Origin of the sequence: Novosphingobium album (ex Hu et al. 2023), from assembly GCF_022832385.1 — a bacterium.
GTDB classification, from domain to species: domain Bacteria; phylum Pseudomonadota; class Alphaproteobacteria; order Sphingomonadales; family Sphingomonadaceae; genus Novosphingobium; species Novosphingobium album.
Genome location: NZ_JALHLE010000027.1, coordinates 57,672 through 104,295, shown reverse-complemented (window position 1 = coordinate 104,295; position 46,624 = coordinate 57,672). Strand labels below are relative to the sequence as shown.

The window sequence follows — 46,624 nt, the reverse complement described above, 5'->3', positions numbered from 1 at the left end:
GAAGCTCGTCAACTTCCGTCTGTTCCCCCGGCAGCGGACGCACCGCAAGGAGCGCGGTCATTGGTGGTGCACTCTCTGTTCCATTATCAGTCCGCATCCTGACAGGACTTCCGCAACGACGGGTATGTGCTGCAACACAAAAACCATTTGCAGCTGAGGGTTACACCAGGAATGACGAAGGGTGCTATGCGCCAGACTCAGCTGTTTAGAATTGAGACAGCCCGGCCGCGTAATCTTTACGAATGATTGCCCATCGTTTTGCTGACACCGTCGACGAGCAGGTCGCAGTCGAGCATTTTCCGGGTCCGACTGCGGCCTTCAGGCAGGTTGGGCATCCGGTCCGGCGCAAGGAGTGTCTCGGTGGAAACGGGTCGGAACACAATTGCATCACGATTCCCAAATCGGATATGCTGCTTGTGGTTGCGACGCCATGGCTCGAGGGTTTTCGGGCAGGTTTTCGATGGCGCAGGCCGGTCGGGAACAGTGTCGCGCCATTCTGGCGCGCTATGGTGTCACAGGCCACAATGCACTAGCAGGTGAATCAGGAACCCGGCAGGAGACAATTCAGGAATGCGTAACGAACTCTTGCGGCCGCTGGCAGCGCTCTTGCTGCTGACCGGATGCGGCGGCGGATCGGGCACGACAAGTACTCCCACGCCCACATCGACTGCCACGGCTACGCCAACTCCCACGCCGACGCCAACTCCCACACCTACTCCGACGCCCACTCCAACCCAGACATTTCCCTATACGCCGATCGCCGCGCTGACCGCCTCGGTTGGATCGAGCTTGCCGCTCGGCAAGTGTATCAACATGGGCAATCAGCTGGAGGCCCCGAACGAAGGCGACTGGGGCCGCAAGATTCTGGATTCCGATTTCCCGTTCATCAAGTCGGGCGGGTTCGACACCGTTCGCATCCCGATCCGCTTTTCCGGACATGCCGGCAGCACATCGCCCTATACGATCGATTCCACGTTCATGACGCGGGTTCAGCATGTTGTGTCGACTGCCAACAATGCCGGATTGAACGTCATCATCGACATGCATGCATATAGCGAAATGAGCACCGATCCTGCGGGCCAGCTCGATCGTTTTGTCGCGATGTGGCAGCAGATCGGCGCAGCCTTTGCTTCCTACCCGTCAAATGTCTGGTTCGAATTGCTGAACGAACCGACCGGATCGCTGACCAACAGCAACCTGCTTGATGTCTATGAACCGGCCCTGGCGGCCATTCGCACCACCAACCCGTCGCGACTGGTGATCATGGGAGGCGGAACGACGTCCAACATCAGTTCTCTCGCGACGCTGAAGATGCCGAACGATCCCTATGTCGTTCCCACCTTCCATTACTATGACCCCATGGAATTCACGCACCAGGGGGCGACATGGATCACTCCCACGCCGCCTCTGGGTACGACTTTCGGAAGCGATACGGACTACGCCAATCTCAGTGCGGATCTCGCGCTGGTGACTGACTATTACACGCGGACGGGCCGCGTGCCGTTCGTCGGGGAATATGGCGCCTACGAGATCATCGATACGGACCAGCGTGCGACCTATTACGGGGCGGTGAGCCACGCTTTCGCTTCGATCGGCATACAAAGCTGTGCCTGGTCCTATGTGAATACCTTCCAGCTGCGCGGCAGTTCGGACTGGATTACGCAGATCACCGATCTGATCACGACAACCACCACCAAGTAACCGGCAGGAAGCCCCCGGCGCTCAGCTTTCCAAAAACGCGCGGGCGAACTGGTCGCGCAGGGGCTTGGTGATGTAGGAGAGCATCGTGCGGCTACCCGTCGTGATGAAGACTTCTGTGGGCATGCCCGATTTCAATTCGATGGCACCATGCCGCTTGAGGTCTGCCTGGGACAGCCTGACACGGGCGCGGAAGTAGCTGCTCCCGGTCCGGGGGTCCTGTGCCCGGTCCGCAGATACAAATACGACCTTGCCGGTTATCTCGGGCGTCGAGGGTGCGCTGAACGCAGAAAAGCGTACGCGCGCAGCCTGCCCTTCATGAACCTGGTCGATGTCCAGCGGACTGATCTGTACAGCGACCTCCATCAGGTCATTGTCGGGAACGATCTCTACGATTTGCTGTGCCGGCGGAATGAAAGTGCCGACAGTGCTGAACGCAAGCTTGTCGACGACACCGCCGTAAGGAGCCCTCACGGTGCTGCGATCGAACGTGTCGCTGGCTGACGCTGCCCGGACCCGCTGGTCGTTCAGTTGCGCGTTCACGGCCATCAACTGGGTGCCGGCATCAGACCGCGCGGTCTGATCGAGATTGATGATCTGCTCGCGCACCTCGCCGATCCGGGCCTGGCTTTGGCCAATCTGGGCCGACAGCGAAGCAGACTGGCCTTTCAGTTCCACCGCGGTGCGTTCAAGCTGGTTGAGGCGGTTGATGGAGACCAGGCGCTTTTCCCACAATTTGCGCAGGCCGTCGCGCTCCGGGACGATCAGGGTATATTGCTGGTTGGTCGCCGTCATCTGAGATCGGCTGGCAACGATATCCTGCTGGTATTGTGCGATGCGCTGGGTCAGCTGGCCGCGCATGCTGGCATTCTTCTGCCGGTCCAGCTCGAACAGTCGCTGCTGATCTTCCATAGCCTGCGTTGCAGCGGGATCCTTGCTGTTCACCAGTTCGTCCGGAAAGACGATCGAAGGCCGGGCCAGTTGAATGGCTTCAAGCCGGGCGCGGGTGGCCAGCAACTGCGTGACGGTCATGCCCGCATATTCGGCGTTGGCACCGCTGACTGTCGAATCAAAGCGGATCAGCACGTCTCCCTTTTTGACGTGGTCACCTTCCTTGACGAGTATTTCCGAGATCACGCCCCCCATGGGGTGGGCGATTTGCTTGACCAGCGATTCTGCCTGGACCTGTCCTGAGCCGGTGACGGCACTGCCCATCGGCAGCAAAGCCGCCGCGCCGACTATGCCGACTACGAAGACCGAGACCGAAAGGGTGGCGGTGCGCACCGAACCCGCCATGCTTTCGCGCATCTGGTCGGCAGCCTGCAGGGCCTGCCTGGCCGTGGTGACTTCCATCAACATCGTGGACATGAGTGTTTCCTGACAGGAATTTCAGGCCGATGCGGCAACGCGGACGGCGGGCGTTTGGCGCGAACCAGGCTGGAGCACACGGGAAAGGACTTCGTCTTTCGCCCCGAAATCGCGAGCCTGGCCGTTATTGAGGAACAGAATGTGATCGAGGGCATCCAGTACGACCGGACGGTGCGCCACGACGACCACGATGGCCCCTCGCTCCCGCGCGCTCCTGATCGCCTGGATCAGGGCAATGTCGCCTTCGTTGTCGAGATTGGCGTTGGGTTCGTCCAGTACCAGCAGGAAGGGATCGCCGAACAGGGCCCGGGCGAGAGCAATACGCTGGCGCTGCCCGCCGGACAGTGCAAGTCCGTCAGAGCCCACGGGCGTCTCGTAGCCGAGCGGAAGCTGGACGATCATGTTGTGCGCGTTGGCGGCCTTGGCCGCAGCGATGACCTGTTCACTGCGTACGGCAGGGTCGAAGCGGGCGATGTTCTGGGCGATCGTCCCGTCGAAAAGCTGGACGTCCTGCGGCAGATAACCGACGTGGCGCCCCAGATCATCGGGGTGCCATTGCTTGATGGCCGCGCCATCGAGCCGCACATGGCCAGCGATCGGCTGCCAGATCCCGGTCAGGGCGCGGGCCAGAGTGGACTTGCCAGAACCGCTGGGGCCAATGATGCCGATGCCGCTGCCTGCCGATAGTGCGAAGTTGATGTTGCGCAGCGTTGGCCGGCCCACTGCGGGCGGGCCGAGCGTGAGGTCCTCCACCGACAGCCTGTCCTTGGGCGCGGGCAATCTGGTGAATTCGCCGTAGGACGGAAGCCGGGCAATCAGTCCGTTGAGACGGCGCCAGGCATCGCGTGCCGATGCAAAGCCGCGCCAGTTTGCGATGGCCTGATCGACCGGGCCGAGCGCGCGCGCGGACAATATCGAACTGGCGAAGATGATGCCGCCCGAAGCTTCGCCGCGGATAACGAGCAAGGCGCCCACCGTCAGCACGGCTGACTGCAGAAACTGGCGGAAGCCCTTGCTGACCCCGCTCAGAAGTCCCGCAAGCCGCGAGTAATGCTGCTGTTTTTCCAGGTAGTGCGCGTTGATGGAAAGCCACTGATCGTTGGTCCGGCCTTCCATGCCCAGTGCCTTCAGGGATTCGGCATGCCGGCGGTTCGCCTCGGCTACAGCGGAACGGGTTGCCGATATCGCGGCGAGTTCACGAATGCCACTGGCGGACAGGCGTGCGTTGAGCACGGTCAGCGCGATCATGATGACGACGCCGGCCAGAACCGCTGTGCCGAGCCAGATATGCAGCATTGTTATGAATACGAGGAACAGGATAATCCACGGCAGGTCGATGAGGGCCGCCGGTCCGGGGGAGGCCAGGAAGGACCGGACCTGGTCAATGTCGCGGACGGGCTGCATCGTTTCGACCGCGCTGTATCCGTTGACCGAAAGGTGGCTGATCGACTGATGGATGCGGGGAGCGAGTTCAAGGTCCATCGATGCCGCGATCTTGGACAGGATGTTGCTGCGCAAGACGTAAAAGAAGCTCTGGAACGCATAGATCATCGTGATCATCAGCAGCAATCCGAACAATGTCGGAAGGCTGTGGCTGGGCAGCACTTCGTCGTACACCAGCATCATGTAGATCGAGCCGCCCAGCAGCAGGATGTTGAGAACGATGCTGAGCAGAGCGACGGTAACAAGACCGGATCGTGCTTTCTGGAGCACCTGATCCAGCGGTTTGTTTGCGCGCTCCTCAAAAGTTGCGGCCATTTCCAACTATAACCTTCGTGCAACAGTGCGCAGACGAGCCCTGATGATTGCCAGTTCCCCGGGCGACCCGCGTCATCCCGGAGCATCGCCGCGCCCTGCTGTGGACACAGCCATGCGACCGGGAAGCTAGCGGACGATGGTTAATATTCGGTCTATAGGTGGTTCAGTCGGCAGGATCCGGGCAGGGCGCCGCAAAGGTGTCGAGGGGGCACGCCGTCGCCTGAGGATCCAGGTTCAGCGTGCCCGCGGGCGGTCTGCGTCCACGTTGCCTTCCACGGTGCAGTCGGTGCAGCGGAAGACGCGCACCATGACTTTGTTCTGCGCGTCGTCAGGCATTACGGCTACATTGTTGGTGATGACGCAATGGCGGCAGTCATAAACCGCGACACCGTTCACGCGGTACGCGCGTATCCAGTTGTCCGATATGGTGATGCGATCGAACCCGCCGTCGTCGATGCCGTTGCGGATGTGGTTGAAGGCCGTAAAGCCCTGCATCTCGCCATCGGACCGGTTGCGTAACAGTTTCACATCCTGGGTAATGCCCCGCTTGGGGGAAGACCACATCTGGATGCAGTCCGGGTGCGCCTCCCCGGTGTTGAAATTGCGGCATGTGCTGTCAGTTACGGTAATGCGCTGGGATGAACCGATGTTGATGCCGTCGATCGTCATGTTGTCGATCTCGGCCCGCGTGACTTTAACATCCTGAGACTGGGCAATGACTAACCCGCGCGTTGCGGAGGTCATGTGCACGGCGGAAAATTCGATGTTGCGGCTGTTGCGGACGTGAATGGCATACCCCGTGTTCACCCTGCCGAAACTGCCGCCGACAATGCGCACCCCCTGCGAATTCGTAACCTCGAGCGTGGCCCGGGCCATGCCCATGTCCAAAGTGATGGGCTGGAGCCATTTCTTGCCCTGGATTGAGATTTTCCCGTAGTCACCAGCGGCGAGGACAATTTTCTCTCCTGCGCGCGCATTGGCGATGATGGTATCGAGCGTGGCAGGAGTGGCGGTGGCCGCAGAGGCTGCGATGAACACAAGAAGCGACATGGGTTGACCTCCCAGAGAAATCCATCCCCCTGTAAGCGTGACCGCCAGAATCAGCCCTCCGGCAATAGCAAAGACAGCTAGTTTACCCAAGGCTTTCCAATCGGTTGTCAGGCGTAGGCGGCTGGGGCGTCGAATTTGCCATTGGGTACTTCAGGTCCGTCAGATCGACGGGGCAGTATGATTGCAGGCGGCGGTTCCCCGATGCGTAATCGGCAGGGAGCCGATCCCTGATCACGGTTTCAAGCTTCGTGCGGTAGTGCGTGGAAAAAAGGCGCTGATGATATGCGAGCCGATACAGGAAATTGCCCAGCGGTGTCAGCGATCGGGGGGCATCCGGATAGAGTGGAGTCGGCCGTAGCCGGTTTGCCAGCCGCAGCAGTGGCGTTCCTCCATCCGGCGGACTCTTGCCCGCCCCCATGTTGGTAGACGGCATTTCATCTCCCGCGAGCCCGGGGACACCGCAGTGCTTCAATATGGCTTCCAGAAAGGCGCGGGGGTTCTTCGCCAGCAGCTCCTGCGGAAGGACCAGTACGCTGTCCGGTCCGAATACCCGGGCATATTCGTCCGCCAGCAGGTCAAAGCGCAGGCAGATCGGATCGAAGCCGTAATAGCCGGGCTCGCACGTATCATTGAGATCGAAAAAGCCTGCTTCGGCCAATGAGCCGCCCCGCTTGATATACTGCTGGTAAAGCGAGCGCATGGCTGCCGATTGACGGCGTACGGTCAGCAAGATCTTCGCTTCCGGAGCAATCGCGTGGAGGCGCTGCACGTACGCCTTTGATTCCCGGGCGCCGAAGAAGGGGTTGGCCACGAGATTCTCGTTGCTGATCACATCGATCGCGGCCTTGGGGCCTTCAGCACGGCGCAACGATATCGCGTGGCGGGCGGCTTCCGGATCGAACGCAAAATCGTGCGGTCCCACGATCCACTTCTGCACGTCCGCCGGCTGCATTAGCATACGGAACCAGCGGGCATCCGTGAACAGCTCGTTTTGCAGCCAGGTTGTCGCTGTCTTGTGGAAGCCGGGATGGATAAGCAAAGTCATAGCACGATTTTCCGCGTCACGGGCTTGACCTGCCCGGTTATGATATTGATGCCGGTAAGGTGGCGGACGGCCACGAAGCTGGCGACGTTGCGTGCTGCCATGGTCAGGCCGATGAAAACGCTGACGCCCGCGAGCCCGCCCCATCGCGCCGAGAGCGGAGCGAATATCAGAAGAAACGCCAGGCTGGTAAGCGTAATCGCCAGATTGGTCCGTTCCTGTCCGCACATCGCCAGGGTCAATCCGCAGGGGCCAGTCGCCACATAGATCGCCTGAACAACCGCCATGATCCGCAGCACCGGGACTCCGGCCACGAACTCGTCTCCGACAAGCTGCAGGATCTGCGGGGCAAACACAAACATGGTGAGCAGCACGGGCGCTGCGAATGCAAGGGAAAGGCGGGTTGCGCTGCGGCCCAGTAGTGCGATCCGTTTCAAATCGCCTGCCGCCCGGGCGGCACTTATCCGGGCGGAGAACACGCTGTACAGCCCGACGGTGATGATGGAAAGGACGCTGCTCACCTGATAGGCGACGCGATAGAGCCCCGCCTCATAGACTCCCAGGACGCCGGCCACCGTGACAAGGCTGTACCAGTCGGCGATGTTCAGCGCGATTGCCACGCTCCACAAAGGCAGGGCGACCTTCAGCAGGTCGCGGAAGGGAATGCGCAACCCGGTGCCGTCCGAGACCGTGTAACGCAGGCCCGCCAGAACGGCGCCTGCGCCGGTGATGATTCCTGCCAAGGCGGTAAATGTCAGAATCTGTTCCACGGAGCGAAGCGTTCCGGTCAACAAGACCAGGCTGACCGCCACCGGGATGAACAGAACTTCGATCGACTGGCCGAAAATGAACGATTTCTGGGATCGCAGGATGGCGCTCATGATACGCGTCAGGGTTCTGGACACGAAAATCACGGCCAGCAGGACGGTCATTGAGAATGACTGGTCGGATTTCATCAGCAAGTGCGACACTTTATGGCCGCCCAGCAAGAGAACGCAGCTGATGGCCAGCGCGATCAGCATCGACCATCCGACCACCCGTACATAAGTGTACCGGTCAATTGATGTTCGCAATGCCACCGTACGGGACAGCTCGCGAACGGAGGCCATGTCCAGTCCGCCCACTGCGATGACGGAAAGGAACATCGCGGTCTGGGTGACCAGGCCGTAAACGCCGTTGGCTTGTGGCCCCAGCGTGCGGCCGATGTAGAATGTGACAAAAAAGCCGGCAAGAACCGAACTGCCGCGAATGGCCAGTGCAGCCAGTGGCTGAAAGTGCTGCTTCAGTTTCGCTATCATTCGGCCCGAATCCACACGATCTGTTGGAAGATCGGCCCGGAACGGCCGTCAGCCGCCACAGGTCCGTAATGTTCTTGTTGCACGCGCGAAATCCAGGTGCCTCACCTTACCGGTGTCCTGATACGCAGACATGCCAACGCTCATCAACAATTTACTCCAAAGCTGTAAAAGAAACGTGCAATGCTGATGTGTCGAATGTCCCCCCGAACTGCTGCGCTGCGGCAAGGAAATCCCTGAACCATGACTGGTGATCCCAGCCTTCCCCTGATCAGTGTCGTCATCCCGGCCTACAACGCGCAGGATACGATTGCTCAGACGCTTCGTTCTGTGCAGGCGCAGACTTACAGTGCTCTCGAGATCATCGTTGTCGATGACGGATCGCGCGACGACACGGCCCGGATCGTGGAGCAGTTCGCTGCTGATGATCAGCGGATACGGCTCGTGCGGCAGGAGAACGCCGGAGTTGCCAGGGCGCGAAACAACGGCTGGCATCAGGCCCGCTCCGACATCATCGCCTTCGTGGACGCTGACGATCTGTGGACGCAAGACAAGATCGCGTGCCAGTACGCCGCGCTTCAGGCCGCGGGCCCTCGCGCCGGGCTGGTCTATTCCTGGTATGTTATGATCGATGACGGCAATCGTGTGACCTACCGGGGGGAGGGGCCGACCTTTGCCGGTGCCGTGCTGGACACCTTGCTCATCAACAACTTCATCGGGAACGGCAGCGCGGTGCTGGCCCGCCGGGAAGCGATCGCAGCGGCCAACGGATATGAGCCGGCGCTGTTCGATGCCAGTGCCCAGGGCTGTGAGGATATTCTCTTTTATTGCCGCGTGGCGGAGCACTACGAGTTCGCGGTCGTCGAGGATTACCAGATCGGATACCGGCAACTGCCCAATGCCATGTCCGCCAACCTGCCCCGCATGCTCCGCTCATGGATCATGGTGCTTGACGAGATGAAGGCAAAGCATCCTGAAAAGAAAGGCCTGATCCGAAAGGGGTTGCGCGCCTATGCGAACTGGACCGCGCGCCGTGCCGTTCACCGCCGCCAGATCGGCGTGGTGTTCCAACTAGCAGCGATTGCCGCGGCCCGATCGCCGGCGGTGGCCCTTGGCATGATCCTGGGCACGGCGCCGGCGACGGCATTCGAAGCGCTGCGCTGGCGAATCCCCGTGGGCCGGAAGGCAAGCAACAGCCAGGCGGCGAGCGCCGCAGCAGAAAGCACACCGTCCCGATTTTCGGTTGGCAGTATTTTCGAAGGCTAGCGTCCGACCAGGACTGCAAATTCATCCAGCCCGATGCCGCCTCGCACTTCCTGACGGCACAGCGCCAGCGCGTCGGCATCAGCGTTGACGAGGCCGTCGACGCAGGTGACCGCGGAGCTGTATCCGCAGCGGGCGGCCATGCCGCGTATCGCCGGGTCAAACGCGCCGAAGGGGTATGCGAAGGATGTTATCTCCCGTTCCAGCCTTGCCTCCAGAATAGCTTTGGATCCGGCCATCTCGCGGACCAGCTCTTCGGGTGACATGCCGGTAAGCGGAACATGCCGGACGCTGTGGGCGCCGATCGTCACGTCGCAATACGCAAGCGATGCGATCTCGGTCCAGTCCAGGATCGGCGCGGGGGGACCATGTCGGCTGTCCCAATCCGCGCACTTTCCGACGGCGCGGGTGGGAACGTAGAGAACCGAGGGAAAACCGAAGCGATGGAGCAACGGCAATGCGCTGTCCATGAAATCACGGGTTGCATCGTCGAACGTGATAACCACCGCGCGTTCAGGCAGGGGCTCTCCCGCGGCAAACACTGCGTGGAGCCGCTCCAGCGTAATTCCGGTGAACCCGTTGTCCCTCAGCCAGGCCAGCTGTGCGGCGAACGCTGAGGGGCTTGTGCGCCATTGTGCTAGGTTCTCAGGCCCATCGTCGGCAATGCGATGATACATGAGGACAGGGAACGGGTTCCAGCTGCTGGCGACGGGGGCCTGACGTCCACCTCGCCACACCACTTGCTCCGCGATACGCCGGGGCAGCGGATACGCCATGTTACCATCCCGAATTTCGGGCGCAGGCGGTGCATCGGCGGCAACCCGTTCAAAGCACTGGAGGCGGTAGAGCGGCATGCGGACGTCTTTCGTCAGTGCAAGCGCTGGCTCGGATGTGAAAGCATCCCCGATCGTTTTTCCGCCGAAGGTGTGCGCCCAGTTGAATCCCGTCACGTCGGGGTCGTCGACGAGCAGGTTCGCGTTCGCCATCACCAGCAGACCGCCAGGGTTGAGGTGTTGTGCTGCCTTCGATGCGAAGGCGCACACCGCATCAAGATCGGGCAGATAGTAGAGCACTTCGCTGCAGACAATGAGGTCGAAGGTGCCGGGGATATCATCGGTGAGCAGGTTCAGGCGGCGGGCCGTGACGCCGGGATATGCGGACAGGGCTTTGCCTGCCCGTTCGACCGCGGCTTCCGAAATATCGGTGGCGAGCACCTCGTCGCACACTTCTGCAAGGCGCTTCGTGAATTCACCCTCGGCGCATGCCAGCTCCAACGCACGCCCGAACCGGCGTCCGCCGGTCAGCGCCAAAGTCTGGCCATATTTCATGGCTTCGTAGGCGTTGCCCTTGTAGTCCCACGGGTTTTCGTCGCTGTAGAGATGTTCCCAGAAGGCCTCTTCTGCGTAGTCGATGGCCTTGCCGGGTATCCCCCATTTCAGGTTCCGGGCCTCATCGGAATGTGCCGGTTTCTGGCTGCGGGCCTTTTCGCATTCTTCGGCGATGATCCGTTCGACCTCGCCGTCCAGCGCCTGCAGGCCCGGATAGGCCGGGGCGGCATCGTAGAGGAGGTCGAGCACGTTGGCGTAAGGCCAGCGGCCCGCCCGCGTGTCGCGCTTCAGGCAAGCGCGCGCATAAGCCCGCCATAGCCGGATTGTGTTGTGTCGCGACCGGAACCGGCCTTTCCAGCGCCTGAGCGGCCCCTGTCTGAGGCGAAGCCGGGCCAGATCTTCTCGCAACGCAGCCGAATCGACCCGGGCCCGAATGGCGGCCGCAAGCGCTTCGCCGGACATTCCCCCGAAGATGGCCGCATCAAATCGACACAGCTCTCTGTCCTGAAACAGGACAACGCAGCGCAGGCGTTCGCACCCGGGCTGGCTGATGTTGCGAATTGCGCAACCAAGGTCGACGACCTCGAGGTGTGCACTGCCTATGGTCAGCGGGCGCGTCCCGCCCACCTGATCCAGAATGCGCATCGACAGGACCGAGAGGATCCGGCTGCCCAGGTTTGCTTCCTGGTCTTGTTCATCAAGCCAGTTTGCCAGTTGCCGTACGCCCGCATCGACGCGCGGCCACAGCTCGGGCCATGGCGGACTAGTCGCGAAGGCGCCTACGACCATGGCATCTTCGAGAATGGAGCTTGCCATGCCGGCATCAAGGCTTGGATCGAGGGGTTCGGGCACCCGCGCCAGGACTGCAACCGGATCGATATTCCGGCCGATGGCAGCGCCCGCCACCCACAGGGCATGCGACCAGACGGCATCCTGCAATCCGGCGGCGGGTTCTCCTTCGGCATGGGCGGGCGCGGCACAGTTGATCCGCGGATCGGCCTGGTGGCCAACCCGCACCACGCGGAGTCCGTCCTCAAGGTGCCGTATCAGGTCGCTGGACAACGAGCCGGCGCGGACATGCACGTCGACACAAAGATCGGGTACCGCCCGGAACACCGTGCCCATGCGGGCAATCCGCTGCCACAGGTCCCAATCCTCGCAGATCCGCAGCGTGCTATCAAAGCCCCCGGCGGAGCGGATGGTTTCGCTGCGGGTAAACGCGGCGTGAATGGCAAACGGGCAGGACCGTGCCGTGACGGCAAACGGATTGTCGAGTTGCTCGGCCGGGTGTGCCGTCCACCACGGCGCGTTATCGCGAATGCGCCGCCATCCGCAATGGAGAAGGCCAGCTTGCGGTGCGGCCTGCGCCGCTTCCAGCATTACTGCGAAATGATCCGGCGAGAGTTCATCGTCCGCGTCAAGGAACTGGATCCACGTTCCTTGTGCACCGGCCAGGCCTGTGTTGCGGGCGGCGCTGGCGCCGGCATTTTTCTGCTTAGTTAACTTGATTCTAGGATCTTGCGCGGCATGACGCTGGACAGTCGTGGCGGTGCTGTCGGTCGAGCCGTCGTCTATTACCAATGCCTCCCAGTCCGGCATGGTCTGCCGGAGCAGGCTTTCGACTGTGCGATCGATGGTGGCGGAAGCGTTATAGGCAGGTATGATAACGGAAACGGAAGGCATCGTGTCTCCAGTGTGGTGCGTCTTTGTTGCGTCAAATGCAACATGCGCGGCGCAAGAACTGAAACGGTGCGTCACGATAGCAGGACTTTGAAAGGTTTCTAAAAAAATTGTGCACTGCGGCGTAATGGCTATAAGTCAGTCGAAATCAGAGTGCTGCGGCTTTATCGCGCGAGAACGGAGTTTGTATTTCACGATGCCAGTATTCACGGCAGCCAGCGTACAAGCCGATCCGGGCGAAATGAGGGGGTAACAAGTGAACCTGCATTCGCGCAGCGCCCTGCATTGGCGCGATTTGCTGCTTGAACTGGTCAGCCGGGATCTCAAGATCCGTTATCAGCGTTCCGCGATTGGTCTGGGCTGGTCGCTGATGAAGCCGTTGAGCCAGTTGCTGATCTTTTCGCTCGTGTTCAGCTCCGTGTTGCCGCTCAACATCGATAACTACACAACCTTCGTGTTCACCGGGGTGCTGACGTGGAGCTGGTTCAATACTTCGCTCACCTCGTCTACCATCGCAGTTACCAGCAACAAGGAACTGGTTCGCCGTCCCGGTTTCCCTGTGTTCCTGCTGCCCGTGCTCACGATCATCAGTCAGGGGGTGCACTTCCTGCTCGCGCTGCCGCTGCTGCTGCTGTGCGCCTTTATCCAGACGGGATTGCCGGGCCCCGCGATACTCGCCCTGCCAATGATCATCATCGTGCAGTTCCTGCTGACGCTGGGCATTTGCTATCTGGCCGCAGCCGCGCATGTCTATTTTCGTGATGTCGAGCACATCGTGGGAATAGGCGTTATGCTGGGCTTCTACGTTACGCCGGTTTTCTATCGGCCGCTTGATGCCGCGCACAGGTTTGCATTCCTGTCAGAGCTTAACCCTTTTGCCTGGCTGCTGAACTGCTATCGCGACGTTTTCATAGGTCATACATTTCCTGATGGGATCATGGTCGTAAAGTTGTTGTGCGTCGCCATCCCGCTGTTGATTGGCGGTGGGTGGGTCTTTCGGCAGGTCAGCTTCCGTTTCGTGGATGAGATATGAAGCAAGGCGCGATTGTCGTACAGGACGTGGGTAAGTACTACCGCAGCCGCAACGCCGGCCGCCCCACGACGCTCAAGGGTTACCTGTTGTCCGGGCGCTCTGCGAAGCAGGCCGGGCGCGAGGCCGGGTATTGGGGCCTGCGGCACGTCAGCTTCACGGTTCCGCGCGGCCGGTCGGTCGGCGTGGTCGGACTGAACGGTGCCGGAAAATCGACACTCCTGCGCCTGATTGGCGGCGTGGGCCGGCCAGACGAAGGCAGCATCCGTGTCGCGGGCCGTATCGGTGCCTTGCTGGATATTGGCGCGGGCCTGACCGAAGATCTCAGCGGCCGCGAGAACATCTATCTTCTGGGTGTGATCGCCGGGATGCTGCGATCCGAAGTCGATGAGCAGTTCCAGACGATTGTGGCCTTCGCAGAGCTTGAAGAGCACATCGAAGCACCGGTTCGCACCTATTCGACCGGCATGCGCATGCGGCTTGCCTTTGCTGTTGCGATCCATACCCAGCCGGAAGTCCTGCTCATCGACGAAGCACTTGCCGTGGGTGACAAGGCGTTCCAGCACAAGTGCTTCGCCCGCGTCGCTGAAATTCGCGCGACGGGTTGCACGATCTTCCTTGTGTCTCACGACGTCGAGCAGATCGACTCCCTGTGTGACGATGTCCTGTTCCTGAAGGCCGGCCGTGTGGTCGCCTACGGGCCGAGGCAGGAGACGCTCGCGCTATACGCTGCGACGCTAGAGTCCAAGGTCTCCGATGGCCACCCTCATCTGTTGCCGGTGCAGGAAACCGATCCGCGCCTGGAAGATGAGGTCAACCGCTATGGCTCGGGCAAGATGGAGATCGGCAAGGTCGTCTTCCATGACAGTGCCGGTGAGCCGGTCGAGGCGATCCGCAGCGGCGATGCGTTGCACGTGACATTCGAATTTCAGGCGATGCCTCAGGTGGAGGAGGCCATTGCCGTCCTGGGCATATACGCCGAGGATAATACCTGCTGCTTCGAAACGAACACGCAGCTTGAAAGCGTTCTGGTGCCCGTGCACGGCGGCAAGCTTACGGTGTCGATCGGCCGCCTGGACCTCACGCCGGCGCAATATCGCGTGACGGTCGGTCTCTTCTCGGCGGACTGGAACGAGGTCTATGACTACCATGCCGAAGTCTATCCCTTGCGGATAATCGGCTCGCGTCCAGCCAAGGGCCTGCTGAACCCGCCGGTGCAATGGCAGGCAGAGGCCAGCGTGGCACCGGACCTGGCCGAAAAAGGTGTGGTGTGAGGCTGTCGGTCCTTGACCTCGATTTCGACACCCTCCCGGAGCAGCTTGACCAGCCGGAAGGATACGATGGCGCTGTCGTGCTTCTGCGCCTCGACGGGCTGCCCTGCGGTCAGGCTGTCGTCTGGTACGATCAGTACGATCCCGACATTCCCCTGGCACGTCAGTTGGCGCAGGCCGCCAACTCGTCGTTCTGGGAGCGCTGGGTGGCCCGGGAAATGGGCGTACCGGCGGCTGAGCCCATTCCGCACCGGCAACCCAGCGTCGCGATCGCCATCTGCACGCGCGAACGGCCGGATGACCTGAAGCGATGCCTCGATGGCCTGCTGGCCATGTCCATCCAGCCGCCCATCGTCGTCGTCGACAACGCGCCCAGGACGGACGCTACGCGTGACGTGGTCGCGCAGTATCCGTCTGTGCGGTATGTTGTGGAACCCAGGCCGGGGCTTGATTACGCCCGCAACACCGCATTCGATCAGGCCGAAGGTGAGATTATCGCCTTTATCGACGATGACGCCGTGCCTGATGCGGACTGGATCTCCTGTCTGCTGCGCAATTTTGATGATCCGCTGGTGATGGCCGCCACCGGGCTGACAATGGCACTGGAACTGGAGAGCGAAGCGCAGGTTGCCTTCCAGAAGCTCGGAGGCTTCGGGCGCGGTTTCAAGCGCGTGACATATGATGCGGTCGTTATCGACCCGTTCGACAGCTGGAAGGCCGGTGCGGGCGTCAATTTCGCTGTCCGCCGGTCCGCTGCGGATATCGTCGGAAGGTTCGATCTCGCTCTGGGGGCTGGGACAACCGCACAGGCCGGTGATGAGACCGACTTCTTCCGGCGGCTGCTCGCGGCGGGCTACAAGATCGTCTATGATCCGCAGGCGATGAACTGGCACCGGCACCGCCGGTCGATGGAGGAACTGGAACGGCAGATCTACGGCTACGAATGCGGTTCCTTCGCGATCCTGACCAAGGCCCTGCTGTTCGAGCGTAATCCGCGTGCCCTGGCGCGTATTGTCAGATGGTGGCGCTACCAGATTCCGGCGCTGCTCCGTTCTGCCAGGAAAACGGGCGGGGGCCATCTTCCGTTCCGCATTCCGGTCGTCCAGACGCGCGGCGCCTGTGCCGGGCCGGGTGGATACCTGCGCGCCCGCCAGAAAGCCAGGCAGGCATAGGATGGACAGTTTACCAGACACCCCTGTCATCAGTGTGATCATACCGTCGCACAACCGGCAGACCTTGCTGGCGCAAGTGCTTGACGCGCTGGCCAGACAGGCGGACGTGACTGTGCGGTTCGAAGTCGTGGTCGTGCTCGATGGCTGCCGCGACGGATCGCCGGCAATGCTGGCGGGGCGTTCTGATCCCTTCCCGCTCAGGATCGTCGAACTGCCGGGAGTGGGGCCGGCCATGGCCCGCAACGCGGGCGTTACCGAGGCGGCGGGCGAATTGCTGCTGTTCCTCGACGATGACGTTATCCCGACCGAGGGCTTCGTCGCAGCGCATGCTGCAGCGCACCAGTCCCGCCCCGGCGCCGCCGTCCTGGGAGCTTATCCGCCGGAGCCGGTGGCATCGGGGGATCGCTTTCGTCTGGATTCACGCCGCTGGTGGACAGCCCATTTCGATGGGCTGGCAGCGCGCGGCCACAGGTTCACCTACTGCGACCTGCTGACAGGCAACCTGTCGCTTTCCCGTGCCCTGTGGGAGGAGGTCGGCGGCCTTGATTCGCAGTTCGCGAAGGCGCGGGAGGATTGGGAACTCGGAGTACGCCTGATGGAGCACGGGGTGCCGTTCATCTACGCGCCGCAAGCACTGGGCTGGCATCAGGAACACCTGACGACGACGCCCGGCAGCGCCTTGCGACGCGCCAAGGAGGAAGGCCGCTCCGATGCGCTGATGGCGCTCAAGCACCCCCAACTGGCGCATCTGCTTGCTGCGTCACGCCAGCTGCGGAGACCTAACTGGACAAGCCGCCTCCGCAAGCTGCTGTTGCCGCGTCTGGGTCTGTTCGATGGAGCCGTCATGGCAGCCGGCCCCAAAATGCTGCGGCTGCTGGAGCGCGCCGGCCTTGTTGGGCCCCGGCGCTGGCTGGACCGGCAATTGCGGCTCTACTGTTACCAGCGCGGCAGCATCGAGGCATTGGGGCGCGATTTTGCGCGGTTTGGTGGCGAAGGCACAGGCGGGGTTGCAGTACAGCCTCTCGATCTGGACCTGGCACAGGGGATCGAACGCGCGGAAGCGCTTCTTGCCGAGCGCCGCCCGGCAACCGTTCGGATTCGTCATGGGGACCGTGAGATTGCCGTGCTTCCCTACGCGCCTGCTGCGGAGCCGTGGAACGCCCATCATCTGCGGTCACAGCTTGTGCAACCTCATGTCATCCGCAAGCTCGCGCCGGTACTGGCGGCTTCGGCTTTTGGAGGGGGGGTGGCCGAATGGGACAAGCTTGCGGCGCTTGGCATGGTCGGCGTAACCGACTTCACTGCGCAGCTTCATGAAAGCCAGCGGCAATGGATGCGGTTGGTTGGACGCTAGGCCAAACCGGATGATCTGGCTGGAAAGTACCCGGCGTCTCGCGGGTGACGTTCTGGGCAATGGCATCATGCGCCAGTCACAGACCGATAGCCTAGCCCGGACCCTGGAAGTTGCCCGCGGCTATCTGCTGATCTGTGTGTTCTACATCCATGCCATGTTCGGTGTGGCAATTCACATGGGTGGCAACGCCTGGGCCGTGCTTTATCAGCTCAAGCTGCTGGCCCCCAATGTCGCCGCGTTTTTCCTGCTCAGCGGCATGGCCGCGCCGGCACTTGCGAAAAAGGGCTTCAAACCGGTTCTGCGGCATTCGGTTGCGCTGCTTCTCTTCGCCCTTGCGTCCCATATCCTGGGTTTTGCCATACTGCTGGCGGGCCAGGGCTACCCCAGTGCATGGGACGCGGTGAAAGCTTTTGCCCGGCCGATCGTCTACGGGGTCGGCTATTCGAGTTTCGTCGCCTGGTTTTTCATCGCCCTGGCTATGGCCCGCCTGTTCGCCTACGCCTTCCTCCGCTCCTGGATCAGCTTCATTGCGATCAGCGCGGTCCTCGCCGGTCTCATCTGGCTGTCCAGGAAGTTCGGCATGCCGGACAACATCTATGAATGGCGGAACTGGCCGGCCGCGACGCTGTTCTTTCTGATCGGGATGCGAATGCCCCATGGCAAGGCCATTCCGAACGTGGCCGCGCTGGCGGCGCTGGTTCTTTCCGTTCTGCTTTCGCTCATCAACCGCCATGGCCTGTTCAGGACCGGCCCCTGCTGGGAATGCGATCTTCATTTCATTCCGCAGCCGATGATTGGCCAATTTGGTTCGATCTTCGTCTATGTCCCGCAGCAGTTGTTCTTCGCCGTGTTCCTGATCTGGGCTGCACAGCGTTCAGCTGGCATGCTCATAGGCAAGGTGGGGCTGTTTTTCGGGCAGGCATCTCTTCCGATCCTGCTGCTTCATGGCTGGGTTCTGCTTACGCTCTACCCTGGCATTCTGGCCGGGATGCCGACGTACGAAACGCCCTTCCTGTTTGTGGGCATTTTCAGCTCGGCGATTGTGGTTCATGCGCTGCTTTATGTCTGGCTGCGGAGGCCGCTCGACTGGCTGCAGGTGATGATTTTCAGCATGAGCCGCTGGGGGCAGGGGCGCAAGGTTCCCGTGAAACGCGCGCGCAAGCCCGTCGCTGGCTGATTCTGCCCTTCAGCTGGCAAACGCCTTGTTCTGAGGAGTTCAGGCGTACTGGCCCGGCTCCGCGCCCTCGGACAATTGCGCCATGTCCAGTTTGGCGAGCCACTCCATGTAATCGGCTGAACGGCGGGGGTGCCACGGCCCGTCCCGTTCTTCCGCACCAAAGTCCTGAAAGTGACGAAGCGGCGGAAACCTGTCAGTATCGGCCGCTGGTACCGTCCGGCGTGCACGCGCGCTGGCCTCGCGCAATTCCTCCAGCAGGAAGCGCGGCACAAGGTCCGGGGCGGCGCGTACCGCGCCAGCAAATGCCTTCGCCGCACCTCGCGGATCCGAGCGGCGCAGGCGATTGCGAAACAGCTCGATGAGCAATTTCGCGCGGCGCCGGCTGAGGATGCGCAAGAGCGCACGGTCGGGCGGAAGGCGCTTTTCCATGATCTCGTAGGTTTGCAGATGCGACCGGATCATGCGATCGACCCCACGCGACATGCTCTGTGTGCTGATGCGATAACCCACAAGGAAAGCCGGCACGCAGACGAACCGGCTGGCCTGCGCGATCTGGAGCTGGAACAGATAGTCTTCGCACCCCTGGTTCCCGGCAGACCGCAAGCCTGGCTCGAAGCCGGTACGCTGCGCCAGCGGCGTCTGTACCAGCACCGAGCTTCCATTCGATATGAAATTCCATTCGAGGTGCCGGTGCAGCACACGCCCCTCGACGAGGGGGGCGGGAGAGCCGGGCAGCACGCGGTCCTGCATGTCGATGCGGCGATACCAGGGGTAGCAAAGCCCCGCGGCCGGATCCGTGGCAAGGGCCGCAAGCTGACGTTCGAGTTTCTGGGGATGCCAGATGTCATCGGCGTCGCAGAATGCCACAAACCGGCCCAGAGCGCCTGCCATCCCCGTGTTTCGGGCGGTCGCCACGCCCGAGTTCTCTTGTCGCAGCCCGATGATACGCGGGTCCTGAGCCTGAAGGCTCCCGATGATCTGGCCGGTAGCATCCTCTGACCCGTCATCCACTACGCGGATGTCCAGATCCCCGATCGTCTGCGCTTGAATGGAAGCCAGTGTCCGAATGATCGTCTGTTCCGCGTTATATGCAGGAACGACGACCGTAACGACCGGGTTCATATACCGTGATGTCCTGTCTCTCGATGGCGCGCAACTGCACAAACTAGGCCGTGGAGCCACATCCGCAATAGTCACCTTGAAGGTGTGCCATTGTTGCCCCGGGCGAAGCAGGTTCCACGGAAAAATTGCCACCGGCACCCGACGTCAGGTGCAGTACGGCGGTAATTTTCGTGCTGGACGGGATCCGGAAAACCGGCTGACTTAGCTTTGGGCGTTCGTGACTTCCTCTTGCGCGGACCCGCCGTCCGCCAGCCTGACTGGTGACGGCGCATCGGTCCTTGCGCCCTTCGTCACTTTATCGGCGAACCACTTGAGTGTCCGGGCGATTCCATCCTCGTAATTTATATTTGCATGCCAGCCGGGAAGAATCTGCCGGCACAGTGTCAGGTCCGGCCGCCGATTGGTCGGGTCCTGCGGAATCGGCGGGCACATCGCGAGGCGGGCACCCGGGACGAGCTTTACAATATAGCGCGCGATGTCGATCACCGGGATTTCCTCGTCATTGCCGACGTTCAACGGCCCCGGATAGGCAATGGAATCCGCCCAGAAATACCGCTCGAGCGCGTCGACGATATCATCCACATAGCCCCAGCTGCGCGATTGAAGTCCGTCACCGTAGACTGTCAGTTCGCCGTTGGTTAGCGCCTGGCTAAGGAAATTCGAGACGGCGCGGCCGTCGTCGGGGCGGGTGCGAGGCCCATAGACGTTGAAGAGGCGCACGACGCGCAAGTCGATATCACTGGTCCGGCGGAGTTCGAACAATAGCGATTCGGTGCAGCGCTTGCTCTCGTCATAGGAAGAGCGGGGCCCTGTGCAATCGACCTGGCCGCGATAGCTTTCCGGTTGCGGGGTGATCAAGGGATCGCCGTAGACTTCCGACGTCGACGCAAAGCTGATGCGTCCGCCCGGGACGAGCTTGTCCACGCAGTTGAGAGCACCCATCAGGTTCGCCTTGATGGTGCGCACAGGCTCCCGCATGTACCAGGGCGGCGACGCCGGCGAGGCGAGATGGATGACTTCATCAAAGCGCATGTCGGTCGCAAAAGTCTCTACGTCGCTTTCAACCAGATGAAGCCGTGGATCGGAGATGTGCTCAAGGTTTTCGCGCACACCCGTCCAGAAGTTGTCGACTACGACAATCGAGTCCAGATCGGTACGCTTCGTCAGGCGGTCTACGATATGAGAACCAATGAAGCCCGCACCGCCGGAAACCAGAACCTTCTTACTCATAGAAATTAACTGTCCCACCATTTTTGATGGCGCCGATCTGAACTTTTAGCCCGGCGCAGCTCTTCACATTGTCTCTCGAATAAATTGTTGCGGCGCAATAAAAATATTTCCCTCTAAAGGGGTGCGGGTTTCTTCAAGTTGCGCCACTCGAAAGTCCAATGAAAATAAAAATTAGTCTAAAGGAATTTCAGAAAACAATGAAAAATTCATTAAAAGTAAATCAGATAAATAATATCTATTACTATATTTTATAATATACCAAAAAAGTTCGTCAAGTGTTTGAATTTTTTTGTAAATCATAAAAATCAATATTAAAAAGTCCATATAAAATCAATATAATTAAATTCATGTGCCGTGAAATTATGTATTTCTACTAATTTTAGTGGATTTAATATTCATACTGTGTGCTGTGTGCGAGTTTTTAGATGTCGTGTGAGGTTGGCTCATTTCGATACGACCAGACCTTAGTGGCATTATGTCGTTCAATATGGCAATACGGGGTCTGTGGGCCTATCCTTCGATAGGTTTGGTATCAATGAATGAGTTGATCTTCGTAAGGTTGAGGCAAGGGTGGGATCTTTCCAGGCCGTTGCCTTGTTGTTTCTGTTTGGTTCGAGCCGGACCGAAAGGCTGGATAATGTCGACTGTCGCACCATTCAACGGAACCGTTGCTGCGTTATGTTGTGAGGCAGCGTGAATGCGGTCAGCCATTAATGGTTTTTGAGTCGTTGAATGATAACGGCGTTTGTTAATAATTGCATGCCTTGCAGGATGTGAGTCTCAATTTGGTACAATTAGCATTTCTGAAATCACATCTAAGTATCATGGGGGTATGGCAACCTGCGCCATGCAGGCGGCTTTGCTTGCGTATTAGTCTGAGCTTTGCAGAAGCTTGACATGAGAGGCATTTTTATGCTGCGGTGCAAAACGGTTCGATCGCTTGCTCAGGCAGGGACGTCCGTACCGGAATGTCGTTTGTACTCAGAGATGTTCGCATTTGAAGGGCGTTGCGGCGCTATTTGCGGCGCATTTCTCTTGTCGCGGAATTGAGGTTATTCGGCGTGCGTGTTGCATTGGTTGCGTCCGGCGGCGGGCATGTTCGCCAGTTGCTTGATCTCGAGCCGTTCTGGTCGTCCGCCGAATATTTTTTTGTAACCGAGGATACTGCGCTTACGCGTGCGCTCGCGGCGAAGCATCCCGTGTATTTCATTCCGCATGTCGCTTTGGGGCAGGCTCGACTGGGCAAGCCCGTTGCGATGCTCATGGCGGCGTTGCGGAGCTTTTTCCGGTCGTGGCGGATCATGTGGGGCAAGCGTCCGGACGTCGTGATCACAACAGGGGCGGGGTCGTCCTACTTTCCTGTCCTCTTTGCACGGATGTTGGGCGCGAAGATCGTTCTGATTGATTCCTTTGCCCGGTTTGCAGGACCATCGGCCTTCGCGCGGATCGCTGCGCCACTCGCGCACATTCGGGTCGCGCAATCGGCGGACGCCGGGCGCAACTGGCCGGGGTCATGGGTGTTCGACCCTTTCCGGCGCCTGGATAAATCCCGTCCTGCCAAGGAGTCGCTGGCCTTTGCGACGGTCGGCGCCACGCTGCCGTTTGAACGGCTGGTCAGTCTTGTCGATCAGGCCAAGCGCAGCGGTCTGCTTCCCGAAAAAGTGATTCTGCAGTCGGGGCAGCCGCTCAAGTGCGAAATAGATCCATCGATCGAGGTCCACCCGACGCTGACATTCGAGGAGGTGAACTCCATCCTTGCCCGTGCGGAAGTCGTGATCTGCCATGGAGGGACGGGTTCGATTATTACGGCGCTGCAGCAGGGGTGCCGCGTCATTGTTGTCCCACGCAGCTTTGCCCGCGGCGAGCACTATGACGATCACCAGTGGGAGATCGCCGAAGCTTTCGCTCACCGCGGTCTTTTGTCTGTGGTTGGCAACGATGACGATATCGCCGGCGCTATCGCGCATGCTCGGGCCAGTGATCCGGTTTGTGCCACACTGGTTCCGGATGATCTGATCGGCGAACTGAAATCCTTGGTGGCCGAATGGAAGCTTGGCCGTATCGGCGACAAGGCCAAAGTGTCTGACGGAGTGCTGCCCAGGATCTGATGCATCAGCGACGAGGCGCCGGCATGCATTGCATGTGGAGCATCTCGGTTTCGCGAGGTCAGGCGGTGATTATCACTGTTTCGCAGTTTCTCATTTTCGGACACCTTAATGTCTTTGGGCAATTGAATATGGATATAAGCTCAATTAAGGCCAGCATATTAGTTGACGGCCCATGTGGCGCCTCGCGGGAAATTTGAGATGGCGACGGGAATGAGTCTGACGAGTGAAAACCGGCGCAGGCGGATAATTCTTTCTATCATGGTCGGCTCGATGCTGACGGCGAGTGCGGCAGTGAGCAACGTGCGCGCTTTGTTTGCGCCGGGTGATCTGGCTGCCGCCATCCAGGAGCAGCAGCTGGGCGGATCTGCGTTCGCTGCGTTCGCAGGTGATCCTCTGGTTGGCGGTGGCCGCCGTTTGGCGCCGGCTGCTCGGTTCATCAGGGGCGGAAATGCATTGCCCGGCGAGGGTGCCGGCGGCACTGACGCCAATCTCGCGCCTGGTCTGGTTGGTCCTCAAGGTGGTCCGGGATTGCCAATCGGTTCCAGTCCGCAGGCAGGATTGCCGGGGAGTGGCGCGCCGAATGGTGCTGGATCGGGCAATCCGGGCGGTACTTCCGGCGGAAACCCGGGGACGAGTGGCGGGCAGGCGCCGTCGGAGGGTGGTGAGCTGTCTCCGCCGTTTACGCCTGCGCAGCCGACTCCAACGCCGACCGAGCCGCTTCCGGAACCGGAAACATGGGCCATCATGCTGGTTGGTATCGGTTTTTCCGGTTGGGTGGCGCGTCGATCAAAGCGGCGGGCCACGCCCGCCTGAGGGCGCCCGGAGCAATTACGTCAAGGCCTGCCGGTTCAGGCGATTGATAATCCAGTCAATGGAGAGTCATGACGTTTTTCTCGAAGGTAACCCTTCCGAGTTGCGAAAGCGCATTCTGTCCCAGTAGCGAGACATTGATCCCGCCATCGACGACCGCGATTCTCAAGGAAGAAATCGTTCGCCCGGCCACGGTCACTTTCTTGAGCCTGGTCTGGAACGCCCTGGCCTGCCCGCCCACCGTCGCCAGATTGCTGGCTGGCGTGCCTTGGTTGATGTCTACGCCGAGGGTCAGGGCATCCTGCTTTGTCAGGACAGTCACGCTGGCCCCGGTGTCGACCAGAAAACGTACGCTTCGACCGTTCGATGCGCCCCTGAGATAAAACATGCCATCAACTGACCGCATGATTTTGCTGCCACCTGGCGCCGTGGGGATTTCCGGCCGTGCCGGGGCAAGCATCGCGGCGTGAGCAACAGGCTCCATTGGCGTGGGCTCCGCCTCCTGCACCGCGCTGCTTACGGCGACGGTAGATGCAGAGGTCACGGCCATGGCGGCCGCGAATGTCCAGAATCGAAGTTCGAATGACAAGAACATGGTCCATTGTCATGAAGGACGACGTTCTAAATTCAGTATTCGAGGTTGGTTAGTCAGGCGTTAACCATTGCGTATTTGCAGAGCATGTCACGCCAGAAGATTCGGTGCCTGTTGATCTTAATGCGACTTGCCTCGGGCGCCGTCAGGCTGATGCCGATGAAGTGTTTTTCGGCTCGTTCGTGTCAAGGTGTGGGCCGCATCAGTTTCTTTCGGATGTGGCGGTTCTGGAACCACCACAGAATGAACATAATCAGTGCGACCACGCCCATCTGTATTGCGTTCAGAATATAGGGTCGCCTCATAGTCGCGGGGTAGCGATACAGGACGTAGTGCGTGTCGTTCACTGAAATGCCGACGTTGCGGTAAAGCCTCAGGAGGGGGCCGGGCAGTGAGTTGCGCAGCAGCACTCCGGATACCTTGATCAAGCGATCGTTGCTCCGGGCTCCGGCAGTTTCCGCAGGTGTTAGCTGAACGAAATACCGGACCGCTCCATCATCATCTTTCGGCATGATCGGGGCAAAACGAGCCTCCTTGTCCAAAATGATGAAATCCTGTCCCATGGTGGCGGTTCTGGACAGGATGGCGCGCCCGATCAGCGTTGTCGGGCCGTTCGCGATCTTGCCATCGGTGTCGGTCCCTACTGTGATAACCTGCTGGGCCGGGCCGAATCCCGGAAGGAACAACAGGCCGGCGAGAGAAACGAATGCGGAAATTGCTGAAGCCGCACCCACATAGAACAAGAGCTTGCGCAGGCCTGTGGCGCGCTTCAATGCGATTGCAAGCTCCGAGGCGGCGGTTCCGGCTTCATCCAGGCTGGCGTCGTCGTCGGGTTGGGGGCTCTTGTTCTTCCGTCGCCTGAGCAGCAACATGCCGGGCAATGAAAATAGCAACACCAAGCCTGCGTAGGTAACGGTCGGCCAGCTCTTGTTGAAATTGCCGAATTGCCATTCCGACAATTTTGCGAAGGTGCCCGAGTAAGTCCAGGCTTCCCAGAAAAAATAGAGGGCTACCAGCGCGATCCAGACGGCGCCTGCAATGCGGCGCCAAATTGGCGTGGGTTCGCGTTTGACCGCGGATTTGTTCTCTTGCTTATCCATTTCCGTGCCCCCGCCACTAGCCAAACCGACCTGTCCTGACAAATTAGCCGTCTATGCAAGGAGTTCTAAAAATGCAAGCAAACCAATATATTGAAAGTAATGCTACTTTGAGCGCCATTGCGGGGTAGAAGGTGGCCGGCTGAATGCGCTTTCACGGGGAGTTGGTGTGAGTACGACAAATGCCGTCGCTAGCGAATTTCGCGCGAGTCCTGTGTGGGCTGGCTTGTCGAATGCTGCGGTTTTTTGCTGGCTTCGTGGCTATTGGTTCATCATTGTCGCTCTTGCCATTTTTGCCATTCCAGGTGTTGCACTTGTTGCCCGCCAGTCATGGATGACTGAACAGGGTGCCCACGGTCCGATGGTCTTGGCTGCAGGGTTGTGGCTGCTGTGGCGGGATGGAAAGTCTGCGAAGAAGGAGCCGGGCAAGCTCAGTCTTGCGGCAACCGCAATGTTGCCATTGCTGGCAGTCTATGTCTTTTCGATGATTATCGGCATCTCCTGGTTGCTCTGGATCAGCATGATGCTGTGTGGGGTGCTCGTGATCTATGCCCTTGGCGGTGGCAACACTACGCGCGCATTGTGGTTTCCGTTGGTTTTCCTTATGTTTGCGGTCCCGCCTCCGAGCCGGTTGACAGCGCCGCTCACGGATTTTCTGACCAGCCGTCTATCTGGGGCATCGGTGAACCTGCTGTGGTATGCAGGCTATGACGTCGCGCGCAGCGGCGTGGATATCTATATCGACCAGTATGAGCTGCGCATGGCGGACGCTTGCGCCGGATTGAATTCGTTGTTCAGTCTGGTGGCCATCGGCATGTTCTACATTTATCTGCGCCACCGGGCCGACTGGCGCTATGCCTTGGTGCTGAGTGTTTTCGTCCCCCCGATAGCGGTGCTCGCGAATTTCGCGCGAGTCGTGATTCTGATGCTGGTGACGCATGGGCTGGGGGCAGCCGCGGCGCAGAGCATCCTGCATGAAACGACCGGCCTGCTGATGTTCGTCGTTGCCTTGTGTGTGCTGATGGCCATCGACGCCCTGCTGGGACCCTTGCGCCGGAGGCTGGGGCGATGACGGGATCGGTGAAGGAGCACAGTCCCTTGTCGCCGGGCATGGACCGAAGACAACTGGTGCTGGGCAGCCTGCTGATGATGGGGGCCGGGGCTGCCTATGCGCTGAAACCCCGTCGGACAGCCTTGCCGGTCCGTGCCGGGGCCCTTGCCGCCATCGTGCCGGAAAGGATCGGTGACTACCGCTATGTCAGCGCCAGCGGGCTGGTGGTGGCGCCGCGCAGCGAACTGCGTGAGGCGACCTATTCCGACGTCCTGACGCGCGTCTATGTGGGTCTTGGCCAATTGCCTGTCATGTTGTTGGTTGCGTTCGGATCGGCACAAGATGCGGGTCTGTCCATTCATCGGCCGGAGGAATGCTATCCGGCACTGGGGTTTGATCTCTCGCAGGTAAGAACCGTCGCGTTGACCGGCCCCGTGCCGGCGAACAGCAAAGCGAGCTTTGTGACCGCGCGCAGCGATGAACGGACCGAACATGTCTATTTTTGGGTGCGTATTGGCAGCAGTTTTCCGGCATCGTCGCTCGAACAGAGAATGACCATCGTTAAGGATAATCTGCGGGGCGAGATTCCTTTCGGTGTACTAACGCGATTGTCGGTGATCGGAGGCGACGCAGATGCGGCGCTGGAAGCCATGGAAAACTTCAACGCCGCGCTGCTGCGATCGCTTGACGCGAAGGGACGGGAAATGCTGTTGGGTCATGATTAGAAAGGGGATACTGGTCGCGCTGTCGCTGTTGAGCGCCAGTTGCAGTGATGAAGAGCCCGCGGGACAGGTCATCGCGCGCGTCAATGGCGTGGACATCACGCGCCGGGAGCTGTTGACCGAAATGCGCGCGCTTGACCTGCCGGCGACCACCGAAGTGTCGGCGGTTCAGGATGAGTTGCTCGCCCGGCTGGTCGACCGCAAACTCATGGCGGCGAAGGCCAGGGATGCGCTGATTGACCGGTCGCCTGACTATCAGGCGCTACGCCGACGATCTGATGAAGTTCTTCTTGCCGATCAACTGGCGGTTAGGCTTGGTGCCATGACGGCGCAGCCTTCCACAGAAGCCGTGGACCGCTTTGTTGCGGAAAATCCGCAGATGTTCGCGCAACGACAGATCGTGTCCGTCGAGCAGATCACCTTTCCCAGGAACATGCTCACCCGTCTGCCGAAGCTGCAGTCCATGGCCAGTGTCGATGCTATGGCGCAGGCTCTGGATCGTGCGGGGGCCAGTTATCAGAGGGGGCCGGCTACTCTTGATACGCGCGCTCTGGACCGGGAGGCCGCGCGGCGGCTGGACGCGCAGGGGGCGGGTTCGCCTTCGCTGAGTATCGACGGCCAACTCGCCACGGCACGTTTTGTGCTGGCACGCCGGACCATGAGCACGGGGGTGAACGAGCAGAGAGCGGCAGCCACAGATCTGCTGGCGCGCCGGGCCCAGCAGGCAACATTCTCTGTGGCTGTGGCAGAACTGCGGAAAAATGCGAAAATCACGTATCAGCAGGGATATGCACCTCATCGCTGACGAGGGGCGCCGCGGCTCGGGCCGTTCAATCGCTCAGGCGGCGCCTGATGCCTTCGCCAATGGCCACCAGTGTCGCGGCTGTCGCAAGCATGAGCGAACGCGGGATGCCAAATCGCATGCCTTTGCCCATCATGGCCCGCTCCTGTCCCGGCGGCGTGAACTCGGTTTGGGCCAGTTGTTCCACGTTCTCGACGGCCTGTGCATCAAGCACTTCGGACGGGCTTAGCGGTGTATCGAAGGCGAAGCCGTAGCGGGGATGCATTTTCCAGACGACGCTGGCGGTGCGCCGGCCCATCCAGGCTGCGCCAATCGAAACGCAGTCGCCCTGCTGGAGTTCCGAACTCAAAGTGGCCCGGAAACCGGAGGTCGAGAGATTCTCGATCTCCACGTCAATCGGCGCGTTTGTCTTCCGGATGGTAGCAGGGATCGTCACGTCGCGGCGATCGCCGGATCGTTGTTCGATTTGCAGCCGAACGGCCAGCCCCATCGCAGCATCTCCACAAAAAGCAACCCGCAAGGCAATATTCCCTATCGCGTTAAAATATATTTAACTCGCCAGCTTCGATGTGGGCCGGAGTTACAGAAAAGATGCGCCGAAATCTGGCTAAGGACTTAAGTAAATTTCTACCGAAGTCTGTGCGAAAGTGAACATAACTGGGGATGACGGTCCTGGTGTCGGGATTGAGGCACAGTCGGCCGCAGGCCGTCAAATTCAGGATCGGCGTCTCGGATTGATACTGCATTGCAACAAAATCGTGTGATTAAGGGGTCGTCAGGTGACGGCATCCTATGGCATGTCTCTAGCCCTCGCGTTACCGCGTCGGGTACGTGGATGGAGAATGATGTGAGTTGGTTTAGTCGACTTTTTTCGCGCCCCCAAGAAGTTGAGGACAGCATTTCCTCGACATATACCGTGGCCGGGCTCTTGCGGCCGCTCGCCGCTTCAGGCCGGAAAGCTGTTCTTCCCCGTTTCCATGGATCCGCCACCGATGAATTGCGTGGGTATCGCGGCAGTCCGGGCGAACGCATCCGGATGCAACTGCGTGACGCCTTCACTCCGTCCCAGCCGGTATCCGATCTGCGGCAGTTCGCGGGCCGCACCGAACTGCTCGATTCGCTAATCCGATCCATTGAGGATCAGCGCCTTCATGTCGTGCTGTATGGAGAGCGCGGCATCGGCAAGACGTCGCTCCTTCACGTCGTATCGCAACTCGCCGAGGAGGCGCAGTATCTTGTGCGCTACGTCTCGTGTGGCGAGGATTCCGATTTCAGCACTCTCATGCGTTCGGTCGTCGGGACGATCCCGCTGCTCTACCATGCGGATTACGACCCCACGGATTCCGAGATTGAGGAAGGCAAGTCTCTCGATGAACTGCTCAGGCCGGGAGCGATCAGCGCCAACCAGCTCTGTGACATATTCTCGCGCCTTTCCGGGACGCGGATGCTGATCATCCTCGATGAATTCGATCGCAGTCCGCATGGCAATTTCCGCAGGGCCATTGCCGAACTGATCAAGAATCTGTCGGACCGTTCGATTCGCGTCCAGTTCGTGATCGCCGGCGTAGCCAGCAATCTTGCGGAACTCGTCGAGCATATTCCGTCGATCCGGCGCAACGTCATTGGTCTGCGCGTGCCGCCCATGAAGGTGGAGGAGACCCGCGAACTGATTGCCATTGGCGAAAGCGCCAGCGGCATACCGTTTGACGACAGGGCCGTCGATCTGACCACGACCATCGCGAACGGCTCGCCTTATCTGGCCAGTCTGATGGGGCAGCACGCAGCCATCGCGGCGGTTGAACGTGACGCCCGGATCGTGGAAGCGGCCGATGTTGCTCAAGCCGTGCGGGTCGCCGTGGAGGAGATCGAGCAACGCATTCCCGAACGGACGGTGAAGACGATCAGGCGCATTGTCGCTGAAGGAAATGGGGTTGGTCTGGGCAAGATCGCGCGTATTGCGATGGCACATGGAGGTCGGCTCGAAACACGTGCGTCGGGCCCGGCTTCCGAGGACACGCGTGAGTGTGAGCGTCTCGTCCGGGAAATCGCGCTGGGCGATGATCTGGTCAGGCCGATAGGGGACCCCGGCGAAGGGATCTACGAATTCAATGAGGAGGGTGCTCCGGTCTATATCTGGATGCTGTTGACGCATACCCAGATCGAGGAAAACGGAAAAACGATGGTAGCCGTCGGCTGATCCGGTAGCTTCGCGTTTGGCGACGCGAAACCGAAATTCACGGAGACCGGACGTTGGGTTTGCTGGCAAAAATCCTCGAACACGTGCGCTTGCGCATGTGGCGGCGCAATCAGCATGACAATCTCAAACTGAGAGCCTATTTTCGTGAGCGATATCGCATTGATGTCGGAATGCAGTCTTACGGCTGCTTCGATCAGTGGCGCATGCCGGGGCCTATTCGGGTAGGGCGCTACTGTTCGATAGCCAGCACGGTGCGCTCGGCGCCGATCAATCATCCCGTCGATGCCATGACCACCCATCCGGCGCTTTATGAGCGCAAGTTCGGCGTCGTCGATCGGGACATCCATTGGGACGATGTTCTAGAGATATCGGACGACGTCTGGATCGGTCATTACGCCATGATTCTTCCGGGCTGCAAGCGCATCGGCCGGGGGGCGGTTGTCGGTGCCGGTGCAATCGTCACCAAAGACGTGCCTGACTATGCGATCGTTGCGGGCAACCCCGCACGCAAACTCCGAGATCGGTTCCCGCCAGATCTGGTCCAGGCTCTCGAGGAAAGCCGCTGGTGGGAACTCGATCCGCCCGAATTGCGCGCTCTGGTCGAGCGCGATCGCGACCTTGTGTATCATCCAACCGTTGAGCGGGTTCGCTCCTGGGGGGCGGGGCGGAGTATCCGCGCGTGACCGAGGACATGGTGGTGGCCGGCATGCCGTGTGGCTCCGGCAAAGGCCCCGACATCAGCGTGATCGTCCCGCACTATGAGGATCTTTCCAGTCTGGACCGGTGTCTGGATGCCCTGGCAGGGCAGGAGGGTGGCCTGTATTTCGAGGTCGTGGTGGCGGATAACATGTCGCCAAGCGGCGAGGCGGCCGTTCGGGCCACGATAGGCGACCGCGCCCGCCTGGTTATCGCCACACAAAAGGGTGCAGGCCCGGCACGGAATGCCGGCGTGGCAGCTTCGCGCGGACGGATCCTGGCCTTCACCGACTGCGACTGCATTCCCGAACCCGGCTGGCTGAAGGCCGGCGTGGCGGCGCTCAAGGAGCACGACTTTGTCGGCGGGCGCATGACGGTCCTCGTTTCCGATCCCGCCCGGATGAGTGGAGCGGAAGGGTTCGAGCGGGTATTCGCGTTCGACAACCGGACCTATGTCCAACGGAAGGGCTTTACGGTCACGGCAAATCTCTTTTGCCCGCGCATGCTCTTCGATACCGTTGGCGGTTTCCGCAGTGGTGTGTCCGAGGATCTGGAATGGTGCCATCGCGCGCGAGATGCAGGGTTTCGTATCGGATATGCGGCCGATGCCGTCGCCGGACATCCGGCCCGCGCGGATTGGGGGCAGCTCAGGCACAAGTGGCGCCGGCTCAATGCCGAAACATTCGCGCTGTATGAGAACAAGCCCGGGGGTCGTTTCAAATGGGCGATGCGGAGCTTTGCTCTTCCGGCGTCCATTCTGGCGCACGCGCCAGCTGTGCTGTCCAGTGCGGCCATCCCCGGCATGACAAATAAAGTTCGAGCGTTGGGCATGCTCGCCAAAATCCGGCTGTGGCGTTTCGGCGATGCGCTGGGCCTCATTTTCCGGGGGGGATCCTGATGCACGTGTCGATCGCCATCGTCACTTTCCGCAATCCCGAGGAGATTGCGGGATGCCTCTCTGCACTTTCGGCCAGCACATACGCAGACTTCGACGTAACGATCTGCGAAAATGGCGGTGCTGCTGCCTTCGCTTCTCTGAGTGCCGCTATCCCCGAGGCCCTGCCTGAGGGGCAGAAGGTTCGTGCGATCCTTGCTCCGGGCAACCTTGGCTATGCGGGCGGTGTCAATGTCTGCATGAAGGCGGCACCGGACGCCGATGCCTGGTGGATCGTCAATCCGGATACCGTGCCCGCGCCGGAAGCGCTTGCCGCACTGGTGGCGCGGCTTGAGCGTGGAGACGTGGCCGCGGCAGGAGGCGTGCTGCACAACCCGCAGGGGCGCATCCAGGCCTATGGTGGACGCTGGAATGCGTCGATGGCGCGCTGCGTCTCGCTGGGCAACGGTGAGCCGCTTGCCATCCGTCCTGATGCGGCGGAGATTGAAGGGCAGATGAACTATCTGCTCGGTGCCTCTATGCTCGTTGGCCGTACCTTCGTGGACAAGGTGGGCCTGATGCGGGAAGACTACTTCCTCTACTGCGAGGAAGTGGAATGGTGCCTGCGCGCAGTTGCGGCGGGACTGAAACTGGGGTTCGCGCCCGATGCGCTGGTGTGCCATGATCAGGGCGGCACGACTGGTTCCGGGGATGCCCACCGCGTACGGCCGCGGATGCCGATCTATCTGGATGAGCGGAACAAGCTCAACGTTGTACGGGACACAACCCCTGAACGCTTGCCGGTAGCGGCGCTCGGCTCGCTTGTGCTCCTGGTGGGCCGGTACCTGCGCCGCGGCGCGTTCCGGCAATTTGGCTATGGATTGTCAGGCTGGCTGGCAGGTCTGCGCAACAAGCGGGGCCTGCCGCCCTGGATGGCCTGAAGGAGGGGCGGTGCCGCCCCTCCACAACGGCCGGTGTCAGAATTCGTTCAGCACCGTACCAATTACATTCACCTTGTCGGACTTCATCTCGTCGATGAGCGTCTTGACGTCTGACACGTAGGTTACGTCCTTGCGGGCGACGATCAGGCAGTGGCGCACGATCGACGCGATGCGGCGTGCGTCGGAATTGTTGTTGCTGGCCGGAGTGTCGACGATCGTGACCTCGAAGTCACGCATGCACAGGTCGACCAGAGATTTGAACGGCGGCGCGGCAAGCAGTTCCTGCGCGTTCGTGCTCTGTCCGCCTGAATAGATGATCGAGAGCGACGGGATGACCTCTTCCTGGATGACGTTCCCGAACGCAACCGAGTTGTCCGAAAGGCAGTCCTTGAGAGAAGGCATTTCCTCGGAAGGCACGATAAAGCGGTGCACCGCGGGCTTGCGCAGGTTTGCGTCGATCAGAAGCGTGCGGATGCCTGCCCGGGCCAGCGAAACAGCAAGGTTTACCGCCACGAAAGTCGCCCCGCTACTCGAGCTGGGCGCGCAAACGGCCAGCCCGCGCCGCCCGGCGCGGATATGGTGCGCCAGCAAGTGCGTGCGCAATGCTGCGATCGCCTCCGCTTCCGCAGAAGCGGAGTCCGACAGGACGACTACCCGTTGGGAAAACCCGAATGAGATCGGCTCTTCACCATCAGCCTGGATTTCGGAAGCAGCCTCCTGCGGGGCTTCGGGAACGACAATGTGTTCATCCGTTGCCGCACCGGCGGCCTCCACAGCGGCGGCGGGTTCCACAGTATCGGTCAGGTTTTCGTTCATGGGTTCTTCGGGTCCACCCTGCATTTCCGTCATCTTACGCCGCCTTGCTGCCGAATCGTGCAAACCATGACGAAGCACCGGCGGGAGCAGGTTCTTCGTGAACGATACGTCCTATCACGGGCACATCTGCGGCCATCAGGTCATCAATGCCGCGCACTTTGCGCTTCATCAGTTCGGCCGCGATCGCCACCACGAATCCCAGGCCCAGGCCTCCCGCGACAGCGCCAAGGAGGATCAGCGCGATCTTCGGCTCGCTGGGGCTTTCAGGGGCAACGGCATTACCGAGCAACGTCACGCCGCTTTCGCGCGAGGCTGCCTCGAGGCTGAGCTCGCCCGCCCGGGCCATCGTCTTGTTGTACTGGTCGCGCAGGACGTCGATGCTGGCCTGCATCTTGCGCAGTTCATCCACCTTGCCGCGCTGTTCGAGAACCTTCTGCTGCTGGCTGGCAACCTGGCTCGAAAGCGACGGACCTGTCGCCGAGCCGGCACGGGCAGCGGCCACGGCGGCGGCTCGCTCCTGTGCGGCGGCCGCGGCCAGAGCTCCCCGCTGCTGCTTGAGCGCGATCATCTGCGGGTGACTGGGGCCAAGCGTCTGGGAAAGGGATGCGATCTGCGCGTCGACTTGGGCAAGCTGGGTGCTCGACGGAGTGGCTACCAATGCCGCCGGTGCTGCCGCCATCTGCAGCGGAACCTGGTTCGAGAGGGCTCTGAGACGCGCTGATTGCGGGTCGCTGTAGTCGTCCTGAAGAACAACGCCGTTTTCCTTCTCGTACGCCGTCTTTTGGGCTTCGGCCTTCGTCAGTTTTGCAGCGACCGCCGCTGCCTGCTGGCGGAACCATTCCGAGTTCCTTGCGGCGCCGTCCTGGCGGAAGGAAATGGTCTGCTCGACGTAGACCGCGCGTAACAGGTCGGCGATCTTGCGTGCCTCGTCTGGCGAACTCCCCGTGTAGGTGATTTCCAGGATGTTGCTGCTGGAGAGCGCCTTGGCTTCGGTGTTCTCTATGATTTGATCAGCAAGCCAGCGGCGCAGGTCCACTGTCCCGCTAGCGCCGCTGCTGTTGTAGGCAGCGATTTTTTCCGGATCGCGGGCCCAGCCAAGCGCATCGACCACCGAGCCCGCAACGCGATAATCCGTGATCAGTTCGGACTGGGTCGCGATATAGGCCCGGGCGAAGGTGTTGGACATGACCTGTTGCGTAACGGGATCGGGCTTTATCAGATCCAGCAGGACGCGTGATTTGGCTTCGTACTTTTCAGGCAGCACCGCAATCGCAACGACCGCGGCGAACAGGCAGGCCGCAAGCGAAATCGCGAACGCGGCCCGGCGAATCCAGAGGATGCGCAGTAGCTGGAGGAGGCTCATGTCCGTTTGACCCTTGCGTTAGAAGAAGCGCTCGCCCACTTCGATCACGTCACCGATCTCGATGGGGGCGTCGAGGTCGTAGTTCTTGAGTTCTGTTCCGCCGCGCGTCACTTTGACCTTCTTCATCGAGCCGAGCTGAGTGATGCCGCCGGCGACAGCCAGCGCCTTGCGCAACGTCATCCCGTCTTCCACCGGATAGTTTCCGGGGCGGCCGACCTGGCCCAACACGTAGAACGTCTGTGCTGTGGGCACAAAGATCTTGTCGCCTGGTGCCACGAAGGGGTCTTCGTCCGGCCCTCCTGTCGCAATCTTGGCGATGTCCAGCGACAGCTCCGCTCCGTCGGCACGGCGAAGCTTCACGATTTTGGCGTTGCTGCCCCTGATGCCGCCAACACGGGCAAGGATATCAGAGACCCGGTAGGCGCGATCGATCGGGACTGCCCCTGGCTGCGCGACCTCGCCCAGAACGGTGACATAGCGGCTGGCGTAAGTGACAATGGTCACGTTGACCGCCGGAGTGGTGTAGAATCCGCCCGACTTGAGCGCGGAACTGATCGCATCGCGCAACTGCAGAACGGTTTTTCCGCCTGCACCAACATTGCCGATCAGCGGCAGAAGGATTGAACCGTCCGACTGGATCTGAACGCGCATGGGGCCTTCGCTGCCGCCGACGACCGCCACTTCGATGACGTCCCCGGGCCCGAGCACGTAGCCGTTCGTCATGGCTCCGACTTCTGCAGTCGGCTGCGCCTGCGCCACGCTCAAGGCTACGCAGGCGAGGCCTGAAGCAAGGGCTGCGAAGGTCTTCATGAGCTTGACTTGCATCCTAGATCCTTGTTCTGGGCTCAGATTTTCATCTGGAGACTGATGCCGGCTCTCACTGCGTTGTACGAATAAATGTCCAGGTTCGCCTTCCGGTCATCGTATATGGCATCCAGCGATACCGTAAATGGCCCGACAGGCGTGATCCTGAATGATGCGCCAAAAGTGTTCACCCGGTCGTGCGTAAGATTTTCAGAGGCACTTAAAGCCGAATAGTAAAAGTTGCGGATGCCGTGCGAGCCGGACAGACGCAAGGTCATCCTGCTGTTCATCACGAAATCGGCCTGTGCGGCGTAGTCTGTCCTTTTCATGTAATCAACATTGAAGCCCAGCGACGGTATCGTGTCCTGGCTGACTGTAGCCTGAAAGGTCATCCTCTCGCTTGCCTTAAGCGTTAGTTTACCTTGCCAGGTCAGGCCATTGAAGTCGGTTTTTCCGGTGACTATGCCCTTCTGGTTGACCTCGGTGTAGGCCAACAGCACGAATGCGCTCAGCCTTGCGCCAATGTCTCGCGAAAACTGGCCGCCTGCCGTCCGGACGCGAAGCTTGGGGGCGCCGAAATAAACGACCTGATCGCGTTTGTCGAAATCGACCTCGCGTCCGGTTGCAAATACCCGGATTTCACCGATTGAAGGCTGTGCGTACATGACGCCGCCGCCGTAGGTGATGCTGTCGAAGTCTGAGCCCTTTCGCTGTGTGGAGCTGTTCCTGGCCGTGCTGGCCTGCAGCACCGCGAAAGGCTTGAACCCCACAGACGAACCGCATGCCACCATGCCACCCACGTTGAAGCGCGTTTCGGTGTTCTTGGTGCTTCCATACTCGTCGGGAGCGGTATTCAGGTCGGCCAGTTCGCTTTGCGAGCGGCTGAAACCCGCGGTGGTATCGACGCCGCACGGTCCGAGCATGGCGCCGGCGCCCAAATCGGTTGCGATTCGTTCGCGGTTCAGGCGGGTGTTGCGAGCATAGAAATCATACCCCACCGACCCGTTCAGCGAGAGGTATCCCGTACCGAGAACTTTATAGATATCGGCGTCGATCGACGGTGTCAGCCGGAAGTCGTCCTTTTCAAGTCCCCGCTGATCGGCAAGTGCCGCACTGCCGCGGATGACATTGCCATCGTACAGGCCACGGGCACTGAGCACGACATCTGTGTGCGGCTGCTGCGCTGCAAGCGGCGCTGATTGCGCACATGCCGGGCTAGCTAAGATTGCGCAACTGACGGCGCTTACTCCAACCAATCCTGCCTTAATCATTTTTACCCCCCAATTAGATAAAGCACGCCCGTCATTTGCGCTTAAAAATAATGCGGCGCAACATGCCCAAGAAATTTCGACTTTGCTCGCGCAAATTTGCCTTGCGCGCTGCTTTTTTTACGTCAAGGCCATCCATTTTTGGCACAGCGTGGCCGGCCAGTCGGCACGATGCAACACGAGCGACGATCAGGCGCTTTCTGCGCGCCTGTGCCGGCTGCATCAGATCTATGTCTCGTACGGGAATGGGCGATGCCTCCAGCACGCCGGCGACTGCTGCGCTGGCGAACAGGGCATCGCCTGGTGCGGTGCGCGTGACGATCAGGCTGCGCCCGTCCTGCTCTTCAAAGGAAGGGTAGCCGTCGGCATCGCCATGCCATGCATCGGCGCAGGCGATATCTGCAACTCCGCCTACCGCGTCGGGGCAGATTTTGCAGCGGAACTGAACTTCCTTGGACAGGTGATTGCCCCAGCTTTCGGCATAGCTCATCTCGCGGACCTGGCCGTCGACGGTTTCCGCCCGGGCCTGGCCGGGCCAGCCATTGCCACGGTAGCGGAACCGCGCCAGCCTGGCCGGGTCTAGCCCCATTTGCCGAACGATGCGATCGGCGCCGGCATGGCTCGGCAGGCCGCCACAGAAAAAGGACAGTGTAATCGGAATTCGCTGGGCTACGCGTGGGTCTGCCGTGGCCAGCTGGCGCAATGCAGAAACATCGCAAGGCTTGCCTACGAAGGCTGTACGCATGTCTTCGGCGAGCACGCGATCGATGTCCTGCAGCGGGGATGAGGCAGAGTAGCGCGAACCGGCGTTCGCTATTACCTCTTCCGCTGTCTTCGATACCTGGAGCCTGCTGCGCGTCGGATATTCGGGATCAGGCGCGACGTGCAACACGCGATCGACAAGGCCAGTGGCCAGCGCGTGAATCAAGAGAGCGGAAAGCGCCCCGCCGGACGAACCGGCAAAACGCACATGCGGATCCGTGGCGTGTCCGGCCAGAATCCGGATGGAGGGGCCCCAATAGGAATCCCGTTCGGGCGCATCGGGCCAGGGAGCGACCACGGCACCAGGGCAGGCGGCCGCGATCCGGTTTTCGGCGCTACTGTCGAGCGCTGCGAACACGTTGGGGCGGCTATATCCGGGAGCCACCGTCTCCATGCGTATGGAATCGGTGGCAATGCCGGCGCACATGCCGCATCCGCTGCACAACTCCGCCGCAAGGACGCGATCGATGGTAGGCGACGATGGCAGTTTCATGCAGCTTGCTGAGCCCGCCGTTTGTCGAGCGTTCCAGAAAAGATATCGGACAGCACTGCCCGGTAAACGTCAAGCAGGGCGTCCACCTTCTTCATTCCCTTTTTCTGGGCCTGGGCCAGATGTTCGCGCTCGTCCAGCGACGTGAGGACGAAATTCACGGCGTCCGTTACGCTCATGCCGCTCATCGGCAGTACGTGGTCATATTCCAGTAGTCCGAACAGGCCGCTGAACTTGCGACTGTAGGCCACGGGTACGACTGGCGTTCCGGCCGAATAGGCGCCGATGCAGGCATGCATCCGGCCGGCAACGAGAAAATCCAGGCTCGAAATATAGCTCTTGGCCTCCGACGGCCCATCAAAGGCCGGCACACGAATTACTGATGGGAACTTGGCTGCAAGCCTATCAGCCAGACGGTTGTCGTCGTCTGTCGGATCTGTCTTGCTGGTGGCGTGCGGAACAAGGTGCACCTCTAAATCATCGCGCGTGCAAAGACGCTCCAGTAGTTCCTCCGTAAACTTGGCATAATCGTAGCTCAGGCCAAAGCGGTTATTTCCCGACTCCGCTTGATGATAGAGCAGCCCTGACGCATTCACGCCGACCCGCAGCTTCGCTCCGCCCCGTTCTGCGGCCCGGTCCGTAAACGGTAGCATGAAAGCGACATCGACCGACATCTCGTTGCGCGCGCGCGGCGCGAGCGCTTGCGACACCTCGAGCGATTGCTGATCGCGCGACAAAACCGCATCGCAGTTTCGCAGGGCGATTGCGCCGAACTGGCGATATCCCCACCGGGTAAACGGCCCTATTGTCTGGGGAGAGAGCACCAATGGAACGTGGCGTGAAACCGCCATCATTTTGGTAAGCCAAAGAAAGCCAAATCGCTTGGCACCATAAATATCGGCGAAGCTGTCTCCAGCGCCGATATCCAGAATGCAATCGAGATCGCCTACGGCTTTCCAGAACCCGGCCGGAGAAAGCAGCGTTCTGGAATCGATTACAAAAACATCAACTTCATCTTTGAGGAGCGCCGGAGCATCGCCGTCGCGCATGCTCATGACGACGAAATGCGGCGCAAGGCCCATGCGCTTCGCTACTTGCCTGACAATCGCGATATTGCCGAGCGTCAGGGCGCCTACGCCAAGATTTCCCGAACTGACAGAATGCCACAGCAGGCCAATCTTGATCGTCTTTGCCGGATCGTTGCCTTCCAGAACTCGCTCTAGCCTGCTCACGCCCGGTAACCTCCTGAAACCATCGGCTTCAGACCTAGACCAAACTCATGCTGCAATTGCAACATGGCAATTGCCATGCAGCATTTGCGGGCTCTGCCTACACGTGTTCTTGAGCGTCTGGTTTTTTGAAGTTGAGAGATCTGACGGAGGTGAGAATTTCGTTTCCGTCACGTTCGCTTGAGGAACACCGCTTCCAAAGGGCGCTTCGTGTTTCCTGGGGGAGGGGGCAAAGTTGTCCGTATGGCGACAAGCTGATCCCGTCTGCCCTTGGCGTAGCTCCTGGGGCGGTCGGGGGCGCTCCTGATTGCGCCCATGTCGCGACCCATCCGTCGACCGGATTTCGGAACTGCCGGAACCCGGTTATCCGGTGCGCTTACAGGATCAGATCGCTGCTGGTGAGACTTGTGACGCCCAGCAGTTCCAGGTGGAAATCGGCGATGCCGTCTCCGTTGGTGTCGCCCGCAATATAGGTGTTTCCGCCGGATACTTCGTAGCGAAGCTGACCTGCCTTGCCGGTGAAGTCGTGCGTGCCGATGAACGAGAACGAATCATCGGCAGACGTCAGGACATTCGCATCAAGGGCGGACAAGTTGATGCGCTCGCCTTGTGCCCGGCTGAAATCACCGATGATTTCGGGGGTGCTTTTCGTCGAGCCATCCAGATCGCCTTCGCGGAACACGAATGTGTCCTTGCCATCTCCGCCCCAAAGGATGTCCACTCCGGCGCCACCTTCTATCCTGTCGTTTCCGGCGCCACCGTAGATCACGTCGTTGCCATCTCCGCCTAGAATGCGATCATTTCCGGCATCACCGAATATCGTATCATTGCCGTCTTCACCTTTCAGGATGTCATCGCCATTGCCGCCATGGATCTCATCGTTCCCGCCGCCGGCCTGCACGGTATCGTTACCGTCCATTCCGTAGAAAGTGTCGTGGCCGTCGGTACCGATCATCCGGTTGTCGAGAGCGTTGCCGGTGCCGGTCAGTCCTTCGGCCGCCATGCGCAGAACTTCGACGTTATCGGTCAGGGTGTAATCGATCGCGGCATAGACCGTATCGATCCCAGCATTTGCCTCTTCGACCACAACGTCGCCCGTGCCATTGACATAATAGACGTCGGCGCCGCCCCCGCCGGCGAGTTCGTTGTGGTAGAGGCCGCCAGTCAGGATGTCATTACCGTCGCCAGCCGCGATGTGCGTATCGCCCAGATTGGTCACGCTCAGCCGGTCTGCGTCTGCGGTGCCGGTGACATAGGTGATCTCCGGCTGCGCGCTCAGCAAGGTGGAAAATTGCGTTTCCGCGATATTCACCAGGTCGTCACTTGTCAGAACGATGCTGGATGGCAGGATGGAGGCGATGTAGTCGGCATAGAGCGTCATCAGTGCGACGCCGCCATCGTAGATCGCATCGAGTACGGTGTTGGCGTAAAAAGACGACCCGCCGTTGGTTGCATCGGTGATCGTGGTGGCACTGTTGTCATGAACGGCGACGTTCTGGCTGTCAGCCAGCCGGATCCACGATGTGTTGTCACCGAGTGCAGTCACGATATTGTTGGCGATCGTGCCACCAATGATGTCTTCGGCTGCAATGCCGTTGCCTCGAGCGCCGATCACGACGTTGCCGGTGATCGTCATGTCTGTGTAATATTGGTCGCCCGCCTGATCCCTGATGAAGATGCCCTGGGTGGACTGTCCATCGGGGCAATAGATGACGTTCTCGCTGATCGTCACATTGTTCGATGCGGTGGTCATCGAGTTGGCCCACAGCTGAATCGCGTCGGGGTGATCGCCTTCTTGCGGATGGAAGTCGGTGAAGTAGTTGTTGCTGATTACGGTATCGGAATTGCCGCCGCCACGCACGCCGTCGGTGCGGATGTCGTGGAGGTAGTTGTCAGATATCGTCAGTCCCGTGTTGTTGAGAATGCTGACACCATGCCGGAGATGTGAAAATTCGGAGTTCGTGACGCTTACGCCGCTGCTCTCGCGGATCATGAAGGCGGTGACATCATAACCTGCATCGCCGGTCGGGCCGGTGACAGTGATGTTGTCGAAATGGATGTCTGACGACTGAAAGGTCAGCAGACTATATCCCGCCGACGTGGCAGGCGGTGTGAAATCGACATTGCTGATCGTGATGCCGCTGCTGCCGGTGATCTTGAATGTGTCGATCTGCGCGCGGTTGTCCGGATCGGCAGAAGTAATCGTGATGCCGCTCCCAAAATCCATGTTTTTGATCGTGAGCGAAGAGTAGTCTCCCGCAGCCAGTGAAATTGAATCACCGGCCTGGGCTTTTCCCAATGCTGCACTCAATTCGGCAACAGAACTAACAGAAAAAACCGTCATAAGATCCCCTGCGAGAAAATAGAGGCGGAGGGTTGCTCTATTTTCAGGCAGGTTACCGGGCGGGCATTGAGGCAGTCTTGCCCGTAATGGTTACCTTAAAATTTTGGATTTGTGGCCGTTTTTGGTCGTTTGCTTGCATTTTGCAGGCCGGTCTGGCGTTGTGGTCGATAGAAGATTCGGCGCGAGGTCAACGTTTTACGAGGAGGAGCGTTGCGCCAAAATCGCGTGAATTCGACGGCGGACCGGTAAGGCTGTGGCTGCTAAAAAAGTTAACCTGGATAATCGCGAAATGTGAATCCACGTGGAGAAAGGCGCGTCACGGTGCGTTCGTCGAAGGTTTTCTGCCGCCTCAGACCGCGCTGCCGGCCTTTGGGGAGACAGCGCCGGAAACATTCGCCGACGTCCGGGATGCCACGGTTTCGCGAATAGCGGTTTCGACCGATTGGCTCCAACAGGTCCAGTTGAGACGTTCCTCGAAATCCTTGCGTGCGGCGTGACACATGGCCTGATACCGTCCGGTGTCACGCCACAATGAGAGAATGCGATCAGCATAGGCTTCGGGTGACGTATCGAGCGGAAGGAGCAGGCCGGTGACATCGTCCTGAACGATCATCGCCACACCGCCGGTCTTGGCTGCCACAGCGGGGCGGCCGAATGCAGCAGCCTCGCAATACACGATTCCGTACGCTTCCTGACGGCTTGGCATGATCAGGAAATGCGCGCTCTGGTATAAATCGGTGAAGGTCTTGTAGGCGGCAGGATCGTTCTTGTTAATCGCGCCATGCACGATCACGCCGTCAAGGCCCCGCGCAGCCTTGGGCCGTGAACCAATGATGTGCAACTCCGTATTGCCCTGTGTGCGGCGATACAATTCACGCCAGATATCAAGCACCAGGGGGCCGCCCTTGCGCTCCCATGCATAGCCGACGAAAATCAGGCGTAAGGGGCCGGTTGCCGGCGGATTGGCAAAAGCAGGGACGTTGTCGATATTCGCCCCCAGCGGCGCAACGCTCACTTTGCCGGGGGGCAGATCATAGCGTTCGATGGCTTCCTCGGCGGCCCAGGACGACGCGACCAGCACGCGATCCGTGTGTGCGAGGAGCTTTCTTTGCAGATCATTGCCGGAGGCTTTCGCACGCGCGGTATAGCCGCGGTACTTGTGGTAATAATCCACCACTGTCCCATAAAGGGCATCCGCAACATAGACCAGCGGCCACTTCTGATCGATCAGAGCCAGCTTGTGGGCGGATCCCACGCCAACGACGGCATCGGGTTGGATGCGCTCGAGCGCCTCATTGATGATCCTCTGGTACAGGCAGGACACGAGCGGATTGCGCCGGACGGTCACACCGAAGTGTTCTGCGGCACCGAGCTTTTCCACGATCCGGTCGAGGCGCGGCGTGTCGACAACGTGAATGTCGGGAAAACGCTGCTGCAACGCCCTCAGCGAATACCACGGAATGCCACTCCAGGATCGGCGGGAGAGTGGGCTTGCAAGTGAAATGTATGCTATCCGCACGCCGAAACCGCCTCAAGTTCACCGTGTCCCGTCAACAGGTCAGTGTTAGCGTCCTGTTGCACGATGATCAGGCCCGGCCAAGAAGTAGAACAGCATTCAAGCCGCCGAAAGCGAAAGAATTTGACATGGCGACAGCGAATTCGTGCTTTCGCGGACCTTCAGGCACCATGTCGATGCCAAGATCATGGTCGGGTTCGGAACAGTTGGCAGTGGGCGGCAGCACTTGCTCGTAAAGGGCCATGGCGGTCAGAACGGCTTCCATTGCGCCGGTGGCGCCAAGGCTGTGCCCCAGCACCCCCTTGGTCGATGAGACGGGCGGCGGTGCATTGTCAAAAACCGCGCGAATGGCGGCGCTTTCAACCGCGTCGTTCATGGCTGTGCCGGTGCCATGCGCGTTGATGTACCCCACAGCGGCGGGCGTCAGGCTCGCATCGTGGATCGCCATGGCCATTGCTCGCCCGACGCTTTCCTGATCCGGCGTGGTCAGGTCGCGAGCGTCCGAATTGGCGCCGAAGCCGAGCACTTCCGCATAGATCGTGGCGCCGCGGCTGACCGCGTGATCCCACTCTTCGAGGACCAGCATGGCAGCCCCTTCGCCGAGCACGAGCCCGCTGCGATTGGCCGAGAATGGTCTGCAAGTGTCACTGGACAGCACTCGCAAGGCTTCCCACGCAAGCACGGTTCCCGGGGTAATGGGAGCTTCGGTGCCGCCGGCAAATGCCACGCGGCTCATACCGGAACGGACAAGGTTGAACGCCTGTCCGATCGCGTGCGTGCCCGATGCGCAGGCGCTGGTCACACCATATGCCAGGCCCTGCATTCCCAGGTGCATGGATACCTGGCTGGCTGGCGCGCTGCACATCTGCCTTGGCACCGTGAAAGGATGGGAGCGACGCGACTTTTCGCCGTAGAGACGCCAATAGCCTGACTCCATGGTTTCGAGGCCGCCGCCCCCTACTCCGACAATGGTCGCCGCAGACCGCAGGGCCTCGGTATCGGGGGGGATCCCGCTGTCGTCCAGGGCTTCACGGGCGGCCACCACGGCAAATTGCGACACGCGGTCCAGAGGGCCGACCTGCTTGCTGGTGAAGAAGTTTGCCGGGTCATAACCTGGAACCTGCGCAGCGACAGGGCAGGAGATCAACTCCTGCCGTTCGATGTGCACGGGACGAATGGCGCTGAGTCCCTGCTTGACCGCCATCCAGGTCGCAGGCACGTCCAGTCCCGCCGGCGAGACGGTGCCGCGCCCGGTAATGGCGACACGTTTCATTTGCCGGCCTTTTTCGCCAGTTCTGCTTCGACAGCTTTCACGATGTCGCCAATCGTCACCAGGTCCTGGGCCGCGCTTTCATTGGCGTTGAAGTTGATGTCGATGTCGAACGCTTCCTCGACTGCAAAAACGGTTTCGATCACATCGAGTGATTCGAAGCCCGCCTCGACCAGATTTGTCTCCGCCGTAAACTCTGCCGCATCGCGGCCCAGCTGTTGCGCGACAACTTCCTTAACTTGTTCGAGTGTCGACATTAGCCTCGTGCCCCCCTTGGCCGCACCGCTATAATTGTGCAAATGCAGCAAAACGTAAAGGATATTCAGGCGGCGTCTACCCATGATGTGCCGGTTTGGCAGTGCATCATCCCTCGCTATGCTTTTGATTCAGCAGTCTACAATTGATCGAAGCGGTTGACGCCGGAAAGTTGAGCGTGGAGTTGACGTCTTCAGGATTGGGCCTCGATGCCGATGCGGCCCCGAAGTTGTACGCAAGCGAAAGATCGATCGATGGCGAGCCTGAATAAGCTTCTTGGAATCCAGCGTCGCGTGATGCGAATGCGGATTGCGTTCCTCAACACTTTTTGGGGGATGAGCATTGATCCGACTGCGCGAATCTCGTTCTCGGCCAAGCTCGACACCACATACCCGAAAGGCGTTCACGTTGGCCGTCAGGCCTATATCGCGTTTGGAGCTACGATCCTGTGCCATGACATGACGCGAGCCCTTTACAAGGATACGCGTATCGGCCGTTACTGTTTTATTGGCGCGCGCAGTCTGATCATGCCCGGGGTTACTGTCGGCGACGAATCGATTGTTGCAGCCGGAGCAGTGGTGACGCGCGATGTCCTGCCGCGTTCGATCGTCGCCGGCAATCCTGCGACCGTAATTCGTTCGAACATCGAAGTCGGCCCCTACGGGCGCTTTCTTTCGGTTGGCATGTCCAAGGCGGACAGGGCGGCTCACGAAGCGGCGCTGGCGGCGGATCGCTAAGGGCATATTTGGGCCATCGCGCCTGCGCAGCAGCACGGCGGGAACTTGGGTGGTTTACGGATTTCGTCCGGAACGCAAGCCTACGGCAGTCGAAGATCCCGGCCCGCGCAGCGGTTGCTCAGGCAACCAGGGACACGGGCGCTTCAGGTTGATCTACCTTCTTGTGATTATAGGCCACCAGGATGGGCACGCCCAGATCGGCCAGGTCGTCCGTACCGCGAACGCGCCGGTTCAGCAGTTCGAACACAACCGAGATTTGCACGCCCAGGACGAGGCCGAGTGCTAGGGCGATGCCTCCGATCAGCGGTATCTTGGGGCGGACTGGTTTCGCGGGTGCTTTGGCCGGACCGATGGGCTTCAGACCAATATGGTTCGATGCGATCTTGCGTTTTAATTCGGACGTCTCGCTAGCCAGCGTTGTTGCCTGTTGCGAAAGAACGGAGACTTCGTTGGCGATCAGGCGGGCGGCCTGCAGCTTGCCGCGTTCTTCCAGAAGCCGGGTGGTCTGTGCCGTAAGTGCGCCGGCAGAGTCCAGATACTGTGGGGTAGCCCCGGAAGCAACGGCAGTTGCTGTCTGAGCCGCCAGAGCGGCGCGTTGGGATCGCAAGGCCAGAACGGTAGGGTGATTGGGGCCAAGCTGCATCTGCGCCGCGCTCAGGGCTGCGTCGATGCGGGCGATCTGGGCGAAATTTCCCTGATCGATCGCGGGACGGGCAGGGGTGTCGGTCCGGAGAGCCCGCTGATTGCCTGACAAGGCTCGCAGCGTGTTCTCGATGGCGTCGGTTTCGTCGTCAAACAGGTGAATGCCGTTCGCCTTTTCGAAATCGCGCTTGCGCTGGGCTGCTCGGTCCAGCGCCGCTACCAGTCTTGCGTTTTCCTCTTGCAGGGCGTCCAGCCTCAGGAGGTCCTTCTGGCGCCTCATTTCCAGCATTCGCGCAAGGTAGACTTCACGCACGGCATCCGCGCCTTTGCGGGCGTCTTCCGGCGTTTCCGCGTAGAACAGGATGTTGAAGTACATGCCGGTGCCATCCCACTCGACAAC

39 protein-coding genes (1 of these 39 running past the window's edge) are annotated in these 46,624 nt (G+C 60.3%); 17 read left to right on the top strand and 22 right to left on the bottom strand.

The features are described 5' to 3' along the window. The first annotated feature begins 570 nt into the window (after positions 1-570). Entirely contained in the window at positions 571-1,701 is a 1,131-nt protein-coding gene (locus MTR64_RS16020) for a glycoside hydrolase family 5 protein (RefSeq protein WP_243995454.1), read from the top strand. A gap of 21 nt (positions 1,702-1,722) precedes the next feature. On the opposite strand, the gene MTR64_RS16015 is transcribed toward MTR64_RS16020, so the two are convergent. The 5 genes from MTR64_RS16015 to MTR64_RS15995 form a co-directional block, all read right to left on the bottom strand. Continuing rightward, positions 1,723-3,066 (bottom strand): HlyD family type I secretion periplasmic adaptor subunit, encoded by a 1,344-nt coding sequence (locus tag MTR64_RS16015; protein ID WP_243995452.1) that lies wholly within the window; start codon positions 3,064-3,066, stop codon positions 1,723-1,725. A gap of 21 nt (positions 3,067-3,087) precedes the next feature. Continuing rightward, positions 3,088-4,824 carry a type I secretion system permease/ATPase gene (locus MTR64_RS16010; protein ID WP_243995449.1) on the bottom strand — a complete coding sequence of 579 codons (1,737 nt, stop codon included), beginning with the start codon at positions 4,822-4,824 and terminating at the stop codon, positions 3,088-3,090. Positions 4,825-5,058: 234 nt separating this feature from the next. Then, positions 5,059-5,874, bottom strand: a complete 816-nt coding sequence (locus MTR64_RS16005; protein WP_243995447.1) for a right-handed parallel beta-helix repeat-containing protein — start codon at positions 5,872-5,874, stop codon at positions 5,059-5,061. An 82-nt stretch (positions 5,875-5,956) separates the two neighbouring features. Beyond that, on the bottom strand, positions 5,957-6,919 hold the full coding sequence (locus MTR64_RS16000) for a sulfotransferase (RefSeq protein ID WP_243995445.1): 963 nt from the start codon (positions 6,917-6,919) through the stop codon (positions 5,957-5,959). Continuing rightward, the gene (locus tag MTR64_RS15995; RefSeq protein ID WP_243995443.1) at positions 6,916-8,214 is read right to left on the bottom strand and encodes a lipopolysaccharide biosynthesis protein; all 1,299 of its coding nucleotides are present in this window, start codon (positions 8,212-8,214) and stop codon (positions 6,916-6,918) included. The genes MTR64_RS16000 and MTR64_RS15995 overlap by 4 nt, the downstream gene beginning before the upstream one ends. A gap of 240 nt (positions 8,215-8,454) precedes the next feature. Here MTR64_RS15995 and MTR64_RS15990 point away from each other — a divergent pair, with 240 nt between their 5' ends. Next, positions 8,455-9,477, top strand: a complete 1,023-nt coding sequence (locus MTR64_RS15990; RefSeq protein ID WP_243995441.1) for a glycosyltransferase family 2 protein — start codon at positions 8,455-8,457, stop codon at positions 9,475-9,477. On the opposite strand, the gene MTR64_RS15985 is transcribed toward MTR64_RS15990, so the two are convergent. Beyond that, complete coding sequence (locus tag MTR64_RS15985) at positions 9,474-12,485, bottom strand: trifunctional glycosyltransferase/class I SAM-dependent methyltransferase/polysaccharide deacetylase (RefSeq protein ID WP_243995439.1); 3,012 nt, start codon at positions 12,483-12,485, stop codon at positions 9,474-9,476. The genes MTR64_RS15990 and MTR64_RS15985 overlap by 4 nt on opposite strands. 253 nt (positions 12,486-12,738) lie before the next feature. On the opposite strand from MTR64_RS15985, the gene MTR64_RS15980 reads away from it, so the two are divergent. Genes MTR64_RS15980 through MTR64_RS15960 form a run of 5 tightly spaced genes read left to right on the top strand, consistent with a single transcriptional unit; the run spans position 12,739 to position 18,486 of the window. Further along, on the top strand, positions 12,739-13,515 hold the full coding sequence (locus tag MTR64_RS15980) for an ABC transporter permease (RefSeq protein WP_243995436.1): 777 nt from the start codon (positions 12,739-12,741) through the stop codon (positions 13,513-13,515). Next, positions 13,512-14,786, top strand: coding sequence for an ABC transporter ATP-binding protein (locus MTR64_RS15975; RefSeq protein WP_243995434.1), 1,275 nt, complete (start codon positions 13,512-13,514; stop codon positions 14,784-14,786). The genes MTR64_RS15980 and MTR64_RS15975 overlap by 4 nt, the downstream gene beginning before the upstream one ends. Continuing rightward, positions 14,783-15,955, top strand: a complete 1,173-nt coding sequence (locus MTR64_RS15970; protein WP_243995432.1) for a glycosyltransferase family 2 protein — start codon at positions 14,783-14,785, stop codon at positions 15,953-15,955. Before MTR64_RS15975 ends, MTR64_RS15970 begins: the two co-directional genes overlap by 4 nt. Position 15,956: 1 nt before the next feature. Beyond that, positions 15,957-17,309 carry a glycosyltransferase family 2 protein gene (locus MTR64_RS15965; RefSeq protein ID WP_243995430.1) on the top strand — a complete coding sequence of 451 codons (1,353 nt, stop codon included), beginning with the start codon at positions 15,957-15,959 and terminating at the stop codon, positions 17,307-17,309. Between the two features lie 10 nt (positions 17,310-17,319). Then, entirely contained in the window at positions 17,320-18,486 is a 1,167-nt protein-coding gene (locus MTR64_RS15960; protein WP_243995428.1) for a hypothetical protein, read from the top strand. A 39-nt stretch (positions 18,487-18,525) separates the two neighbouring features. On the opposite strand, the gene MTR64_RS15955 is transcribed toward MTR64_RS15960, so the two are convergent. Together MTR64_RS15955 and MTR64_RS15950 are read right to left on the bottom strand one after the other, a co-directional pair. Further along, positions 18,526-19,608, bottom strand: coding sequence for a glycosyltransferase family 2 protein (locus tag MTR64_RS15955; RefSeq protein ID WP_243995426.1), 1,083 nt, complete (start codon positions 19,606-19,608; stop codon positions 18,526-18,528). A 201-nt stretch (positions 19,609-19,809) separates the two neighbouring features. Further along, on the bottom strand, positions 19,810-20,838 hold the full coding sequence (locus MTR64_RS15950) for an NAD-dependent epimerase/dehydratase family protein (protein WP_243995424.1): 1,029 nt from the start codon (positions 20,836-20,838) through the stop codon (positions 19,810-19,812). Between the two features lie 1,007 nt (positions 20,839-21,845). On the opposite strand from MTR64_RS15950, the gene welK reads away from it, so the two are divergent. Next, positions 21,846-22,946 (top strand): beta-1,4-glucuronosyltransferase WelK, encoded by a 1,101-nt coding sequence (gene welK, locus MTR64_RS15945; RefSeq protein ID WP_243995422.1) that lies wholly within the window; start codon positions 21,846-21,848, stop codon positions 22,944-22,946. A 210-nt stretch (positions 22,947-23,156) separates the two neighbouring features. Beyond that, on the top strand, positions 23,157-23,759 hold the full coding sequence (locus MTR64_RS15940; protein WP_243995420.1) for a PEP-CTERM sorting domain-containing protein: 603 nt from the start codon (positions 23,157-23,159) through the stop codon (positions 23,757-23,759). Between the two features lie 55 nt (positions 23,760-23,814). Here the strand turns inward: MTR64_RS15940 and MTR64_RS15935 are convergent, their stop codons facing one another. Both MTR64_RS15935 and MTR64_RS15930 read right to left on the bottom strand, forming a co-directional pair. Next, positions 23,815-24,345 carry a retropepsin-like aspartic protease family protein gene (locus MTR64_RS15935; RefSeq protein ID WP_243995419.1) on the bottom strand — a complete coding sequence of 177 codons (531 nt, stop codon included), beginning with the start codon at positions 24,343-24,345 and terminating at the stop codon, positions 23,815-23,817. A 188-nt stretch (positions 24,346-24,533) separates the two neighbouring features. Then, the gene (locus MTR64_RS15930) at positions 24,534-25,448 is read right to left on the bottom strand and encodes a hypothetical protein (protein WP_243995417.1); all 915 of its coding nucleotides are present in this window, start codon (positions 25,446-25,448) and stop codon (positions 24,534-24,536) included. A 166-nt stretch (positions 25,449-25,614) separates the two neighbouring features. Between MTR64_RS15930 and xrt the strand changes: the two genes are divergently transcribed. Genes xrt through MTR64_RS15915 form a run of 3 tightly spaced genes read left to right on the top strand, consistent with a single transcriptional unit; the run spans position 25,615 to position 28,023 of the window. Beyond that, a complete protein-coding gene (xrt, locus tag MTR64_RS15925; protein WP_243995415.1) occupies positions 25,615-26,517 on the top strand; it encodes an exosortase in 903 nt (300 codons plus the stop codon). Next, positions 26,514-27,221, top strand: a complete 708-nt coding sequence (locus tag MTR64_RS15920) for an exosortase C-terminal domain/associated protein EpsI (protein ID WP_243995413.1) — start codon at positions 26,514-26,516, stop codon at positions 27,219-27,221. The genes xrt and MTR64_RS15920 overlap by 4 nt, the downstream gene beginning before the upstream one ends. Next, positions 27,214-28,023 carry a hypothetical protein gene (locus tag MTR64_RS15915; protein WP_243995411.1) on the top strand — a complete coding sequence of 270 codons (810 nt, stop codon included), beginning with the start codon at positions 27,214-27,216 and terminating at the stop codon, positions 28,021-28,023. Before MTR64_RS15920 ends, MTR64_RS15915 begins: the two co-directional genes overlap by 8 nt. A gap of 25 nt (positions 28,024-28,048) precedes the next feature. Here the strand turns inward: MTR64_RS15915 and MTR64_RS15910 are convergent, their stop codons facing one another. Then, entirely contained in the window at positions 28,049-28,510 is a 462-nt protein-coding gene (locus MTR64_RS15910) for a PilZ domain-containing protein (RefSeq protein WP_243995409.1), read from the bottom strand. A gap of 546 nt (positions 28,511-29,056) precedes the next feature. Here MTR64_RS15910 and MTR64_RS15905 point away from each other — a divergent pair. The 4 genes from MTR64_RS15905 to MTR64_RS15890 are packed head-to-tail and all read left to right on the top strand — an operon-like array spanning position 29,057 to position 32,728. Then, positions 29,057-30,217: an AAA family ATPase gene (locus MTR64_RS15905; RefSeq protein ID WP_243995407.1), complete on the top strand. Its 1,161-nt coding sequence runs from the start codon at positions 29,057-29,059 to the stop codon at positions 30,215-30,217. Positions 30,218-30,270: 53 nt separating this feature from the next. Next, positions 30,271-30,900 (top strand): CatB-related O-acetyltransferase, encoded by a 630-nt coding sequence (locus MTR64_RS21580; protein ID WP_419144955.1) that lies wholly within the window; start codon positions 30,271-30,273, stop codon positions 30,898-30,900. Continuing rightward, positions 30,897-31,811, top strand: coding sequence for a glycosyltransferase family 2 protein (locus tag MTR64_RS15895; protein WP_243995405.1), 915 nt, complete (start codon positions 30,897-30,899; stop codon positions 31,809-31,811). Before MTR64_RS21580 ends, MTR64_RS15895 begins: the two co-directional genes overlap by 4 nt. After that, a complete protein-coding gene (locus tag MTR64_RS15890; protein WP_243995403.1) occupies positions 31,811-32,728 on the top strand; it encodes a glycosyltransferase family 2 protein in 918 nt (305 codons plus the stop codon). Before MTR64_RS15895 ends, MTR64_RS15890 begins: the two co-directional genes overlap by 1 nt. Positions 32,729-32,764: 36 nt before the next feature. On the opposite strand, the gene MTR64_RS15885 is transcribed toward MTR64_RS15890, so the two are convergent. The 10 genes from MTR64_RS15885 to MTR64_RS15840 form a co-directional block, all read right to left on the bottom strand. Then, the gene (locus tag MTR64_RS15885; protein ID WP_243995401.1) at positions 32,765-33,577 is read right to left on the bottom strand and encodes a CpsD/CapB family tyrosine-protein kinase; all 813 of its coding nucleotides are present in this window, start codon (positions 33,575-33,577) and stop codon (positions 32,765-32,767) included. A 1-nt stretch (position 33,578) separates the two neighbouring features. Then, a complete protein-coding gene (locus tag MTR64_RS15880) occupies positions 33,579-34,907 on the bottom strand; it encodes a Wzz/FepE/Etk N-terminal domain-containing protein (RefSeq protein WP_243995400.1) in 1,329 nt (442 codons plus the stop codon). 18 nt (positions 34,908-34,925) lie between these two features. Further along, complete coding sequence (locus tag MTR64_RS15875; protein WP_243995399.1) at positions 34,926-35,732, bottom strand: SLBB domain-containing protein; 807 nt, start codon at positions 35,730-35,732, stop codon at positions 34,926-34,928. A gap of 20 nt (positions 35,733-35,752) precedes the next feature. Next, positions 35,753-36,982, bottom strand: coding sequence for a hypothetical protein (locus MTR64_RS15870; RefSeq protein ID WP_243995398.1), 1,230 nt, complete (start codon positions 36,980-36,982; stop codon positions 35,753-35,755). A 31-nt stretch (positions 36,983-37,013) separates the two neighbouring features. After that, positions 37,014-38,234: a Coenzyme F420 hydrogenase/dehydrogenase, beta subunit C-terminal domain gene (locus MTR64_RS15865; RefSeq protein ID WP_243995397.1), complete on the bottom strand. Its 1,221-nt coding sequence runs from the start codon at positions 38,232-38,234 to the stop codon at positions 37,014-37,016. Beyond that, complete coding sequence (locus MTR64_RS15860; protein ID WP_243995396.1) at positions 38,231-39,463, bottom strand: polysaccharide pyruvyl transferase family protein; 1,233 nt, start codon at positions 39,461-39,463, stop codon at positions 38,231-38,233. The genes MTR64_RS15865 and MTR64_RS15860 overlap by 4 nt, the downstream gene beginning before the upstream one ends. A gap of 373 nt (positions 39,464-39,836) precedes the next feature. Further along, complete coding sequence (locus MTR64_RS15855; protein ID WP_243995395.1) at positions 39,837-41,687, bottom strand: right-handed parallel beta-helix repeat-containing protein; 1,851 nt, start codon at positions 41,685-41,687, stop codon at positions 39,837-39,839. A gap of 466 nt (positions 41,688-42,153) precedes the next feature. Continuing rightward, complete coding sequence (locus tag MTR64_RS15850; protein WP_243995393.1) at positions 42,154-43,323, bottom strand: glycosyltransferase family 4 protein; 1,170 nt, start codon at positions 43,321-43,323, stop codon at positions 42,154-42,156. 67 nt (positions 43,324-43,390) lie between these two features. Next, positions 43,391-44,593, bottom strand: a complete 1,203-nt coding sequence (locus tag MTR64_RS15845; RefSeq protein ID WP_243995391.1) for a beta-ketoacyl-[acyl-carrier-protein] synthase family protein — start codon at positions 44,591-44,593, stop codon at positions 43,391-43,393. Next, complete coding sequence (locus tag MTR64_RS15840) at positions 44,590-44,931, bottom strand: acyl carrier protein (protein WP_243995389.1); 342 nt, start codon at positions 44,929-44,931, stop codon at positions 44,590-44,592. The genes MTR64_RS15845 and MTR64_RS15840 overlap by 4 nt, the downstream gene beginning before the upstream one ends. Before the next feature lie 249 nt (positions 44,932-45,180). Between MTR64_RS15840 and MTR64_RS15835 the strand changes: the two genes are divergently transcribed. Beyond that, entirely contained in the window at positions 45,181-45,582 is a 402-nt protein-coding gene (locus MTR64_RS15835) for an acyltransferase (protein WP_243995387.1), read from the top strand. 118 nt (positions 45,583-45,700) lie between these two features. Here the strand turns inward: MTR64_RS15835 and MTR64_RS15830 are convergent, their stop codons facing one another. Next, positions 45,701-46,624, bottom strand: the 3' portion of a protein-coding gene (locus MTR64_RS15830) for a hypothetical protein (protein ID WP_243995385.1). Its footprint extends 288 nt past the window's final position; 924 of the gene's 1,212 nt are visible here — the last part of the coding sequence; its start codon lies beyond the right edge, outside the window; it ends in the stop codon at positions 45,701-45,703.

Coding starts and splice junctions, on each gene's coding strand:
- MTR64_RS16010 (WP_243995449.1), bottom strand. CDS start 4,824: ATGGCCGCAACTTTTGAGGAGCGCGCAAACAAACCGCTGGATCAGGTG.
- MTR64_RS15990 (WP_243995441.1), top strand. CDS start 8,455: ATGACTGGTGATCCCAGCCTTCCCCTGATCAGTGTCGTCATCCCGGCC.
- MTR64_RS15920 (WP_243995413.1), top strand. CDS start 26,514: ATGACGGGATCGGTGAAGGAGCACAGTCCCTTGTCGCCGGGCATGGAC.
- MTR64_RS15880 (WP_243995400.1), bottom strand. CDS start 34,907: ATGAGCCTCCTCCAGCTACTGCGCATCCTCTGGATTCGCCGGGCCGCG.
- MTR64_RS15890 (WP_243995403.1), top strand. CDS start 31,811: ATGCACGTGTCGATCGCCATCGTCACTTTCCGCAATCCCGAGGAGATT.
- MTR64_RS15840 (WP_243995389.1), bottom strand. CDS start 44,931: ATGGGTAGACGCCGCCTGAATATCCTTTACGTTTTGCTGCATTTGCAC.
- MTR64_RS15960 (WP_243995428.1), top strand. CDS start 17,320: ATGATCTGGCTGGAAAGTACCCGGCGTCTCGCGGGTGACGTTCTGGGC.
- MTR64_RS15885 (WP_243995401.1), bottom strand. CDS start 33,577: ATGACGGAAATGCAGGGTGGACCCGAAGAACCCATGAACGAAAACCTG.
- MTR64_RS15950 (WP_243995424.1), bottom strand. CDS start 20,838: ATGAGTAAGAAGGTTCTGGTTTCCGGCGGTGCGGGCTTCATTGGTTCT.
- MTR64_RS15855 (WP_243995395.1), bottom strand. CDS start 41,687: ATGGATTTTGGGAGCGGCATCACGATTACTTCTGCCGATCCGGACAAC.
- MTR64_RS15865 (WP_243995397.1), bottom strand. CDS start 38,234: ATGAAACTGCCATCGTCGCCTACCATCGATCGCGTCCTTGCGGCGGAG.
- MTR64_RS15930 (WP_243995417.1), bottom strand. CDS start 25,448: ATGGATAAGCAAGAGAACAAATCCGCGGTCAAACGCGAACCCACGCCA.
- MTR64_RS16020 (WP_243995454.1), top strand. CDS start 571: ATGCGTAACGAACTCTTGCGGCCGCTGGCAGCGCTCTTGCTGCTGACC.
- MTR64_RS15905 (WP_243995407.1), top strand. CDS start 29,057: ATGCAACTGCGTGACGCCTTCACTCCGTCCCAGCCGGTATCCGATCTG.
- MTR64_RS16005 (WP_243995447.1), bottom strand. CDS start 5,874: ATGTCGCTTCTTGTGTTCATCGCAGCCTCTGCGGCCACCGCCACTCCT.
- MTR64_RS15835 (WP_243995387.1), top strand. CDS start 45,181: ATGAGCATTGATCCGACTGCGCGAATCTCGTTCTCGGCCAAGCTCGAC.
- MTR64_RS15965 (WP_243995430.1), top strand. CDS start 15,957: ATGGACAGTTTACCAGACACCCCTGTCATCAGTGTGATCATACCGTCG.
- MTR64_RS15940 (WP_243995420.1), top strand. CDS start 23,157: ATGAGTCTGACGAGTGAAAACCGGCGCAGGCGGATAATTCTTTCTATC.
- MTR64_RS15985 (WP_243995439.1), bottom strand. CDS start 12,485: ATGCCTTCCGTTTCCGTTATCATACCTGCCTATAACGCTTCCGCCACC.
- MTR64_RS15975 (WP_243995434.1), top strand. CDS start 13,512: ATGAAGCAAGGCGCGATTGTCGTACAGGACGTGGGTAAGTACTACCGC.
- MTR64_RS15915 (WP_243995411.1), top strand. CDS start 27,214: ATGATTAGAAAGGGGATACTGGTCGCGCTGTCGCTGTTGAGCGCCAGT.
- MTR64_RS15910 (WP_243995409.1), bottom strand. CDS start 28,510: ATGGGGCTGGCCGTTCGGCTGCAAATCGAACAACGATCCGGCGATCGC.
- MTR64_RS15845 (WP_243995391.1), bottom strand. CDS start 44,593: ATGAAACGTGTCGCCATTACCGGGCGCGGCACCGTCTCGCCGGCGGGA.
- MTR64_RS15875 (WP_243995399.1), bottom strand. CDS start 35,732: ATGCAAGTCAAGCTCATGAAGACCTTCGCAGCCCTTGCTTCAGGCCTC.
- MTR64_RS16000 (WP_243995445.1), bottom strand. CDS start 6,919: ATGACTTTGCTTATCCATCCCGGCTTCCACAAGACAGCGACAACCTGG.
- MTR64_RS15995 (WP_243995443.1), bottom strand. CDS start 8,214: ATGATAGCGAAACTGAAGCAGCACTTTCAGCCACTGGCTGCACTGGCC.
- MTR64_RS15955 (WP_243995426.1), bottom strand. CDS start 19,608: ATGAACCCGGTCGTTACGGTCGTCGTTCCTGCATATAACGCGGAACAG.
- MTR64_RS16015 (WP_243995452.1), bottom strand. CDS start 3,066: ATGTCCACGATGTTGATGGAAGTCACCACGGCCAGGCAGGCCCTGCAG.
- MTR64_RS15870 (WP_243995398.1), bottom strand. CDS start 36,982: ATGATTAAGGCAGGATTGGTTGGAGTAAGCGCCGTCAGTTGCGCAATC.